The following is a 54,330-nucleotide window of genomic DNA, read 5'->3' on the forward strand; positions in this document are numbered from 1 at the left end:
ACGACATCGAGGTGAAGGCGCACGTGAACCAGATCGGCGACGTGGAAGCGCCGGAGGTCTCCTTCGACGACCTGCGCGAGCACACGGAGGAAAACGACGTGCGCTGTGCGCACCCCGAGACCGCGGCGGAGATGCAGGAACTCATCGAGGAGTACCAGAAGGAAGGCGACTCCATCGGCGGCTCGATATACTTCGAGGCGCAGGGCGTCCCTCGCGGCCTCGGCGCGCCGCGGTTCGACTCCTTCTCGGCCCGACTCGGGCAGGCGCTCATGTCGGTGCCGGCGACGACGGCGTTCGAGTTCGGTCTCGGCCGCGAGGCCCGCGAGTGGACCGGCCACGACCGCAACGAGAACTGGGAGTTCGACGAGGAGGGCGACCCCCGTCCGGTCGGCAACAAACACGGCGGCATCCAGGGCGGCATCACGACCGGCGAACCGGTGTACGGCGAACTGACGCTCCACGCGCCCACGTCCATCCCGAAGAAGCAACGGACCGTGGACTGGGAGACCGGCGAGGAAAAGGAGATTCAGGTCGTCGGCCGGCACGACCCCGTCCTCCCGCCCCGCGGCGTCCCGGTCGTCGAGGCGATGCTCTACGTGACCATCCTCGACTTCATGCTCCTCGGCGGACGCATCAACCCCGACCGCCTCGACGGGCAGGCCGGCGAGTACGACACGCCGTACCACCCGTCCAGTCCGGACAACGAGTAGCGAATCCGATTCCGCGTTATCGTTCACTCTATTCGGCGGGCGTGACAGCCCGTTCGTCCACTTTTGACGGTGGGAGGGTGAGTCAGTTTAACAATATTAAGTCCTTCATTATCTTTCCTTGTTAATCCATAGCAAAGTCTTTAATCGGACCCTCCCCAACTTTTCAGGTAGCGCCCCAGCGGGGCCGTGAGCTCAACATATGACTGACCACGAACTTATCTGGCGGATCGCAGGGGGTTCCGGTGACGGTATCGCCTCGACGAGCCAGAACTTCGCCAAAGCCCTGATGCGAGCGGGGCTACACGTTTTCACGCATCGCCACTATCCATCGCGCATCCGCGGTGGCCACACGTACACCGAAGTGCGCGTGAGCGCAGACCCCGTCAAGTCTCGCGGCGACGGGTACAACTTCCTCCTCGCGCTCGGTGACTCCTTCGCCCGCAACCCGAGCGAAGGTGCCTACTACGGCAACGAGGAGATCAAGCCGCTCTCGGAGAACCTCGACGAACTCAACGAAGGCGGCGTCATCGTCTACGACTCCGGTCTGCTCGACGCCTCCGAGATCGAGGACTTCGACGAGCGCGTCGAGGAGAACAACTGGCACGTCTACGACATCGACCTGCGCACCATCGCCCGCGAACACGGTCGCGAGGTCATGCGCAACACCGCCGGTGTCGCCGTCACGTGCGCCATCGCCGACATCGAACCCGACGTCATCAAGAGCCTGATGTCGGACGCGATGCCGGACAAGATTCTCGAACCGAACCTGACCGTCTTCGACGACGCCTACGAGATGGTCCAAGAGGAGTACGACGTCGAGGCTCCCGACGTGTCCGCGCCGACCGGCGAACACGACGAAGAGCAGGTGCTTCTCTCCGGCTCCGACGCCATCGCGTACGGTGCCATCGACGAAGGCTGCCGCTTCATCGCGGGCTACCCGATGACCCCGTGGACGGAAGTCTTCACCATCATGACCCAGAACCTCCCCGAACTCGGCGGCATCTCCGAGCAGGTGGAGGACGAGATCGCCGCGGCCGCGCTGGCAATCGGTGCCTCCCACGCGGGCGTCAAGGCGATGTCCGGGTCCTCCGGTGGCGGCTTCTCGCTCATGTCCGAGCCGCTCGGTCTCGCGGAGATTACCGAGACGCCGCTCGTCCTCGTCGAGGCCATGCGCGCCGGTCCCTCGACGGGCATGCCGACGAAGCCCGAGCAGTCCGACCTCGAACACGTCCTGTACACCTCGCAGGGCGACTCCCACCGCATCGTCTTCGCGCCCGGGACCGCCGCCGAGGCGTACTACCAGACGCGCAAGGCGTTCCAGATCGCCTACGAGTACCAGATTCCGTCCATCGTCCTCTACGACCAGAAGCTCGGGGGCGAACTCTCGAACGTCCCGGCGTCGGTCTTCGACGAGGAGCCGAACGCCGACCTCGGTTCGGTCCTGACGGAAGCGGAACTCGAAGACGCGCCGCACGACGACTCCGGCAAGTACCAGCGCTTCCAGCACGACACCGAAAACGGCGTCTCGCCGCGTTCGCTGCCGGGCCAGAAGGGCGGTCGCTACCTCGCCACGGGTAACGAGCACATGCCCGCGGGTCACATCTCGGAGTCCCCCGAGAACCGCGTCGCGCAGATGAACCGCCGCATGCAGAAGGTCGACAACATCCGCGCCGAACTCGACGCCGACGGCGAGTTCAACACGGTCTACGGCGACGAAGACGCCGACCTCGGCCTCATCACCTTCGGCAGCCAGCAGGGCACCGTCGAAGAGGCCGCCGACGTTCTCAACGAGAAGGGCCACTCGGTCAAGGTCCTCGGCGTCTCCGAGATGATGCCGTTCCCGAAACAGCAGGTCGCGGACTTCCTCGACAGCGTCGACGAGGCGCTCGTCGTCGAGATGACCGCCTCCGCCCAGTTCCGCGGACTCATCTCCAAGGAACTCGGCGGCTACGGCGACCAGATGTCGAGCCTCCTCAAGTACAACGGCAACCCGTTCGAGCCCGCCGACATCGTCGAGGGCTTCGAGACGGCGCTCCTCGAAGGCGAGGAGCTCCCAGACAACCGCACGAAGTTCGTCCCCAAGGTGGGTGAATAAATCATGAGTGCATTCAGCGCAATCGGTGAAGAAACGGAGCAGGACCAAAACGAGTTCACCCCCGGACTCGAACCCCAGCCGACGTGGTGTCCGGGCTGCGGTGACTTCGGTGTCCTCAAGGCGCTCAAGGGCGCGGCGGCCGAACTCGGCCTCTCGCCCGACGAGATGATGGTGACGACCGGTATCGGCTGTTCCGGCAAGCTCAACAGCTACTTCAACAGCTACGGGTTCCACACCATCCACGGCCGCTCGCTGCCCATCGCCCGCGCCGCGAAGCTGGCGAACCCCGGTCTGACCGTGGTCGCCGCCGGCGGCGACGGCGACGGCTACGGCATCGGTGGCAACCACTTCATGCACACCGCTCGTGAGAACCACGACATCACCTACATCGTGTTCAACAACGAGATCTTCGGCCTCACGAAGGGCCAGACCTCGCCCACGTCGCCGATGGGTCACAAGTCGAAGACCCAGCCCCACGGCTCGGCTAAGACGCCGCTCCGCCCGCTCTCGATGTCCCTGAACGCCGGGGCGTCGTACGTCGCGCGGACGGCCGCCGTCAACCCGAACCAGGCGAAGGACATCATCGTGGAAGCCATCCAGCACGACGGCTTCTCCCACGTCGACTTCCTCACGCAGTGTCCGACGTGGAACAAGGACGCCCGTCAGTACGTCCCGTACATCGACATCAACGACTCCGAAGACTACGAGTTCGACAACACGAACCGCTCGGAGGCCTCGGAGATGATGTTCGAGACGGAGAACGCCCTCCACGAGGGCACCGTCCTCACCGGCCGGTACTACGTCGACGAAGACCGCCCGTCCTACCAGCAGGAGAAACAGCGCATCGGCGAGATGCCCGAAGAGCCGCTCGCGGAGCGCTACTTCGACGACTCCTACGAGTGGGAGCGGACGTTCGACAACTTCCTCGACAAGCACAAGTAACGCCGACGACGCGGTAGTCGGCGCTCGGTTCACGGCCGGCGGCCGCGCCGGTTCGATGTGACCGAGAACCCTTTTCGGATTCGCAAGATATTTTTCTCCCGTCGGAAAACCAACGGGCATGGAAACCACGTCCACGGAAGGACGCATCCTCGCGGTCTTGGAGGAAGACGCGAAGGCGTCGTATGCCCAGATCGCAGACAGGGCGGACGTGTCGAAGCCGACGGTTCGGAAGTACATCCGAAAACTCGAGGACGACGGCGTCATCATCGGTTACTCGGCCGACATCGACCCGAAGAAACTCGCCGGGCAGTCTATCGCCATGGTCGGCATCGACGCGACCAGCGAGCGCTACGTCGAGGTCACNCGTCCTCCGGCGACCACATGCTGATGGCCGAGGTCCGCGCCGTCGACGGCGACTCCCTCGGCGACGTCATCTCCGACGAGATTCTGTCTATCGACGGCGTCACGGCCGCACACCCCTCGTTCCTGCAGGAGCGACTGAAGTAACGCGACCGATTTCGTCCGCCGCGACCGACCCGCCGCGACCGACCCGCCGCGTCCTTCCCCGTCGCTTTACTTTCGCCGCGCTATCTGAAGCTTCAGGTACGTCGCGCCCGTCACCTCTACCATGGCGGAGGAGACGCTGCCGGGCACGACCGCCGACGACGGCCCCGACAGCATCGTCCTTCACGTCGACATGGACTGTTTTTACGCCGCCTGCGAGCGCCTGCGCGAGCCCGAGATCGAAGGCGAGCCGGTGGTGGTGGGCATGGGCTACGAACCCGGCGAGGGCCACGGCGCGGTCGCCACGGCGAGCTACGAGGCCCGCGAGTTCGGCGTCGAGAGCGCCCAGCCGATTTCGACCGCACTCGAACGCCTCCCGCGAATCGAGGGCCTCGGCCCCGACGGCGACCCCGCGGCGGCGGGCCACTACCGCACCGTCGACCTCGAGTTCTACAAGGAGGTCGCCGCCGACGTGAAGGCGATTCTCCACGACTGCGCCGACGTGGTTCGCGAGGTGAGCATCGACGAGGCCTACCTCGACGTGACCGACCGGACCGCGTGGGACCTCGCGGCCTCGGGCGACCGGACGCTGGCGGAGGGCTTCGCCCGCTACGTGAAACAGCGCATCGCCCGTGAGGTCGGCGTCGCGGCCTCCATCGGCGTCGCGCCGAACATGTCGACCGCGAAAATCGCCTCCGACTTCGACAAGCCCGACGGGCTGGTCGTCGTCCGCCCCGGCGAGGTGCGGTCCTTTCTCGCACCCATCCCTGTCGAGGAGGTCCACGGCGTCGGCCCCGTGACGGCTCGGAAGCTCGGCTCGCTCGGCATCGAGACGGCGGGCGACCTCGCCGAGGCCGACGCCTCGGTCCTCGAAGCCGAGTTCGGCTCCCGCGGCCGCGAACTCCACGAGCGGGCCCGCGGCTACGACGACCGGACGGTCACGCCGACGGGCCGGCCCAAGAGCCTCTCGCGGGAGTCGGCGTTCACCGAGCCGACCGACGACATCGAGGACAAGCGAGAGGTCGTCCGCGCCCTCGCGGCCGACGTGGCCGACCGGGCGAACTCCCGCGGGGCGATGTACCGGACCATCGGCATCAAGGTGGTCGTCCCGCCGTTCGACATCAACACGCGGGCCACGTCGCTTTCCGGCCCCGTAGACGACCCGGAACTCGTCGAGTCGGTCGCGCTCGACTTACTCGACGCCGAGTTCGAAGAGACGACCGTCCGAAAGCTCGGCGTCCGCGTCTCGAAGCTCTCGTTCGCGGACGCGGACCAGTCGAGCCTCGACGGTTGGGAGTCGGCCGGGGCCGGCGGCGACGACATCTCAGACGATCGCGTCGGCGACGGCGCCAGCGACGATACCAGCGACGACGCCGGCGACGACGAGCCCCCGAACGACGGGGGTAAAACCCGCTCGCACGAAGGCCAGTCGTCGCTCGTCGAGTTCGACTGAGTCTTCCGATGCGACGGTGCGAGGGGGAGGAACTATGGCCTCCGAGGGAGTCCACCAAACCGGATGACGGATTCGGACACGGAAACCATCTCGGTCGCCGAGATCAGCGACGGTCCAGGGGGAGAGGGAGTCGAAGAGCCGGGGACGACGGTCGACCTGCCGGTGGTCGACATCCTCACCGGTCGGGGGTTCGTCACCGGCAAGTCCGGGTCGGGCAAGTCGAACACGGCGTCGGTCATCATCGAGAACCTGCTTTCGGCCAACTTCCCGGTGCTCATCGTCGACACGGACGGCGAGTACTACGGCCTCAAACAGGAGTTCGAACTGCTCCACGCCGGGGCCGACGAGGAGTGCGACATTCAGGTGAGCCCCGAGCACGCGGAGCGACTCGCCACGCTCGCGCTCGAACAGAACGTCCCCATCATCCTCGACGTGTCCGGCTACCTCGACGACGCGGCCTCCGACGAACTGGTGACGGAGGTCGCGAAACACCTCTTCGCGAAGGAGAAGAAGCTCAAGAAACCGTTTTTGATGCTCATCGAGGAGTGCCACGAGTACATCCCCGAGAAGGGCGGGATGGACGAGGCGGGCAAGATGCTCATCAAAATCGGAAAGCGCGGTCGCAAACACGGCCTCGGGGTCGTCGGCATCTCCCAGCGCCCCGCCGACGTGAAAAAGGACTTCATCACCCAGTGCGACTGGCTCGTCTGGCACCGCCTCACGTGGCGCAACGACACCAAGGTCGTCGGGCGCATCCTCGGGTCGGAGTACGCCGACGCCATCGAGGACATGGGCAACGGCGAGGGCTTCCTCGTCACCGACTGGTCCGAGTCGATTCGACGCGTACAGTTCCACAAGAAACAGACGTTCGACGCGGGCGCGACGCCGGGCCTCGACGACTTCGAGCGTCCGGACCTGAAGTCCGTCGACGGCGACCTCGTCTCCGACCTCAAGGAGATTTCCGACGAGAAGGCCAGACAGGAGAGCCGCATCGCCGACCTCAGACAGGAGATAGACAAGAAGGACGCGAAGATTCGACAGCTCGAACGCGAGTTGGAGGAGGCGCGAGACCTCTCGCGGATGGCCGACCAGTTCGCGCAGGCGATGTTCCAGAAGGCAGAAGCGCCCTACCGCGGCGGCGACGGCCGTAACCTCAACCGCCCCACCGAAAAGCAGGCCGCGCTCGGCGAGTACAACGAGGCCAGCGACGGCGACGTGGCGAACGCGGCGGCCGACGCCGCCGCTGAGGGCGGCGACGGGACCGAGAACGCCGGCGATACACCGCCCCGACGACCGCTCGAAGCGCCGTCCGGGCCGCCGTGGCCGACGCACGGACTGCTCTCCGAGAGCGACGAGGCGGAGGCCGACGGCGCGGGCGACGCGGGCGCTGCGGCCGCACCGGCCGACGACGAGTCGTGGATGGCGGCCGCCGAGATGGGCGACTTCGAGCCGGCGGAACTCCACCCCGCGCCGGGTGCCGAGAGCCGCCGCGACGTGGTCGACCGCATGACGGCCATCGTGAACGCGCTGGGAGACGTCCACCACGGAATGCTCGCGCACTACCGGGAACGCGGCATCTCCGACCCGCTCGCCGCCCACGTCGCCGCGGGCGAGACCGGCGACCAGCACCTCGCCTACGGCCGGAACCGGTCGCTCCGCCGGGCGGGCTTCATCCGCCACGCCGGCCGCGGGAAGTACGAGTACGCGCTGCCGGATCTCGTGAGCGACGAGTACGCGGACCTCTTGGGCGACGACGAACTCCGGGAGACGGTCGCGGCTATCGAGGCGTCGTTCGTCGAAGAAGAAGCCGACGGCGAGTAGACGTCGAGACGCGGGCCGTCGGTCGGAAGGAGAGTTTTGACGCGCTTACAGCCCGGAGACGAGGTCTTCGAGCGCCGCGCGCGGGTCGTCGGCCTTGGCGACGCCGGAGGCGAGCAGGATGCCGGACGCGCCGAGTTCCTCGGCGGTCACCACGTCGTCGCCGGTCGAGATGCCCGCGCCGCAGTAGACATCGACGTCGTCGTCCACGTTGGCCGCGGCGTCGACGGCGTCGGTGACGATGCCGGGGTCGGCCGTCGCCACGGAGACGTCGCCGCCGATGAGTTCCGGCGGCTCGACGGCGACCGAGTCGGGGCCGAGCGCGGAGACCGCGCCGATTTGGGCGGGGTTGTTGGCGCAGACGCAGGTTTCGAGGTCCGCTCGCTCGGCGGCCTGCACGGAGCCGTCGATGTCGGCGAGCTTCAGGCGCTTTTCGGAGTGGTTGATGAGCGTGCCGACCGCGCCGGCCTCGGCGACGGCCTCGGCGAGGGTGCTGCCGGTGTGGCTGCCGTGGCCGTTCGGGTCGACGTGCTGGGCCCACGTCTCGACGCCGGTGTCGGCGACGCGGGAGATGTCGGCCGCCTGCGGGGAGACGGCGATGCGGACGCCGGACTCCTCGGCCACGTCGCGCGCGGCGGTGGCGACTTCGATCGGGTCACACGGGTACGCCTTGAGGTTGACTAGGATGAACACAGTCGAAGTCGCGTCCGGCGAGACTAATAAATTGGTTTTCGGGGCCGCGATTGCCACGAGACGGCGTCTCGCGGGCGGAAAATCGTGATAAACGGAACCGGGGATTCGGTCGCGCGGTTCCCGCGACGGGTCGTCGACATCGGCGTCGGCGGCAGTCGCTGGGGCGGGGTCGCGTCAGTCCTTGCGCTTGACGACGTCGCCGAGAGTGGTCGTCGTGGAGCCGCCGCCGGACCACTCGGAGTCGTCGTCGCTCTCGCCTTCGACCAGCGAGATGTCGAGCTTGCGCTCGATTTTCTTCCGGACGGAGTCCGGCGGCATGATGTCGCCGCGTTCGAGCTTGCGGATGAGGCTCGCCTTTTCGTTGAGCGACTGGGCGAGCTCTTCTTGGCTCATTCCGCGGGACTCCCGCGCCTGCCGGATGCGGTCGTCGTAGTCGGTCGCGATTTCGTCCATGTCGTCGAACATGTCGCGGCGGCGCGTCTTCGACGACGAGGAAGAAGACGACCCCGAGGAGCGAGAGGAGTTCGAGCCCGACGAGGAGGAGGTGGAGTACTTCGTGCTCGTGCTGGAAGTCGACTCGGTGCGGACCTCCGTGCCGAACTCGGCGCAGTCGTCACACAGCTGCAGTTCTGCGCCTTCGACCTTCACAGTCTTCAGAGAGGCTTGGTCGGAGCCGCACATCTCGCACTGAGGCATACACTCACGTACCCGCCCGCCGCGTATAAAAGGCACGCCACCGGCCACTAACCCGACGCGACCGAGGCGCAACTGACGCGACCGAACCGCGACCGCTCCCTCACTCGCGTCCGAGGCGCGTTCGAATCTGGCGACGGACGGGTCGCGTGACGACGCGGTGGCCTCGCCGGTAGACGACGACGTACGCAACCGGAAGGAGCGCGACGAACGCGACGATGAGCCAGCGCCCCTGCGTGAACGGGTCGGGTGGGAGCGTGAACGCGCCGGCGACGTACGAGGCGACACCGGCGAGCATCACGGCGAGCGCGGCGCGCTCGGTCCTCGACGGCGGTCGCCGCCTCGACGACCCGCTGACGAAAAGCAGCAGGTACGCGACCAGTCCGACCGGAACAAAGGCGACGAGCGCCCCGAGGAGGTTCGGGAACCCGTGGCCGCGGGCGGCGGCGTTCTGCGAGACCCAAAGCGACGTGGCGACGAGGACGACGACCGGAACCAAAAACAGCGTCGCCTCTGCCGGCGACGGAACGATGGAGGGCACGAATCGTCGTCGTTTGTGTCATCTCATAGTAGTTTTGGTGGGGGCCGAAACAGTCAGCACCGCGCCTCGTCCGCCAGCGGAAGCGCCAGTTGGACGGTGCTCCACCCGTCGCGTCGCTCGTAGTCGACTCGCCCGCCCGCGGACTCGACCACCCACTTGACGACCCACAGCCCCAGCCCGGAGCCGTGGCTGAGTTGTGTGATGTCCTCGTCGCCGAAGACGGCCGCCCACTCGATTTCGGGGATACCGCCGCCATCGTCGCTGACGCGGAGCGTCGCGTCGCTCTCGCACGCCGCCGCCTCGATGCGGACCGTCACGTCGTCGGGGGTGTGTTCCAGCGCGTTCTCCACGACGTTGGCGAGCGCCTGCGCGAGTTTCGGCCCGACAGAGACCGGAAGCGACGGCGGGAGGTCGAGGTCGAACGTCGCCCCGGGGTATCGGGTTCGTCGCGACTCGACGACGGCGCGGACCGTCGCGGTTGCGTCGACCACCTCGTCGGGTCGTTGGTCGTCGAGCACGGCGGCGGCGGTCCGAGCCTTCTCGCTGACCCGCAGGAGGGTTTCGGTGTGCTGGGCGATTCGCGCGGCCGCGTGGTCGACGCGCGGGTCCGCCGTCGTCTCGCGTATCTCTTCCGCCATGCCGAGGACGACGTTCATCTCGTTTCGGAGGTTGTGCCGGAGGACGCGCTGGAGCACCTGTAAGTGCTCTCTGGCGCGGCGCTGACCGGTGATGTCCGAATAGATGGAAAACCCGTACCGCCTCCCGTCGCCGCGGCTGTAGGGGATGCCGCGATAGAGGAACTCCCGTCTCCCCCACGCGGTCTGGCGGGTGACGATGGCGTGGTTGGCCTTGCCGTCGGCGGTCCGCTGGTCGAAGTCGACCGCCTCGTCGTCGGCGTTCGGCGGGACGATGAAGTCGTTGAGCGACTCGCCGCGTACCTCGGCCGCGTCGTAGCCGAAGACGGCCTCGAACCCCGGATTGACCGCCCGGATAATCGGTTCGACGCCGACGATTTCGAACTCGATGACCGCGTCGTCGACGAGGTCGAACAGGTGGTCGAACCGGTCGCGCTCCGTGTGTAGTCGCGCGGCCGCCGGCTCCGGCAGTTCGCGACAGACCGCGCCGACGACCCGGCCCGCGCCCGTGGCGACGCTGTCGGCGTCTCCGCTTCCGTCACCGGCTCCGCCACTGCCGACTTCCCCGCCGGGGTACGGGGCGAACTCGATTTCGACCCCGACGGCTCCGGTCGCCCCGCCGCCGACTCCCGAGAGCCGGCAGCGGCACCGACGACTCTCCCACCCGCTCGCCGCTCGCACGGCGTCCGCGGCCTCGCGAACCTCCGGCCAGTCCCCGTCGGCGAGGAGGTCCGAAAACGGTCGCCCGCGGAGCGCCTCGGTGTCCGTCCCGAGGTGTGCCGCGAATCCCTCTCCCGCGTGGACGACGACGCCCGCCGCGTCGAGGACGAACATCACTCGACGAGGGCCGAGCACCGAGGGCGCTCACTCTCGGTTCGAGAAAACAGATATCGTGGGGCCCGGTGGCGAAATTGCGCGAGTATGTGAGTGTGTGTTGCGCGGTTGTGTCTCATTCGATTCGTTCTCTGGTGATAATCTGAAACATATAAATCCGCGGTAGCGGGCAACATCCTCGGGCAGTCGGTCGGGTTACCTCAGGTCGCTCCACGCGCCCCAGAAGCGCTGGACGGCGGTGAGATGGCCGACGACGGCGAAGAAGACGAGCAGCCAGCCGACGAGCGTGAACCCGCCGAGCGTGCCGGTGTAGACGGCGGACGCGAGGCCGACGAGGCCCATGAGCGCCAGTCGGTCGGCGCGCCCGACGAGACCGCCGTAGGCGCGGCCGAGCCCGACCGCCTGAATCTGCGTGCCGAGGTAGGAGGTCATCAGGACGCCCGTGACGGCGGCGAGACCCAGCGCGAACGAGTCGATACCGGCGGCGAGGCCGACGAGGACGACGATGTCGGCGTAGCGGTCGAGGACGTGGTCCAGCAGGTCGCCGGCCTTCGAGGAGACGCCCTGCTCGCGGGCGAGCGCGCCGTCGACGAGGTCGAGCCAGCCGTTACAGAAGACGAACACCGCGCCGAGGCCGTACCAAAGCGGGTCGGCGAGGCCGAAGGCGACGCCGGCGGCGACGGCGAACCCGAAGGCGACGACGCTCACGCCGTTCGGCGAGAGGCCGGCGGCGTCGGCGACCGAGACGAACGGGGCGAGCAGCTTGTCGGCGGTGTCGCGGTACTGGTCGAGCGTCATAGGTAGTCGATGAAGTCGACGGTCCCCGCCGAGGGTTCTCGCTCGCCCGCGACGACCGACGCGATGTCGTCGGCGACGGCGTCTGGGTCGCGGTCGGTCGTGTCTACCTCGTACACCGAGTCCTCGCCGTGGAACTCGACGGCCTCGCCGAGAATCACGTCCAACGCCTCCGATTCGCGGTTCTCGCGGGCCTTGGCCTCGGACTCGCCGCGGTCGAGGAGCCGCTGTTCGAGGATGTCGGGGCGACACCGAAGCACGACCACGCGGTCGGCCTCGAAGTGGTGTGCGAGGTGGCTCTCGACGAGTCCGTCCCAGTCCCCGAGGTGGTCGCGGGCGGCGTCGAGGTCGACGACGAGCGTGTCGCGCTCCTCGTCGCGTTCGCTCCAGAGGCCCTCGTCCTTCACGAGCCGGTTGAGGTGGACCACGTCGAGGTCGAGGTCGTCGGCGACGCGCTCGGTGGCGGTGGTCTTGCCGGTGCCGGGGGTGCCGGTGACGACGACTCTCACGCCGGCGGCACCTCCGAGACGATTCGGTTGAGCACGTCCACGGCGCGCTCCGTCTGTGCTTCGGTGCCGCAGGAGACGCGGATGCACTCAGGCAGGCCGAAGCTCCCGCAGTCGCGGACGATGACGCCCTCGCGTTGGGCGGCCTCGGTGACGGCGGTCGCGTCGCCGACCTCGACGAGGACGAAGTTGCCCTCGCTTTCCCACGTCGGCGCGTCGAGCTGTTCGCGGAGGTACTCGCGGGACCACCGGGCCGACTCGACGGACTTCTCGACGTGTTCCTCGTCGTCGAGCGCGGCGAGCGCGGCGCGGCAGGCGACCTCGCTGGCGGCGAACGGCGTGTTCACGCGGGCGTAAGCGTCGGCCCACGCCTCGGGCACGCAGGCGTAGCCGATGCGGAGGCCGGCCAGCCCGTACGCCTTCGAGAACGTCCGCAGGACCGCGACGTTGTCGTACTCCGAGAGCAGGTCGATGGCCGAGGGCACGTCGGCGAACTCGCCGTAGGCCTCGTCGACGACGAGGAGCGTGTGGTCCTCGACGGACTCGGCGAGTTCGACGAGTTCCTCCCGCGGGAGCACGGAGCCCGTCGGGTTGTGCGGCGTCGTGAGGTAGACCATGCGCTCGCCGTCGTAGGCGTCGAGGACGAGGTCGGCGGTCTGTTCGAAATCGTCGCCCTTCGACACCTCGTACTGGACGGCGTCGCCGTGGTGGTACCGGGCGCTCATCGAGTAGTACGAGAAGCCGGGCGACGGTTCGAGAATCCGGTCATCGGGTTCGAGCATCGCGCGCGTCAGGTAGTCGATAGAGCCGTCTGCGCCGGGCGACACCCACACCTGTTCGGATTCGAGGCCCCACTTGTCGGCGAGGCGCTCGGTCAGGTCCGTGTGGGCCGTCTTCGGGTAGACGCTCACGGTCGGCGCGGCGTCCTCGATGGCGGCGACCGCCTTCGGACTCGGGCCGTGGGGGTTCTCGTTCGAGGAGAGTTTCGTCAGGTCCTCGGGGTCCATCCCGAGTTCGCGGGCGACCTCCTCTGTCCCGCGGCCGGGTACGTAGGGAGCGTGTGCGGAGAGGTCCCGTGGTTGCATGGTCGGAAAATGCGGGTCGCGGTTCTTAAGCGTGCGTACTCCGGGACGGTGAGGTCCTCATTCGAGTTCGGCCCGAAGCGACTCGGCGAGTCGAAGCGAGAGCGCCGCGATGGTGAGCGTCGGGTTCATCGCCCCGCCGGTCGGGAAGACGCTCGACCCCGAAATCCAGAGGTTGTCGAGGTCGTGCGCGCGACACTCGGCGTCGACGACGCTCGATTCGGGGTCGTCGCCCATCCGCGTCGTTCCCATGTGGTGGTACGCGGGGCCGGTCTCGTCGGGGCCGACCGTCCAGCGGTCCTCGACGCCGAGTTCGTCCAGCACGCGCGCCTGAATCTCGTTGGCCCGCGAGAGCGCGGCGTCAGTCTGTTCGTCGACGGACCAGTGTATTTCGGGGACGGGGTCGCCGAGGTCGTCGGTCGTCTCCCGGTCGAGGCCGACGTAGTTGTCCTCGCGGGGGAGCTGTTCGACCAGCGCGCCCATGGACACGTGCGTGCCGTAGCTCTCGTCCAACTGGTCGAGCAGGTCGTCGCCCCACGTGTCGGCGTGGAGGGCGTCGATGACCGGCGACGGCCCGGCGTAGTTGAGAAACTCCAGTTTGAGGCCGTTGACCGGGTCGGCGTCGTCGTAGAACTGGTGGCACTCGCTGGTGTTGAAGCCGACGTGGTTCTGACGCGTGGGGCGGTCGAGGCGGCCGCCCATCCCGGCGAACAGGTGGTCCATGAAGTACCGACCGACCGCGCCCGAGGAGTTGGCGAGGCCGTCGGGGTAGCGGTCGGAGTCGGACAGCAACAGCAGTCTGACGTTCTCGACGCCGCCGCAGGCGAGGACGAACTGGGTCGCCTCCTGTCTGTGGGTCTCGCCGCCGGGGGTCGTGTACGCCGCGGCGACGACGCGCTCGCCCGCCTCGTCGTGTTCGAGTCGCCGGACTCGCGCCCGGTCGATGACTCGCGCCCCCGCGGCCTCGGCCTTCTCGACGTGGGACTCGGCGGTGTACTTCGCGCCGGAGGGACACACCGGCTTGCACGTCCCGTAGCCGACGCAGGGCGACCGGTCGTCGTAGGGCTCGGAGTTGCGGGCGTTGCCCACCGAGTGCATGTCGATGCCGAGGCGCTCGCAGGCCTCGGCGAAGATGGAGTCCGAGTGCGACGGCCGGAAGGCCGGAAGCGGATAGGGCTCGTCCCGCGGCGGCGCGTAGGGGTTGTCGGCCGCGCCCGCGACGCCGAACTCGCGCTCCGCGGCGGCGTAGTACGGCCGGAGGTCGTCGTAGCCGACGGGCCAGTCGGCCCCGACGCCGTGTCTGGTGTCGAGTTCGAAGTCGCGCTCGTGGAGGCGCATCACCATCCCCTGCCAGTGGAGCGTCGACCCGCCGACGCCCTTCACGCGGGCGGCGTTCAGCGGGTAGAACGACTCGCCGGTGGAGGAAAACGCGTCCCGCGGGCCGCCCATCTCCCACGGGCCGTCGAGGCCGGGGCGGATGTGCTGTTCCAGTTGCTCCCGCCTGTCGCCGTCGAACCGCGGCCCGGCTTCGAGGACGACGACCGTCGCGCCCGACTCGGCGAGCCGATGGGCCACGAGACCGCCGGCGGGCCCGGCACCGACGATACACACGTCGGCGTCGGCGACGGGTGTCCTATCCATCGGTCTCGCCCCCGGAGTCGGTCGTTTCGGGTTCGTCCATCGTCGCCCGCCGGTAGCTCTCGGCCCCGCCGGGGTGGCCGATGGGGTTCTCGATGCCGACGAGGCGGCCGCCGGTCGGCGAGGCGTAGAACGCGTAGAGCAGTTCGTTCACGACGTGAAACCGGAGGCGCTCGGAGAGCGTGCCGTCCGGAATCGGGTCGGCTGCGTCGACGCCGAGTTCGCGGAGCAGGCGGTCGCGGTCGGCCGCGGGGAGGTCGGCGAAGGCCGCGCCCTCCCAGTCGCGGGCGACGTCGTCCAACTCGGTCGCGGCGTCGACCATCGCGGCCCGACGCGAGTCGTCTCGCGCGCGCCCGACGACGTAGGCCTCGACGAACTCCGAGACGCCCTCGGCCGCGCTCGGGTAGACCGCCTCGGCGGCGGCGACCATCGTGTCGCGCACCGCGGTCGGCGGGGTGTCGTCGCCGCCCGCTCCGTCCTCGCCAGTCGACCCGCCTTCGTTGCCGGTCGAATCGGCGGTCGGCGGGTCGAACTGCGTCAGCGACACGGCCCCGCCGGTGACGCCGAGACCGGCGAGCACGGCCAGCGCGTCCCGTCGAGTCAGTCGCATTCGGCGGGAATTAGGCCAGCCTAATTATAGGGTTTGTCCTCTCGTCCCACGCGGTCGAGGACGACGGCGACGACGCCGAACGTGACGACGACGGGGACGACCGCGACGAACATATCGAACCGCGCACCGAGGTTGTACGCGAGGACGAGCGCCTGCACGTACGCGAGGAACGTCGCCAGTATCGTATCGAAGACGGGCGGAACGCTGGTTCCGCGTCCCGTCGCTCCGGCGAGTCGGGTGACGACGAGCGCGCCGACGCCGACGACTGGGATGAGAAGCACGCCGAGCGGGGCGGCGACGAACGAGTCGGCCTCGCCGCCGGTTCCGAAGTGAACCGCGACCGAGGAGGGGAGTACGGGAAGGAGCGCGACGCCCGCGACGGCGCTGAGCGCGAGCATCGCGACGCCGACGAGTGTCAACCGGGGAACACGCATACGGTCGGGTCGTGGCTCGACGATGAAAAAACGGACCGTCGGTCGGGGTCAGTCCTGTCTGACGCGGTGTTCGAGGACGCCGACGCCCTCGACTTCGACCTCGACGCGGTCGCCGTCTTCCAGCGGGCCGACGCCCTCGGGCGTGCCGGTCGAGATGACGTCGCCGGGTTCGAGCGTCATGTAGGACGTGATTTCGGCGACGAGGTCGGGAATCGAGAAGATGAGGTGTTCGATGCTGGAGTCCTGTCGCGTCTCGCCGTTCACGCGAAGCGAGATGCTCGCGTCATCGGGGAGGTGGTCGGGGTCGGCGAGGGCCGGCCCGAGGGGCGCGGAGCCGTCGAACGCCTTCCCGCGGACCCAGTTCGTCTCGATATCCTGGTCGTCGCGGTTGGACACGTCGTTCATGACGGTGTAGCCCGCGATGACCGCCTCGGCGTCCTCGGCCGCGACGTTCCGACACTGCTCGCCGATGACGACCGCGAGTTCGGCCTCGTGTTCGACGTTCTCCTTGCCCGCGGGGAGCGTCACGGTGTCGCCGTGGCCGGCGACCGCGTTCGGCGGCTTGAGGAACAGGAGCGGCCGGTCGGGGACCTCCTCGTCGCGCTCCTCGGCGTGCTTGGCGTAGTTGCGGCCGATACAGACGATTTTCGACGGCTCGCACGGGGGAAGCACGTCGACCTCGTCGAGGTCGTAGCGCTCGCCGCCGAAGGAGACCGAATCGCCGTGCCACTCGCCGGTTCGAACCGCGCCCGCGGGGTCGCGGAATCGGACGTGATGCATGCCCCACGCGTCGGCGGGGGGCGTGATAGGCTTTTACATCGCGCGAGTCGCTCGGTGACGTGGGACATTCTTGCACGATTCTCATCCCTTTTGTGGTCGTGGGGTGACGGGCGTGTATCGGCCGTCCCGGACAGTTCGTTCGAGTGGACTCGGGCGGCCGATTCTGCTGTCGGATTCGAGACGAGAGCGGCGGGGCCGGCTCCTCGAACGTCGCCACGAACTCCCGGAACGTCGCTACGAACCCCCGACGAGCGCGCCCGCCGAAAAGCGGTCACACCGCCCCCTGCGAATAGCTTTTTGTGTATTTCGCGTGTAACGTTCGGGTGCTATGGAACTCACCTGGCACGGTCACTCGACGTGGTACGTCACGGTCGGAGACACCTCGCTTCTCATCGACCCGTTCTTCGACAACCCCGCCACGTCTCTCGACCCGAGCGACGTGGAGACGCCGGACTACGTGCTTCTCACCCACGGGCACGCGGACCACATCGCCCACGCAGGCGAGTTCGACGGCGCGACGGTCGTGGGCACGCCCGAACTCACCGGCTACGTCGAAGCCGAGATGGGCGTCGACGACACCATCGGCATGAACATCGGCGGGACGGTCGAACTCGGCGACGCGTTCGTCACGATGGTCCGGGCCGACCACACCAACGGCATCAACACCGGCTACGAGCACGAGGCCGGGATGCCCGGCGGCTACATGATTAGCGATACGCTGCCGACACAGGAGACCGACGCCGACTCGACGACCTTCTACCACGCCGGCGACACGGGACTCATGACCGACATGCGCGAGATTTTCGGCGCGTACTTCGAACCCGACGCGGCCGCGCTCCCGGTCGGCGACCACTACACGATGGGCCCGTGGCAGGGCGCTGTCGCCGCCGATTGGCTCGGCGTCGACCACGTCTTCCCGATGCACTACAACACGTTCCCGGCCATCGAAATCGACGTGCGCGACTTCGAGCGCGAGGTGAAGGCCGCCGGCAGTCAGGCCGAGGTCCACGCCCTCGACGGCGACGAGTCGTTCACGCTCGAATAACCCCTCGCCTCGCTCGGCGACGGCCCGTCTCGGGTCGTCGCTTGTGCACACCGTTGTCCTATTGAGGAACTTTTAGGGTCGGTCGCTCCTTTCCTCGGAACGAATGTCCGACATCCAGACCTCTACTGTCAGCGAAGAAGGTTTCGCATGCACGAGCCAGGTCGGCGACTTCGACCTCCAGATCGACGCGACCGACGAGACGGGCCCGAACCCGAACGCCGCGCTCGTCGCGACGTACGCCTCCTGTTTCCTCCCCGCGTTCCGCGTCGGCGGTCAGAAGACGGGCTTCGACGACCTCGGTAAGGTCCAGATCGACGCCGACGCCGACCTCGACGACGGCGACGACCTCGAGCGCATCAGCTTCGACGTCTACGTGGAGTCCGACCTCGCGGACGACGAGTTCGCCGAAATCACGGAACTCGCCGAGGACATCTGCCACGTCCACGACGCGCTCCGCGGCGAACTGCAGGCCGACGTGACCGTCGTCGGCGACGCGTTCTAAGCGTCGCTCGCCGCTCGGGCCGATACGCATTCTTTTCGCAGAAGTCGAAGCCGCCAGCGACGGGTGTCGCGGCGGGTTCGGAGACGCCCCGCCGGGTCAGTAGCGGCGCTTCTTATAGCTTCGAAGACTCATAGCCTCGCCTTCCACGATGATAACCTCGCGGTCTTGGGGGTCCGATTCGACGACGTCGTCGACCTGTTCGCGGAAGTATGGGCTGTTCGGCTCTTCCATACCACTCCCTTCGTCGCACCTAATAAAAATCTTTGTCAGACATTCTCACGCGTGATACCGCGTGAGCGCCGCGGCCAATCAGTCGTCAGCGGCCGCGGCGGCCGGTTCGTGGCTGATTTCGGTGCCGAGCACGTCGAGGAACGCCGCCAACCACTCGGGGTGGTCCGGCCACGCCTGCCCGGTGACGAGGTTGCCGTCGACGGTCACCTCGTCGACCCACGAACAGCCCGCGCGCTCGACTTCCGCGCGAACGGCCGGGTAGGCGGTCATCTCGTAACCGTCGAGGACGCCCGCGGCGGCGAGAATCTGCGGCCCGTGACAGATTGCGGCGACCGGCTTCCCCTCGTCGAAGAAGTGCCGGACGGCGTCGAGCACCTCGTCGTAGCCGCGGAGGTACTCGGGGGCGCGCCCGCCGGGGACGACGAGCGCGTCGTAGTCCGCGGGGTCGATATCGGCGAACGTCGCGTTCAGCGCGAAGTCGTGGCCGCGGGTCTCCAGATACGTCTGGTCGCCGCGGAAGTCGTGGACGGCGGTCTTACACCGGTCGCCGTCCTCCTTTTCGGGACACACCGCGTGGACCTCGTGACCCACCATCTGCAGCGCCTGGAACGGTACCATAATCTCGTAGTCCTCGACGAAGTCGCCGGCGAGGAGCAGAATCTTCTTTCCGGACATGGGCATCACCCACGCGGTAGTTGTCGCGTCAGAACGATAATGATTGTGTAGGTGGGAATAGCGGCGGCTCGGGAGTCAGGGTCTGGCCGCGAGAGCGGCTGAGGCCGGCTATTTCGAGATAATGCGCCCGATGTCACCGAGGTCGTCGAGGACGTGGTCGGGTTCGTACTCGCTCGCCGCGAGGGCCGCCTCGTCGGTCACGCCGGTTCGGACGAGCGCGGTGCCCATGCCCGCATCGAGGCCGAACGCGATGTCGGTATCGAGACGGTCGCCGACGATGAGGACTTCCTCGGGCGGCAGGCCCAACTTGTCGAGGACGAACTCTTGAGCGACCTTCGAGGGCTTGCCGAGAATCGCGTCGGGGTCGCACTCGGCGACGCCCGCGACGGCGTTGATAATCGCGCCCGACCCGGGGATGTCGCCGTCCGCGGTCGGGATGATGACGTCGGGGTCGGTGCCGTAGAAGGCGGCCCCGGAGCGGAGCGCGTTGTTGGCGTCGCGGAGGTCGTCGTAGTGAAACTCGCGGTCGATGGCGACGACGACGACCTCGGGGTCGTCGCCGGCACGGACGAGTTCGAACCCGGCGTCACGAAGTTGGTCGTGGAAGCCCGGCTCGCCGATGCAGAAGGTCCGCGCGCCGGGGTGTCTGTCGGCGAGGTACGCCGTCGTCGTCGTGCCGGAGGTGACGACCTCGTCGGCGGTCGCGTCGATTCCGGCCCGACGGAGCCGCGCCTCGTAGGCGACGGGGGCCTTCGTCGGGTTGTTCGAGACGAACAGTCGGTCGAGCCCGGCGGCGTCGACGGCGGCGAGGCCGTCGAGCGCGCCGGGTATCGCTTCGTCGCCGCGGACGACCGTTCCGTCAACGTCGAAAACCACGCCTCGGTAGTCCATCGTCCTCGGTAGGGAGGCGGGGCTGTTGAACGTTCGCCCGAGAGAACTATTATGTTCATTGGTGGCATATGTCATCGTATGGGTGTCTCTTCGAAGCGGTTGGTCGGGTGGCTGCGCGGGCCGGCGACCGGCAACAGCGCCATGGGCGTCTACGGGCTCGTGACGGCGATGGTCGCGCTGTTTTTGACCTACTCCATCGTGGCCACGTTTTCCGTCGTCGTCCCGCTGTTGTCGACGACGGCCATCGTCCTCGCGGCGCTCGTCGTGTGGGTGCTGACGTGGGCGGTCCTCGACGTGGTCGCCAGCCGGACGATTCGCGAGTCGTCGACCTGAGTCGCCGACGACTCTGACGGCGTGACGCGCTCGCGTCGGCGGTGAGCGCGCCGCGAGCGTCACGTGCGTCGGGTTCGACGTAGCGGCGGAACCGTCACAGAACCAAAGACCAATATGCGCGTCGCCCTACTCGTCTACCGTGACGAACACGCAGCTGACACTCGTCCAAATCGACAACTACGGGCCGTGGACGGTCACCCCGGACCCGCGGCGGGAGATGGACCTCCAGACGCTCCAGTCGCGGCTCTTCGCCGACTTGGCCCAGTTCGTCGGCTCTCGCGACGGGTACGCGTTTTTCACCCGGTTCGACAACATGGTCGCGGTCACGAACGGACTCGACCGCGACGACCACGAACTGCTGCAGGAATCTATCGGAAATCGCTATCCCGTAACGCTCAGTCTCGGTATCGGCGTCGACCGGTCGCCCGCGGTCGCGCTCGAACGCGCCACCGACCGCATCCAGCGCGCCGGAAGCGCACAGGACGGCGACCGCCGCGAGGTGCTCTCCGGGGAGACGCTCCCCGAGGCCGACCGCTCGGCGACCGACCTCCAAATCGCGCACTTCGACGTGAACGACGCGACCGGCAAGTACACCGACCGCCTCAACGAGTTCGACACGTTCATCCACATCGAACAGGGCTACGCGTCGCTCATGCGCTACCTGCGTGAGGAACACGGCGCGCTGTCGTTCTTCGTCGGCGGCGACAACATCATCTCGGTCACGCCCGACCTCACCGAAGACCAGTACCGCGACGCCATCGACCACGTCGAGGCCGAGGCGGACGTGGAACTCAAAGTCGGCGTCGGCACGGCGTCGAACGCCCACGAGGCCGGCTTCGCGGCGAAGCACGCGCTCGAAGACTGCCGCCACCGCGGCACGACCGTCGAGTTCGCCGACGCCGCGGTTGAGACCGCAGACGACTGAACGATGGAGGGTCGCGCGGTCTACTTCGTGGCCCCCGAACGCGTCGAGGTCCGCGACCGCGACGTTCCCGCCCCCGGACCGGAGGAGGTCCGCGTCCGCACCCTGACCTCCGCCGTGAGCTCCGGGACCGAGCGACTCGTCTACCGCGGCGAGGCCCCGACCGACCTCGCCGCCGACGAGTCCATCGCGGCACTCGACGGCGACCTCTCGTTTCCGCTCCGCTACGGCTACGCCGCCGTCGGCGAAATCGAGGCCGTCGGCGACGACGTGCCCGACTCGCGGCTCGGAAGCCGCGTCTTCGCGTTCAACCCCCACGAGAGCCGATTTCTGGCGTCCCCCTCGGAACTCATCTCCGTCCCCGACGACGTGACCGACGAGCGCGCCGCGCTCCTGCCGACGATGGAGACCGCGCTCAACTTCGTGATGGACGGTCGACCGCTCATCGGCGAACACGTCGTCGTCTTCGGACAGGGCGTCGTCGGCCTCGTGACCACCGCGCTCCTCGCGCAGTTCCCGCTCGGGAGCCTGACCGCGGTCGACTGCGTGGCCGAGCGCCGGGCCATCGCCGAGAGTCTGGGTGCCGACGAGGCGGTCCACCCCGAGTCGCTGGACGCCCCCGCCGACGGGGCCGACCTGACGCTCGAACTCTCGGGCGACCCCGACGCGCTCGACGACGCCCTGTCGGTGACGCGGTACGACGGCCGGGTCGTCGTCGGGTCGTGGTACGGGACCAAGCCCGCCACGCTCGACCTCGGCGGGCGGTTCCACCGCTCGCGCATCAGCGTCGAGAGCAGTCAGGTCAGCACCATCGACCCCGACCTCCGTGGGCGCTGGGACGCCGACCGCCGTTTTTCGCTGGCGTGGGACCACCTCGAAGACCTCCCCTTGGACCCGCTCGTGACCCACCGAATCGGCGTCGAGTCCGCCGAGCGCGCCTACCGACTCCTCGAAGACGCCCCCGACGAGGCCGTCCAAATCCTCTTTACCTACCGGGACGCTTGACAGTTCATGTACCGCGTCTCGGTTCGCAGGGACCTCATCGCCCAGCACTACCTGACGGTTCCGAACCCCGGGCCGGAGGGTGAGCTCCACTCCCACGCGTTCACCGTCGAGGTCGAACTCTCGGGCCCCGAACTCGACGAGTACGGCTATCTCGTCGATATCGACGACGTGAAGGCCGCGCTGGACGCGACGCTGTCTCGCTACCGCGACGAGACCATGAACGAACTCGTCGAGTTCGCCGGGCAGAACCCGAGCGTCGAGCGGTTCGCCCGCGAGGTGTGCGAACAGTTCGTCGAGGCGGCGTCACTCGACGCGCCCCAACACGTCTCCGTTCGCATCTGGGAGGACGACACCGCGAGCGCGACCTACGAGACCCCGCTCTGACGTGCGGGTCGGAATCGTCGTCTACGGCCCGCTCGACGACCGCTCGGGCGGTTATCGCTACGACTCCGAACTCGTCGATGGGCTCCGCGCCGCCGGCGACGACGTGACCGTCGTCTCGCTCCCCGAGCGGTCGTACCGAAAGCGACTCCGAGACAACGTCTCCGCCGCGCGTCGCCTCCGCGGCCTCGACGTGGACGTGCTCTTGCAAGACGAACTGTGCCACCCCTCGCTGGTCGGCGCGAACGCCGCGCTCGACGACGACGTCCCGGTCGTCTCTGTCGTCCACCACCTCAACTCGCTGGAGCGCTTCCGGGCGTGGCGACGACACGCCAGACGCGCCGTCGAGACCCGGTATCTCCGCTCCGCGGACGCGTTCGTGTTCAACAGCGAGACGACGAAGGAGACGGTCGCGGCCGTCACCGACCCCGAACCGAGCGTCGTGGCGCGCCCGGCCGGCGACCGCTTTTCGTCGTTCGGCGCGCCCCTCGGGGACGACGAGATACGGGCCCGCGCCGCCGACGGGCCGCTCCGGGTCGTCACGGTCTGTAACCTCGAACCCCGGAAGAACGTCGACGGCCTGCTCCGCGGGCTGGCCCGCGTCCGCGGCGACTGGGAGCTGACGGTCGTCGGCGCGGCGGTCGACGCCGACTACGCCGACTCGCTTTCGGACCTCGCCGCCGACAGCGGCATCGACGACCGCGTGACCTTCGCGGGCCGGCTGTCGGACGCCGACCTCGCCGCGACGCTCCGGGAGTCCCACCTGTTCGCGCTCCCCTCCCACTACGAGGGGTTCGGCATCGCCGCGGTCGAGGCGATGGGGTTCGGCCTGCCGGCGCTCGTCTCCTCGGCCGGCGGCGCGAGCGAACTCGTCACCCACCGACAGGACGGCTTCGTCGTGGACCCGACCGATTCGGCCGAACTCACCGACGCCGTGGCTCCGCTGTGTCGGAACCGTCGGCGACTGCTGTCGCTCTCGCTTTCGGCCCGCGACCGCTTTCTCGCGCACCCGACGTGGGACGAGACGGCCGCGGAGATTCGCTCGTTTTTGTTAGACCTCGTCGACGCCGACGACGCGGGGTCGCACGGGGCCCACGAGTAGCCGCCGCGGGCGCAGAAACGCACAGGGGGCGCACTCGGAGGCGACCGGTACGGTCTCAGTCGAGGTCGACGCGGACCCACTCTTGGAGCGTGAAGCCCTCGTAGTCGGTTTCGTCGTCGAGTTCCCACTCGTCGTCGTCCCACTCGGGGTAGAACGTGTCGCCCTCGTACTCGCCGGGGACGCGGCTCAGCACCATCCGGTCGAGGTGCGGTTGGAACAGCGCGTAGATGGCGGCCCCGCCGATGACGTAGGCCGTCTCCGCGCCCAGCGACTCCGCGATGTCGACCGCGTCCTCGACGCTCGCCGCGCGGTGAGCGGTGTCGACCGAAAACGACCGCTCGCTTCGGCTCATGACGATTTGGGCGCTCCCCGGCAGGTCGTCGAGCATCGACTCGAACGTCGTCCGACCGAGCACCACCGGGTCGTCGGCGATGCGGGCGCGGTACTGCTCCTTGTCGGCGGGGATGCTCGGCCACGGGAGTTCGCCGTCGCGGCCGATGACGCGGTTCTCGGCGAGCGCGGCGACAGAGACGAGTTCCATCACTCTCACGTCGGGCGCGTGAGAGAAAATCGTTGTGCAGCGCCGGCGTCGCCCGGGGACCGTCCCGGCGTCGTCGGACCTTCGACAACCAACGGACCGAGGCTCAGCCGCCCCGGTCGACGATTCGCCGGCAGTCCTCGATGAACTGGAGGAGGTCCGTCCCGGCGTCGGTCCCGATGCTGATGATGATTCGCTCCGCCTCGGAGAAGGGAAACTGCAGGACGAACGCGTTCTCGTAGTAGTGGACCACGGCGCGGCGCTCGCCGATGGGATGGGTGTCGATGCCGGGCGTCGCAAACGGCGTCTCGACGCGGAGGTCGGAGACGACTTCGGTCAACGTCTCTTTGGTGTATCGCTCCGAGAGGTCGTCGCGGAGATACTCCAGTTCGTACCCGTCGTCGTCGGCGATGACAACCGTCCGGAGTCCGTCGCCGATTCGCCTGCTCAGATACGCCGCGAGTCGGCGCGCTGTGTCCCGTACCATACCGCGCCGTCGCTCCAAGCGCCTATAGTTTATTGGTATCTTTGTGGTATCGGAACCGAACCGAACGCCAATAGTTTTCAAACGAGCGACAACAACTGCGGGGTATGGAGAAGCAACCGCGGGACGTCCGGCGCGACGGCGCGTTAGTCCTCCTCGGGCTCGCGGGGTTGGTCGCGCTTCAGGTGTTGGTCCCCAGGGACTCGGTCACGGGGGTTGCCGAGATGTTTCGGGGCGGCCTCTTCGGCGGGTCCATCTCGGTGATGGCGGCGGGCGTCTTCCGCGTGCCCGACGAGCAGGCGTTTCGGTTGACGGCCGCGGTGGCCGTGGGGTTCGCGCTGGGTTCCCTCGTGTTTCTACTGTGAGGGTCGCTTCGTGGCTCTCGGGGATAACCTGTGCTGGCTGGCCTACCGAGCTGTTAATCCGTCCTCCACAACGGCGCTGCCGCTCTTCTCTGGTGGAGAATCGCTCACAGAGAACGCACCTCCCGGTTTCCGCTAAACCGGCGGTACAGCGCTGCTGCTCCTTGTTAAAACCCTGCGAAAGGATTAAGGTTAGAGTGGGGCCGGAGGGATTTGAACCCCCGATCGACTGATATCTCCGGTGGGCACCTCGGAACTCCAGAGGGTCGTCAACACGACCGATGATCAGTCGGCCGCTCAGTATATCAGCTGGAGTGTCGTCCCGGGCGCCAAGCCTCTGGAGTCAGTCGCCATGCCGGGCTTGGCCACAGCCCCGATTCGTGCTGTCTGCACTCTCTCGTATGGCGATTTTTCTTAAAGGGGTTTCGATTCTACTCGTCGCGGTCGTCGTCGGCCCAGTCGCACTCCTGGCACTTGTAGGCCGTCACGAACTCCGTCACGCTCGGCATGTAGCCCACCTGGATGACGTTCTCGCCGCACTCCGGGCAGTCGAAGTCGGCGTCCTGAATCGGCTCGGCGTCCATCGGGCGCTCGCCCTCGACGAGTTCGGCGAGCGTCTCGGGCGTGACCATCCGTCCTTGTACGACGCGGTTGCTCATACCCGTGCAACCGTCCCGAAGTAAGTAAGCCCTCCGCCAGCGGTTGGAGTCCACGTCGCCGCGGGCGTCCGCGCGGCCGCACCCCGGTCCGGTTCAGGGCGTCGCAACCGTCACGGACCGGGTGCGCGGGCCGTCGCACTCCACGAGGAGGACGGACTGCCACCGACCGAGGTCGAGGCCGCCGTCCGCGACCGGTATCGAGACGCCGTTGCCGACGAGGAGCGCCCGGAGGTGCGAGTCGGCGTTGTCGTCGAGTTCGTCGTGGTCCCAGCCGTCGTCGGGGACCGCCTCGGCGAGCATCGACTCGATGTCGCCGAGCAGCCGCGATTCGGCCTCGTTGACGCAGACGCCGGCGGTGGTGTGTTTCGAGAAAACCGTACAGACGCCGTCGTAGCTCGCGGGCACCGCGTCGGCGACTTCGTCCGTCACGTCGATGACCTGAAGCCGGCGCTCGGTTCGAACGTCGAAGGTCCGTCGCATGCGACGGGGTTCGTCGGCCGGGAGAAAAAGTCGACCGGCGGATTACAGCCAGGGCGCGCGGGACTCCTCTTCGCCGGGGTAGCCGTACCCCGGCTCCGAGTCGTCGTCGGTCTCGTCCGCGTTGTCGACCAACGCCTCGTAGTCCTCGGACGACTCGACGTCGTCGCCGCCGTCTGCGACCGGGCCGGCCGCGGCCGCGCCGTTCGCGTTCGGCGTGGCCGATTCGGGGTCGGACGCGTCGTCGACGAACTCGTCGAGGTCCGCACCGTCGGAGCCGGGGTCGAACGCGAACAGCGCGGTGACGCCGAGGACGCCGAGAGCGACGGGGGCCTGCGTCGGCATCAGGCCGAGCACGTCGAGCGCCAGCATGCCGAGGGCGACCGAGCTACCGAAGCGGAAGAGGTCGATGTCGACGTTGCCGCGGAGCCGCGGGGCGAACAGCGCGATGGCACCGGCGAAGCCGACGCCCGTGCCGGCCGCCGCGCCGGCGCTGAGCAGGCGCATCGGGTCGGGGTTGACGATGAGCTCGAACCCGGCGGGATTGAAGCTCGCGACGAGGCCGAGACCGATGATGATGCTCGGCGACGGCAGGTACTCGCCGACCTTCGAGGAGGCCGTCTTCGCCGCCACGGCCAGGATGACGAGGCCGGCGAAGCGGTGGAACACCTCGAAGTTCAGGAGCGTCTCGATGGTCTCCGCGACGGCGGCCTCGGCGACCGCGACCGGGATGAGCAACGCGCCGAGCAGGAGGATGGACGTGAGCTGTTCGCGGCGCGTGCCGTCCATCTCGGCGAGGATGACCGCGACCGTCGCGGACCCACCGAAGATGAGCAGGCCGGTCTGGAGGATGCCCGCGACCGAGGGGTCGCCCGCTGAGGTCGTCAGCGCCCCCGCGATGATGAGCGCGGGGAAGATGCCGTCGATGAGGGGAAGCCCCATGACGGTTGCGAGCAGACGGGTGGCACCCCCTACCTGTTGCTCGAGGCGAAGGGCGACCGGGTGGCGTGAGACACTCATTCGATGTTACTGGCCTTCACCATGGCCCAAGCGGCGATACGAACGCAATTCGGACAGGGGCGTGCTGGCGCTCTGCACGCGAAGCCCATTTCGTCCGAAATTGAACTCCCGTTTAAATGTCTGCCACATCGCTGTAAAGAGAATGCCGGAGTCGGAGGTCGTTTGACCGGCAATGCGCGATGCGGCGGGACGCGTGGAGTCCATACAAGATTACATTAGGACAGGAGTATTAAACGTTGTGTGGGATACGACCGCATGGACCATAGGTATCTCTGTCTACCTTATAAAAAGAGCTGAAGATTCGTCGGATATAGATTGAAATCTCGAAGATACCGTGGTACAAGTTCGTGAATATGGTGATTATTCACGATGGTCTTGTGGTTCGGTACACCGTGACGAGGGGACGAACACCCCCGAGCGGTCGCGGCCGACGGCGTCCGTCGCTCGCGGGTGTCGTCACGTGTTCTGGCGGTCGTCTCGGTCCGCCGGCGATGCGAAGAATAATCACGCACATGCATATATCACCGAACTGGTTTGCGATACATCGACACGCCCGTGCTATCTCGCAACCCTTTTGTCGTCGCCGCAACCACGCTTGATATGGCGAACGACGTTCCTGACCGAGAACCCTTCACCGAGAAGCTACGGGTACCCGAATCCCTCACATTCGACGACGTGCTGCTCCGCCCGATGGAGAGCCGCGTCGAACCCGACGACGCCGACGTGTCGACGCGCGTCTCGAAGAACGTCGAACTCAACATTCCCATCCTTTCGGCGGCGATGGACACCGTCACCGAGAGCGGGATGGCCATCGGGATGGCTCGCGAGGGCGGCATCGGCGTGCTCCACCGCAACATGAACGCCGAGCAGATGGTCCACGAAATCGAGCGCGTCAAGCGCGCCGACGAACTCGTCATCCGCCGCGAAGACGTGGTCACGGCCAACCCCGGCCAGACCATCAGCGAGGTCGACGAGATGATGGAGCGCGCCGGCGTCTCCGGCGCGCCCGTCGTCGACGACGACGACGTGGTCCTCGGCATCATCTCCGGCACCGACATCCGCCCGTACCTCGAGGTCGGCGAGTCCGACGAGGTCAGCGAGGCCATGACGGACGAGGTCATCACGGCCGAGCGCGAGGTCACCGCCCGCGACGCGCTCGAACTCATGTACGACCACAAGATTGAGCGCGTCCCCATCGTCGACGACGACAGCCGCCTCGTCGGCCTCGTCACGATGCAGGGCATCCTCCAGCGCCGCGAACACGAGAACGCCGCCCGCGACGACGACGGTCGCCTCGTCTGCGGCGTCGCCGTCGGTCCGTTCGACGGTGAGCGCGCGCAGATGGCCGACGACGCCGGCGTCGACGTCATCTTCATCGACTGCGCCCACGCGCACAACCTCAACGTCATCGACACCGCCCGCGAGATCAAGGAGTCCGTCGAGGCGGACGTCGTCGTCGGGAACGTCGGCACGCGCGAGGCCGCGGCCGAACTCGTCGACTTCGCGGACGGCATCAAGGTCGGCATCGGCCCCGGCTCCATCTGTACGACCCGCGTCGTCTCCGGCTCCGGTATGCCCCAGATTTCGGCCGTCGCGGAGGTCGCCGACGTCGCCGCCGAGTACGATATCCCGGTCATCGCCGACGGCGGCATCCGCTACTCCGGCGACGCCATCAAGGCGGTCGCCGCCGGAGCCGACGCCGTCATGCTCGGTTCCTACTTCGCCGGCACCGACGAGGCCCCCGGCCGCGTCATCACGATGAACGGCAAGAAGTACAAGCAGTACCGCGGCATGGGCTCCGTCGGCGCGATGCAGTCCGGCGGTGCCGACCGCTACCTCAAGGAGGACAACGAGGACGAGGAGTACGTCCCCGAGGGCGTCGAGGCCGCGACGCCGTACAAGGGCTCGCTCGCGTCCGAGCTCCACCAGCTCGTCGGCGGCATGCAGTCCGGCATGGGCTACGTCGGCGCCGAGACCATCCCCGAGGTCAAAGAGCGCGCCCGCTTCGTCCGCGTCTCCGCCGCCGGCCAGACCGAAGGCCACCCCCACGACGTGATGATTACCGACGAAGCGCCGAACTACAGCCCGAGCGAGTAACGCGCTCTCCCGCACCCCGGCTTCGTCGCCCCCGAACCGTTCCCCGACGTACCTCGTTTTGCCGGTCGCCGCTCCGCTGTTCTTTCTCTCGCCGCACGCTCCGCCCCCGTCTGCGGCCACTTCCTGTCACGCGAGCGGGACGAGGACATGGGATAATTAATACGGATGTATGTCGTGCATCTACAAGCGATGGATACCGCGGAGCTACGGACCGCACTTCGGAACGCCGGGTTGTCACAGTATCAGGCGGAGGCTTACGTCGCGCTTCTGCAGCTCGGCGCGGCGAGTGCGACCGAACTCGCCGACGCCTGCGCCGTACCGACTGCCCGTATCTACGATGTTCTCCGCGACCTCGAGGCCAAAGGCTACATCGAGACCTACGAACAGGACAGTTTGCACGCGCGGGCGTGCGACCCGAAGTCGGTGATGGAGGACCTCAAGAGCCGCGCCGTCCAGCTCGACGAGGCCGCCTCCGAGATAGAGACGCGCTGGCAGCAGCCCGCGGTCGACCGACACATGCTGAGCATCGTCAAGCGCTTCGAGACGGTGTTCAACCGAGCCGAGGAGATGATTCGGGAGGCGGACGGCGAGGTGCAACTGTCCGTCACCCCCGAGCAGTTCGACGAACTCAAGCCGGCGCTCTCGGAGGCGTACGAGAACGGCGCGCTGGTGAAGGTCGTGTTGCATCCCGAGCGGACCGACGAACTCGAACCGCTCGCAGAACAGGAGTACGAGGGAGTCGCCACGGAGGTCAGACACCGAACCCTCCCGACGCCGTTCGTCGCTATCGTCGACCGGACGGGCGCGTGTTTCGCGCCGCACGACAGCTCGATGAACCAGTACGGCGTCCTCGTCGACGACTACACGCTGGCGTACGTCTTCCACTGGTACTTCCAGACGGCGCTGTGGGAGGTCTGGGAAGTCGTCTACGACGCACAGACGGACGAACCCCCGTTCGTGTATTCAGACATCAGACACTTCGTGCAGGACACGGAGCCGCTCATCCGCGACGGGAAGCGTATCATCACCCACATCAAAGGCTACGAGACCGACGAGCGCGACCCGATAGAGTTCACCGGCGAAGTGACCGACGTGTACTACACGGCGGTCTCCGCGCCGACGGACACGCTGTCGTTTTCCGAACTCGCGGGACAGGTCTGTCTGACCGTCGAGACCGACGAGGGGACATACACCGTCGGCGGGTGGGGCGCGGTCTTGGAGGACGTCGAGGCGAACCGAATCACCGTCGAAGAGATATCAGAGACATCTGACAGGTGAAATCTGTTCGATTCGCCGGAATGTATAACAACTCCGGGGGGCAATTAGTGCGCACAAGCGCAGTTTCGGACGGCGTTAGACAAGAGGTATTTTGATATACCACTGCACGACATTGAGTTTCGTGAGCGTCCCCGGAACACCCCTACACTACCAATGAGCGCAGAACAGCCACTGGTGCTCATCGTTGAAGATGAGCCTGACCTCGCCGATCTGTACGCAACCTGGCTTAGGAACGACTACAGCGTTCGTGTCGCCTACGGCGGCCGCGAGGCGCTCGATAAGCTCGACGACGAGGTTGACGTTGTTCTCCTCGACCGTCGAATGCCCGACCTCTCGGGCGACGAAGCGCTCTCGGAGATTCGGGACCGTGGCTTCGAGTGCCGCGTCGCGATGGTGACCGCGGTCGAGCCCGACTTCGATATCATCGCCATGGGCTTCGACGACTACCTCGTCAAGCCCGTCTCGCGCGAAGCGCTGACTGACACCGTCTCTAACCTCATCCTGCGAAACGCTTACGACGTAGGGATTCAGGACCTGTTTTCCCTCGCGTCGAAGAAGGCGCTCTTAGAGTCCGAAAAGGACGAAGCGGCGCTCGAAGAAAACGAGGAGTATCAACAGCTCACCGCCCGGTTGACCGAACTCCGGCGCGAGCTCGACGAGACGCTCGGCCAACTCGACGAGACCGAGGGAATCTCCGCAGTCTACCGAGACATCGGCGGCGAAGTCGACATCGACAGCTCCTAATCGGGTGCGGGCGTTCCGGTCGCCGACCCCTTTCACCTCTCTTTCCCGCTTTCGCGCGCCTACAGCGCCGTTTGCGACCTCGACGATTACTTGCGACACGTGTTCACTTAATTAAGTTATTTTCATATCAGATATACACGAAAAATTATATTTCGCGCTCGCTCCTTGGGGTAAGTGCACATGTCCGACGACAGCAACCAGATGGTCGCGTACCTCCGTCAGAACCCCCGCATGATGGGCGTCCTGTTCACGCTCACGCTCCTGCTCTCACAGGCGGGAAGCGTGGCAGCCGGCAACACCGGAATCATCTACGGTCCGTAATCACGGAAGGAATTCGCAATCCCAGTAGACGGTATCGTCGTAGACGACCGGAATCTGTTCTAACGCGAGGAAGTCTCGAAGTTCTTGGGTCGATAGCCTGATGTCCGAGAGAGACTGTGATGAGAGGAAATACTCGGAGTTGTTCGGTAATGCAGGTATGATTAGCGAACCGAGCCCACTCCGAGATGTGGGGTACGCGTTGTACGACAGTTCGTACGTGTCCGAGTCAATGTGCTCGACCTCGCAGAGTATCGCGACTCCGCTTTCGGCTTGGACTACAGAGAGGCTCCCGTCCCCGACCACGCCGTACTGGTGGGCGATGTCGCTGTCGGTTCGGACCACGTCGAGGGACGCCTGCAGCGGGAATCCCCCGTTAAGCAGTCGGGCCAGCGTGCGCCCCACGCCGACCGCCTGACTGTTGATGACCTCGCTGAACGTGACGATACCGCCGATAGCGCCGGCCTCGACGAGCGCGAGTCCCTGGTCGTACGACTGGCAGGCGTTGAGGAAGAACGCCCCCGTCCCGACGTGGTCGAGCGTCTCGGCGTCGACCCTGCCGTCGCGACACTGGAAGCCGTCGTCGTCGATGTGGCCGATGTAGTGGAGGAAGTCCGTCGGCTCGGCGAGTATCTCCCGAAGCTCCGCCCGGCTGAGGTCGTAGTGGGCGTCGACGTCGAACGACAGCCCGTCGCGCGAGCCGTAGACGTCGTCGACGATGTCCGTCTCGGCGAGCATCTCCGGGTCGTTGCAGACGACCGTGATACCGATGTCTCCCTGCGTCGGCTTGCGCTGAAGCCGGTTCCGGTAGGCGGCGGGAGTGGTCTTGCTCGCGCCGACCGGCGTTCCGTCGCTTATCCACGCCTGCTCGACCGAGTCGGTCGAACTGGGCTTGACGTACGTCTCGTTCGGGGTCGTCGCGCCCGCGCTCCTGACGATGTCGTCGCGGAGGAAATCGTCGACGACGGCGGCTTGCACCTCCGAGTGGGGGACTTCGGTCCCCGTGGGCGTCCTGACGACCGCGAGGTCGTTCGTGATGAACGGCAGGAGCTCGATGTTGTCGGTCTGCGGCGCGACGTGCGTCGTCAGCTTCCACTCCGGGACGAGGTCGGCGATGTGCTCGTAGGGTATCTCGAAGTACGCCGAGAGCTGTTCGCCGAGCGACGCGTCGTACAGCCGCTCGACGTCGATGTCCGTCCGCGACTCGACCGTCTGGCGCTCGTGGAGCGGCACGTCGTAGATGCCCTCCGTCCGAACGACGCAGTCGAGGAAGAACGTCCGTTTGAGCGCGCGCGCGACCGACTCCTCGAAGCCGTGGGGGCCGTCGAAGTCGTGGACGAACCCGTCTTCGGCGACGAGTCGGGGGGCGTCACCGGGGACGAGTCTCGCGCCGAGGTAGTACGCCAGCGGCGTCGCCACGAAGATGTGACTCAGCGTCGGCGGGAGTTCGATTCGGACGCCGGTCTCGGGGACGTGAAGCCCCTCCGGGATGTCGAGTTCGTCGCCCAACTCGAGAAGCGGCGGGTGACCTCGGAGCGTGGGGTACGACCGCTCGACGCTCGTGGTCTTGAGCGCGGAGCTGAACGCCGAGACGGCCTCCATCACGTCCAGCGGGTCGTCGGTCGTCGTGACCGTCGTCGCGGGGCTCTCGTGCGACGACCGCGCGCCGACGTACACCGTCTGCGGCTCCTCGAACGAGAGGACGGTTTCGAGCGGCTTCGCGTCGACAGTCAGCGGTCCCTCGACTCTGAGGTACGTCTTGACCGCACCGAAGAGCTCGATGCTGTAGGTTGCCGCGTCGAGTTCCTCGTGTCCCTGCTGGTCGACCTGCGCGAGCATCGACCCCGCCTCGTCGCGGACGCAGACGACCGTGTTCGCCGCCAACCCGATACGGTCGGTCTCGATGCGGACCGCCGCGTCCGTCGGGAGCGAGAACCGACGCCGGTCGGCCGGCTCGGGCGCGACAGGCGACGGCGTGCGAAGCATGAACTGGTGGCGTTCGACGTTATCCCGAACGACCAACCCCGCGCCTTCCGAAGGGAGCGAAAAGCCGACTTCCAGCGTGGAAGACGCGTCAGCTCGCTTGCCCTGCCCGGACGATTCCATTGAGTCTATGTGACACGATTAGGGTAAAAAACGTATTGGTCGCGAGAACGTCACGGCTCCAACGGAAACCAGCCGGACGAGACCTCCTTCCGCCGGAGGTGCCAGCGTTGGCGGACTTCCGCGCCCTCGACGTCGAGTTCGACGACGGCGTCGAACAGCGGTTCGAGCATCCGATTAATCTCGTCCTCGCGGCCGCCGGGGGACCAGACGTGGACCATCCCGTTTCGCGCGCGGACGTGAGACGTCATGACGTGGAGGAATCGAAACACGTGGTCCCGCTCGTACCGCGAGAGGAGCGACGGCAGACAGTCGAACGCGACGCGGAGTTCGGCCGGAGAGAGCCCCCCGGCGAGGCTGTCGAACTCGGTCACGTCGGTCGCGAGTTCCGCGCCGAGTTGGCCGAGGCCTCCGCTCACCCGGCGTTCGCAGGTCTCGACCGCAGTCGGTACGGCGGCCGACGGTGACGGCGACGCCGCTGCGCTCCGTTCGAGCGTCGAGTACCGCACCACGCGGGTCCACTCCTTCGAGCGTTGGATGTCCGTGTCGAGGCGGGTGTCGAGCGGCGTCGAGTCGTTGAGAACTAACAGGCGGCGTCGAGGCTCGTCGGGAGCGCCGAGCATCTGCTTGGACGCGCGCGAGTAGAGTTCAGTCGGAACCGACCCGACGACGAGGAGCGCGCTCCCTCGTCGCTTGAGGTCGTCCAGCCCGAGTTGGAACGTGGACGTGTCCTCCGTCACGGCGATGTCCGTGTCACCTCCCGAAACCATTCGTGTTGCACGACGAAACCATATTTAATAATACTTTGCGTGTTGGTCTCTCGAAATGTGCCACCAAGTGTCATTATCGATGGTGCACTCTGATTGGGGCGTGTTCGGCCGCTTCGACCGCCCGAGACGGCGGGTCAGACTACCCCGTCGCCCGGACGGTCAGCACGGGAACCGGCGCGGTCCGGACGACGCGCTCGGTGACGCTCCCGAGGAGCACGCGTTCGACGCCCGTCCGGCCGTGCGTCGCCATCGCGATGACCTCCGCGCCGTGTTCCGTCGCGTAGTCGAGGATGGTCTCGTGGGGCGCGCCCCGCCGCACGGCCCCGACCGTCTCGATGCCGCGGCTCTCGCCGCGTTCGACGACCTCGTCGACGACGCGTTGGCCCTCCTGCTCCAGGGTTTCGAGGACCGTCCCGCCGATGATACCCGCGTTGTCCCGCGTCGTGTTCACGACGAACAACACGTGTACCGTCGCGTCGTACCGCTCCGCGAGGTCGAACACGTGCGGTATCGCCTGTTCGGCCGCCGGACTCCCGTCGACGGGGAGCAGGATTTCGTCGTACATCGCTGGATGTACGCGCCCCAACCGCGTGAATCCTTCGCACACCCCGGTGCGCCGCTCGGTCGGCCAAAAAACGGAGTTGCCGGCAGGTCGGGGCGGACGGGTGGGGCCGACGGGCGGGGTGGACGGATGGGGTCGGCTCAGTCGCTGACGTATGCCTCGATACGGTCCATCGCCTCGCGGAGTTCGCGCATCCCCGTCGCATAAGAGACTCGGAGGTGGCCCTCGCCGCCCTCGCCGAAGACGCTCCCCGGGACGAGCGCGACGTTCTGCTCTTCGAGGAGGCCCTCGGCGAACGCCTCGTCGTCGCCGTCGGGGGCCTCCGGGAAGACGTAGAACGCCCCTTTCGCCTCGAAGCAGTCGAGTCCCATCTCCTCGAAGCGGGCGAGGACGAACCGACGGCGGCGGTCGTACTCGCGGCGCATCTCGTCGACGGAGTCGTCGCACGACCGCAGCGCTTCGAGCGCCGCGTACTGCGCCGTCGTGGGCGCCGAAAGCATCGCGTACTGGTGGACCTTGTTCATCGCGTCGATGGCTCCGGCAGGCCCCATGGCGTAGCCGAGTCGCAGCCCCGTCATCGCGTAGGCCTTCGAGAAGCCGTTGAACACGATGGTCCGCTCGCGCATGCCGGGGTGGGTGGCGATGGAGGCGTGGTCGTCCTCGTACCGGAGGTCCGAGTAGATTTCGTCGGAGAGCACGACGAGGTCGTGGTCCCTGACGAACGAGGCCACGTCGGCGAGTTCGTCGTCGGACATCACCGCGCCGGTCGGGTTGTTCGGGTAGCAGAGCACCAGCACGTCGGCCTCGTCGGCCCCGGCGGCTTCGAGCGCCTCGGGAGTGAGCGTGAACTCGTCTTCGGCGCGGGTCGGCACCGGCAGCGGTTCGCCGCCGGCGAAGATGGCTCCCGGCGTGTACGAGATGTACGACGGCTGGGGAATCGCCACCACGTCGCCGGGGTCGACGAACGCCCGGAACGCGAGGTCGACCGCCTCGCTCGCGCCCGTCGTGACGATAATCTCGTCTTCGGGGTCGTACTCCTGGCCGTAGCGGGTGACGCGCTCCGAGATGGCCTCGCGGAGTTCGCGCATCCCGCGGTTCGACGTGTAGGAGGTCTTGCCGCGTTCGAGCGAGTCGATGGCGGCGGTCCGGGCGGCCCACGGCGCGGAGAAGTCGGGTTCGCCGACGCCGAGGGAGATGACGTCGTCGACCTCCTCGGCGAGTTCGAAGAACTTCCGAATCCCCGACGGCGGCACCTGTTTGACGCGGTCCGAAAGCTGGTCGCCGAGCGTCATGGCGACACTGAGAGCCGGTCGTCGTCGTCGCCGTCGCCGAGTTCGATGCCCTCCTCCTTGTAGGAGTCCATCACGAAGTGCGTGACCGTCTTCGTGACCTCGGGGATGGGGGCGATGCGCTCGGAGACGAAGTTCGAGACGGCGTGCATCGACGCGCCCTCGACCTCGATGAAGAAGTCGTAGTCGCCGGAGACGAGTCGCAGCGTGGCGACTTCGGGGAACCGCGCGATGCGGCGGGCGATCTCCTCGTAGCCCGTCTCGCGGTCGAGTTCGACGTCGACTTCGACCTGCGCCCGGACGTGTTCCTCGTCGACGTTGTTCCAGTCGACGACCGCCTGGTAGCCGCGGATGACCCCGTCTTCTTCGAGTTCCTCGAGCGCTGCTGCCACTGCTTCGGCGTCTGCGCCCAGCTGGCGGGCGATGTCATCTACGCTCTCGCGAGCGTCGTGACGCAGCAAGTCGAGCAGTGACTGCTTGTCCATGGACAGTCCGTTGCAGGCATCCGTAAAATGGTTTGCCCAACCGGGCGGAATTGTCGTGTCACTCAGTGTCATGCGACGGGCGTCGTCGCCGACCCGTCCGGCGGAACACTATTCCGCCGCCGGCGGAAACGTGTCCGCCATGAACGCCGAGTTCGATTGGCTCACCCTCGACGGCGACGAAGAGGTACTCTGGGCCGACACCCCGCATCCCTACAGCCTCGTGCCCTCCTTCATCGTCGGCGTCCCGCTCTCGCTCGTCCTCGTGGGCATCCCGCTTCTCGTCGGGTCGTACCTCTCGCACAAGAACACGAACTACGTCGTCACGTCCGACGCGCTCTACCGGAAGTCGGGCGTCCTCTCTCGGAGCGTCCAGCGCATCGAGTTCGACAAGGTCCAAGACACCTCCTACAGCCAGACGTTCCTCGGCGCGCAGTTCGGCTACGGCTCCGTCAACATCAGCACCGCCGGTGGGAGCGGCATCGAGATGAGCTTCCAGAACGTCGCCGAACCGCAGTCGCTCCAGTCGCTCATCAACGAGCGAATCAAGCGCCGCGCGGGGCCGGAGACCGACGCCGAGGGGAAGGCCGCCGTCCTCGACGACATCCTGACCGAACTCCGCGCGATTCGGCGGGCCGTCGAAGGCGATGAGGGCGCCGCCGCGGGCGACGACGGTCCCGACGAGGGCGGAACCGACTCCGACTCCGACGCCGACGCGTCGGCCGACGCGCTCGAACCGAGCGACTTCGAGTTCGACGCGACGACCGACGAGCGATGACGGGCGGCGATTCGAGCCCCGCGGACTCGCCGTCCGAGCGCGCCGCGACCGACTCGACGGCCGGCGACGCCGATGCTGCGCCCGCCGCGGCCATCGACGACTGGCTGGCCCGCGGCGACGACGAGACCGTCCGCTGGGCGGGTCGCCCGCGGATACAGACCGTCATCCCCGCCGCGGTCGTCGGGGGCGCAATCGCCGTCGCGGCCGTCGCCGTGGCCGTCGTGAACGACGCGCCGGCGCTCGCGCTCGCGGCCCTCGTCGGACTCCTCCTGCCGGCGTGGTCGTACCTCCGCGTCACCAACACGCGCTTCGTCGTCACCGACAGGGCGCTCTACCGGAAGTCGGGCGTCCTGTCTCGGACCGTCCAGCGCGTCTCCCTCGACCGCGTCCAGAACAGCGCGCTCTCGCAGGGCGTCGCGGGGTCGCTGTTCGGCTACGGGACCGTCTCGGTCGAGGCCGCGGGCGGCGGCGCAATCCGCTTCGAGGACGTTGACGACCCCGGTGCCGTCCGCGACCGAATCGAGGGACGCGACGACCGCGATGGCGACGAACTCCCCGGTACGGTCGAACAGTGGGTCGCCGTCCGCGACGAGGTGCGGGCGCTCAGGGCGGCCTTAGAGCGGTAGAAAAACGGGAGTTTTCGGTTCGGTTCGCGGCGCGGGTTCGCGTCAGTCGTCGTCCGCCGCCGGAGCGGCGGGACCGGGCTGTGCCGTGCTGTTCCCCGAGAAGCCGACGCCCGCGAGGACGAAGGCGAACAGCACGAGCGGCGAGAGGTAGCCGAAGAAGTAGTACCACATGTAGTCGAACGTCGCCACACCCAAGACACCGGCCATGTACGCGCCGCCGGCGTGCCACGGGAGGAGCGCGCCGGTCGGCGTCCCGGCGGACTCGATGGCCTGCGAGAGGTCCGAACTGTCGAGGCCGAACTCGTCGTAGGTGTCGCGGAGCGTCATGCCGGGGACGACGATACTCATGTACTGCTGGGCGGTGAGCGCGTTGGTCAGTATCGCCGAGAGACCGGTGGAGGCGACGAGCAGGCGCGGGCTCCGAATACCGCGCTGGAGGCGGTGGGCGAGGACGGCGAGCACGCCGGTCTGTTCGAGCAGGCCGCCGAGCGTCAGCGCCGCGACGACGACGGCGATAGTCCACGCGGAGCCGGAGACGCCGCCGGAGGCGAGCAGGCTGTTGACGAGTTCGGAGCCGGTTTCGGGGCCGGTGCCGCTCATGAACGTCTGCCACGCCGTGACGAACGACGCGCCCTGCACGAGGATGCTCGTGAACGCGCCGGCGAACGCGCCCGCCAGGAGGACCGTCAGCGCGGGATAGCCCGCCGCGGCGAGGCCGAACGTGACCGCGAGCGGCAGGAACGCGAGGAGCGTGATGTCGTACGAGGAGGCGAGGGCGGTCTGAATCTCGGCGATTTGGCCGGCCGGAATCGCGCCGGTGATGCCGAGGCTGAGGAGGACGAAGCCGACGAGCGAGAGGCCGAACGCGACGGCCGTCCCGCTTCGCATCGCGCGGATGTGGTCGTAGAGGTCGGTGTTCGTGACGGCGGCTGCGAGGTTCGTCGTGTCGGACAGCGGCGACTGCTTGTCGCCCGCGTACGCACCGGAGAGAATCGCGCCGGCCGTCATGGGCTCGGGGACGCCGAGGCCGGAGCCGATGCCGATGAAGGCGACGCCGAGCGTGCCGACCGCGGTCCACGACGAGCCGATGGCGAAGGTGGCGATGCCGACGAGGAGCGCCGTCGCGGGCAGGAACACCTGCGGCGACAGCAGGTCGAGACCGTAGTACATCAGCGCCGGAATCGTCCCCGCGGCGACCCACGTCGAGACGACGCCGTAGATGACAAACAGGATGAGAATCGCCTGTAGCCCCATCGCCAGGCTGCGTTCGATGCCCTCGTAGAGGTCCTCCCAGGTGTAGCCCCAGACGAAACGACCGAGGAGACCGACCAGCGCGATACTCCAGATGAGCGGGATGTGCGGGTCGAGTCCCAGCCACGCCGACCCGAGACCGAGGAAGGCGACGAGTCCGAGCACCGGAACGAGCGCCTGTTTGAGCGTCGGGCGCTGCTCCGGGGCGATGTCGTCGTACGACCGCGGTGTGTACCTATCAGTTCCCATCGTAGCTCGACAAATAACTTTAGAGCATAAAATTGTGTCGTGTTATGCTTTGAGTGCATTGTTATGCAATGACGTACTTTCGCTTGACAATATAATTCCCGGCAGTAATCCTACGGGTGAGTCGCCGCGGGCGGTCGCTCCGAACAGTCACGTATTCCGATAGGTCGATATTTCGGAACGTGTCAACAAATAGGGAAACAGACATACCGGAGGCGCGCCACGGGTCGGGCATGGCCCTCGACGAGTTCTTCTTGTTTCCCCTCGGGTTGGTCGCCCTCTTGGGGGCGGTCCCCCTCGTCATCCTCTATCTGCTGCGGCCGGAGCCGGTCCGGCGCACCCTCCCGACCTTCCGGTTCCTCGCGGACTCGGCGGGACGAAACGCGTCGAACCCCATCTTCGACCGCCTGCTCCGGAGCCTACTCCTCCTCATCCAACTGCTCGCGCTCGTCGCGCTCGTCGGCTCGCTGGCGACGCCGTACGTGATGGTTCCCGAGTCGGAGACGGTCCAAGAGACCGTCCTCGTCGTGGACACGAGCGCGAGCATGGGCGTCCGCGACGGCGGCGGGACTCGATTCGACAGCGCCCTCGCGGCGGCGCGAGACGAGGTCTCCGGCACGACCTCAGTCGTCGCGGCGGGGTCGAACGCGAACGTGGTGCTCCGCCGGGGGAGCGCGACCGACGCCCGCGCCGCCCTCGACGGCCTGCGCGCGAGCGCGGCACCCGGCGACCTCCGCTCCGCGATTACCGCCGCCGCCTCCATCGCCGGCGAGGACGCCCGCGTCGTCGTCCTGAGCGACTTCGCCGACGACTCGCCGTGGAGCGACGCGGTCCGCGAGGCCCGCGCCCGCGGCCTCGTGGTCGAACTCCGGCAGTTCGCGGGCGGCGGACAGGGCAACGTCGGCATCGTCGACCGGCGCTTCTCGGGCACGAACGTCACCGTGACGGTGAAGAACTACGGCGACTCGGCGGCGACTCGGACGCTCTCTCTCGCCGGCGTCACGCGGGAGATCCGGATGGACCCCGGCGACGTGACGACCGCGACGCTTCCGGTCCCCGCGGGCGGCGGGCGCGCCGAACTCTCGCCGGGCGACGCCTTCCCGACCGACGACGCGCTGTACGTCGCGGCACCCGAGGACGCCTCGGTGGACGTGCTCGTCCTCACGAACGACGAGAACCGCTACCTGACGGCCGCGCTGTCGGTCATCCCCGAGGTGTCGCTGACCGTTGACAACCCGCCGACGGCCGTCTCGACGAACTACGACGTGGTCATCTACAGCAACGTCAACCCCGGTCGCCTGCTCTCGGGCAACGTCGAGGCCGGCCGCGAGGTCGTCGCCGACGGCGGCGGCGTGGCGATTCAGGCACAGGAGGAGTCGCCGAACTACGGCGACCTGCAGCTCGTCTCGCAGGCGAGCATCGAGACGAACCCGACCATCGGGACCGTCGAGAGCCACCAGATAACCCGCGACATCACCTTCCCGCCGCCGACCGAGTACGTTGCCGGCGACCTCCGGTCGGGTCAGTCGCTCGTGACCACGACCGGCGGCACCTCGCTCGTCGCCGTCGAGCGCCGCGGAGCCGGCCGCGTCCTCTACTACGGCTTCATGGAGGACAGCTCGGCGTTCAAGTACAACTACCAGTACCCCGTGTTCTGGAAGCGCTCGGTGTTCTACCTCGCCGGGCGCTCGACGCTCTCCGAACTGAACCGGGCGACCGGCGGGTCGCTCGCGGCGGGCGCGAACCAGACCGTCGAGACGCCCGCGGGCGAGGCGACCGGCCCGGAGGTCCGCCTCGCCGACGCCGGCTTCTACCGCCTCGGCGACGAGCGGTTCGCGGCGTCGCTCCTCAGCGAGGCCGAGTCCGACGTGGTCGCCGCGCCGCTCGACGGCGAGTCGGCCCCCTCGGACTACCCGACGCGGGTCGAAGAGCGCGAGGTTCCGGACCCGCTGACCAAGTGGGCCGCGCTGGTCGCGCTCGCGGCGACGATGGTCGAGTTGGCCTACCTGCGCCGGCGGGGTGACCTCTGATGGCGGCGCTCGGATCGACGTCGGCCGCGCTGACCGCGCTCGGCTCTGTCGCCTCCGGCTCCCCGCTGACTCCCCTCGCGTGGACCGTCGAGGCCGCCGGTCGGACAATCGGCGTGCAGCGCCCGCTGTTCCTCGTCGCGCTCCCGGTGGCCGCGCTCCTCGCGTGGGCACTCATCTTCCGCGGGGCGGACGGGACCGCCGGCGGGCGCTCCCGGCGACTCCTGTTCGCGTCCCGATTCCTCGTCGTCCTGTGCTTGGTCGTCGCGGCCGCGGGCCCGTACACCGTCACGACGCGGATGACCGACGGCGACCCGCAGGTGACGCTCCTCGTCGACGACTCCGACAGCGCGGCCGTCACCGAGGACGTGTCGTCGCAGCTCGCGGCGGACATCGAGGCCGAGGGCGTCCCCGTCACGACCTCGACGGTCGCCCGCGGCGAGGAGTCGCCCATCGGCGACGCCGTCGCGGCCAACCTCAGACCGGACGGGACGGTCGTCCTCGTCTCGGACGGGCGGGTCACTTCGGGGCGGAGCCTCGCGTCCGCGACGACGCTCGCCCGCGACCTCAACGCGACCGTGAGCGCGGTCGCGCTCGAACCGACCCAGGCCGAACACTACGTCACCGTCAGCGGCCCGTCGAAGACCAGCGTCGGCGTCGAGAACGCGTTCCTCGCGCAGGTCGACGGGGTCGTTCCCGAGGACGCCGAGGGCGCGACCGTCGAACTCGTCGTGGATGTCGACGGCGAGGAAGTCGCCCGCGAGGTGGTCAACACGACCGGCGGCGTCGAGTTCTCCCAGACGTTCGAGACCACCGGCACCCACCGCGTCACCGCCCGCATCGAGAGCGACGACCGCTTCCAGACGAACGACGTGTTCCGCAAGACCGTCCGCGTGGTCGAGCCGCCGCGGGTGCTGTACGTCTCCCGTGGGGACTACCCGTTCCGCGACTACCTCTCGGAGCTGTACGACGTGGAGACCGCCGAGGCCGTCCCCGCCGACCTCTCGGCGTACCACGCCGTCGTCTTGCAGGACATCCGGGCCGAGGACGTTGGCAACACAGAATCGCTCCAGCGGTTCGTCATCGACGGCGGCGGTCTCCTGACCGTCGGCGGGCGCAACTCGTTCGAAAACGGCGGCTACGACGGGTCGAGCCTCGCGTCGATGCTCCCGGTCACGACCGGCGAGGGCACGTCCCAGCAGACGAACCTCGTCTTCGCCATCGACGTGTCCGGCAGCGCGGAAAGCGGCATGCGCGTCCAGAAGTCGGTCGCGCTCGACGCGCTCGACCAGCTCGGCGACGAGAACCAGGTCGGCATCGTCGGCTTCAACTACCGCGCCTACGAGGTCTCGCCGCTCCGCCCGCTCGGGCCGAACCGCGAGTCGACAGCCGACCTCATCCGCCGGCTCCAGTCCGGCGGCGCGACCGACATCTCCGTCGGCCTCGAGGGCGCGGCCCAGCAACTCGGCGACAGGCGCGGGACGATTATCCTCATCAGCGACGGACACGACCGGTTCCAGGACGCCGCGAGGGTCGCGGACCAACTCGGCCGCGACGGGGTCCGCGTCATCACCATCGGGACCGGGCCGAGCCCGAACGAACAGACCCTCCGGACCATCGCGCGGGCGTCCGGCGGGAACTACCTCAGGGCCGACGAGACCGACCGACTCCGCATCCTCTTCGGCGGGTCGAACCGCCAGTACGCCGGCGACGGCCTCACGGTCGTCGACCAGAACGACTTCGTCACCGCCGGCGTCGAACTGACCGCGAACCCCGGCAGCGTCAACGACGTGTCGGTCAGGAGCGGCGCGAACTTCCTCGTCGCGGCCGACGACGGGACCCCCGCAGTCGCCTCGTGGCGCTACGGCCTCGGCCGCGTCGCCACCATCACCACGTACGCGGGCGACGGCACGCTCGACGGCCTGCTCCGGAGCCCCGACTCGCTCCTGCTCACGAAGTCCACGAACTACGTCATCGGCGACCCGGAGCGGAAGGCGACCGGCGTCGCCGAGGTGGCGGACACCCGCGTCGACCAGCCGACGACCGTCGTCTACCGCGGCGGCGAGCGCCCGCGGGGCGTCGAGGGGCTGTCCTTCTCGGCGGTCGATTCCGGCGTCTACGAGGCGACGGTCGTCCCCACGGAGACGGGCTACCGGAACGTGCTCGACACGGCCTTCGCGGTGAACTACCCCGCCGAGTACGCCGGGTTCGGTCGGTCGGCCGCGCTCGAAGCCGCCGTCTCCGACAGCGGCGGGACGATGTACGACTCCGAGGACGCGGCCGAAATCGCCGCCTCCGCCCGCGACAACGCCGCCGGCGTCCAACCCGTCCGCGACGACTGGGCGGCCGCGTTCGTCGCCGCCGCGTTCCTCCTCTACCTCGCCGAGGTGCTCGTCCGGCGTCTTCAAGTGTATCGGGGTCGAACGCAAAGTGAAGGTGGTCTGATATGAGTTCCCTGGGTCGGTCCCTGAACCTCGGTCTCGTCCTCGTCGTCGTCCTCCTCACCGCCGGAACCGTCGGCGCGACGATGTTCTACCAGTACTCGGTCGATTCGCTCGACCAGCAAAACGAGCAACTGCGCGAGCGAAACGAGGCGCTGGAACAGGACCTTTCGCAAACCCGACAGAATCTGTCGGCGACGCAAGCGGAGCTCCAGGAGCTGAACAGCAGCCTCGAACGCACCCGCGGCGACGTCTCGCAGGTCGCGAACAACCTCGAAGACACGGAGTCGCAGCTCGAATCGACCCAAAGCGAGCTGTCGTCGACGCGGAGCGAACTCCAAGAGACCGAAAGCAATCTCCGAGACGCCCGCAACCGTATCAGCGAACTCACGGCGACGCTCGACGAACTCGAAGAACAGCGCAACCGGCTCGAAAACCAGATAGACGACCTCGAAACGGATAACGAGGAACTGGAGGAGACGAACGCCGAACTGGAGGCCCAGATAGAGACGCTCCAGTCCGACATCGACGACCTCGAAGACCGGGTCGACGACCTCGAATCCGACCTCCGGCGGGCCTGTTCCGAGTTCGAAGACGGCAACGAACCGGCGGTGTGCAGCGGTGTCTGAATCACCCCCGCCCGAACCGGGCACCGACGGCAGCGACGTTCCTGATGCTTCCGACGCACCCGACGCGTCCGACGCACCAGACACGGCCGCCGGCTCGGAATCGGGAGCGACCCGCCGCGAGGCGATGGCCGACGCCGTCAGCGAGGTCCGCCGCGAGGCGGTGAAGGCCGCCGTCGTCTCCAGCGTCGTCGACGCCGCGGTCGCGACGCTGTTGGCGAACATCGCGTTCCGGGTCGTCGAGTTACCCGTCCAGTCGTCGGTGTCGCTCGGCTTCCTCCCGCGGGTCGACCCGGCCGTCTCGGTCCACGTCGCCGTCCCGATCGCCCTCGCGGTGGGCCTCCTCGTCGGCGTCGCGGAGTACCTCATCCTGATGCGGGTACCGCCGGTCGAGCAGTTCGAGGCGGTGAACCCCTCGGTCGCCGAGGCGCTTCGGACCGCCCGCGACCTCGTCGCCGACGAGGGGAACCCGAACCGCGACTCGCGCATGTCGGTCGCGCTCTACGACGACGTGCTGTCCCGCCTGCGGGAGTCGTCGTCGGTTGAGCTCCTGCCGACCCGCCGCATCGTCGGCGCGCTGCTCGTCGCCTTGCTCCTCTCGGCGGGGAGCATCCAGGTGGCCGTCTCGGACATCCAGTTCGAGGGACTCGCCGGCGACGGCGGGCCGGCGGGCGAGGGCCTCGACCAACCCGACGAGGAGACGGGGCTCCAGAACGGGAGCTCGATTCTCGGCGACCCCGAGGACGTGGACGCCGGCTCGGAGCAGTTGAACGCCACCGTCGCCGGGACCGGCGGGAGCGGCGACGGACCGGAGTCGTCGGCCGCGGCCTACGACTCGACCGGCTACGGCGGCGACAGCGCCGTCGAGAGCCAGCGCGCCGGCTACCTCGCCGACGACACGCTCGAAGAGGCCGACCTGATTCGCGACTACACCCTGAAGATACGAGAGAACGACGATGAGTGACAAACGAGACTGGCTCGGAGACGACGGACAGCAGACCGCGGCCGAAGGCGATATCGCGGTCGAGACAGACGACGACCTTGACCTCAGCATCGAGGACCTCCAGGCGAGCGTCGCGGCGGTCAAAGACGAGGTCGGAAAGCGCATCATCGGCCAGCACGACGTGGTCGAGCGACTCCTCGTCTGCGTCCTCTGCGACGGCAACGCGCTGCTCGAATCGAACCCCGGACTGGGGAAGACGACGCTCGTGCGCGCCCTCTCGGACGCGACGGACCTGCAGTTCTCGCGGGTGCAGAACACGCCCGACCTGATGCCCTCGGACATCACGGGCACCGAGATCATCCGCGAGACGCCGGACGGTCGGGACTTCGTGTTCGAGCGCGGGCCAATCTTCGCCAACGTCGTCCTCGCCGACGAGATAAACCGGGCGACGCCGAAGACGCAGGCCGCGCTCCTCGAAGCCATGCAGGAAAAGCAGGTGACCGCCGCGGGCGAGACCTACGAGCTTCCGGACCCCTTCTTCGTCCTCGCGACGCAGAACCCCATCGACCAGGGCGGAACCTACCCGCTCCCCGAGGCGCAGACCGACCGCTTCCTGATGAAGATTCTCGTCGACTACCCCGAGTTCGACGAGGAGCGGTCCATCGTCAAGCAGTACGCCGAGGGCGGCGCGTCGCCCGAAGTCGAGCGCGTCCTGCCGCGGACCCACCTGCTCGCGGCCCAACGGCTCGTGCGGCAGGTCCCCATCTCCGACGACATCCGCGACCGGACCATCGAACTGGTCCGCAAGACCCGCGAAGACGAGCAGGTCGAGTTCGGCGCGAGCCCCCGCGCGAGCATGGCGCTCGTCCTCGCCGCGAAGGCGCGGGCGTTCGTCCACGGGCGCACCCACGTCTCGTGGGAGGACGTGGTCGAGATGGCCCCACCGGTCATCAGACACCGCATCATCCTCGACTTCCGGGCGGAGCGCGAGGGGCTCGACCCCGACGACGTGATTGCGCGGCTGTTGAACGAGTGACGAACCGATGATAGACCCCGGCTTCCTCGACGAACTCGACCGCTTCGACACCTCGCTGAAGCGCGTCTCGAACGCCCGACGGCAGGGCGACCAAGAGTCGCCGGACGTGGGCGAGGGGCTCACCTTCAGCGACCACCGGCGGTACGCCGCCGGCGACGACCCGCGGCTCATCGACTGGAAAGTGTACGCCCGGACCGAGGAGCTGTTCATCAAGCGGTTCGAGGCCGAGCGGAACCTGACGGTCCACGTCCTCCTCGACGCCTCGGCCTCGATGGACTTCGGCGAGGGCGACGCGAACAAGTTCGAGTACGGCGCGAAGCTCGGCCTCGGCTTTTGCCACCTCACGGCCGAGGAGAACAACGACTTCCGCTTTTCGCTCCTCGGCGACCTGCCCGACCGCATCGACACCGACGCGTCGAGCCGCGGCGAGGTGCTCCGGCTCGTCGAGCGCCTCAACGAGACGACGCCCGGCGGCGACGGCGACATCACGGCCGCGCTCTCGACCTACGCCGAGACCATCCGCTCGCGGTCGCTCGTGGTGGTCGTGAGCGACCTGCTTTTCGACCCCGACGACGTCGCTTCCGGCCTCGCCGCGCTCGCGCGGAACGACGTGCTCGTCGCGCAGGTGCTCACCCCCGAGGAACTCGGCCCGGAGGCGACGGGCGACGCCATCTTCGAGGACCCCGAGTCCGAGGCGACCCGCCGGACCTACTTCGGCGGGTCGGCGGCGCGGCAGTACACGGACCGACTCCAATCGCATCTCGCGGCGGTGGACGAGCGGTGTCAGGCGCTCGGCATCGAGCGCGAACTCGTCGACACCGGCGCGGACTTCTTCGACACGTTCGCCGACCTCTGGCTCGGCGCGCGCCTCGGCGGGGAACGTCGCGGCCGCGGCTAATCCGACCCCGGGACCAACATCGCCGCGGACCGCGGGCTTTTCACGAATCACCCCCCATTGGCCGGTGTGACGGAGACACAGGAGCGCCGCGTGGTCGGCCTCGTCGCGGGCTCGCACGTCGTCAACCACGCCTACCTCGTCGCGCTCGCGCCCGTCATCGGCCTCGTCGCCGACGACTTCGGCGTGAGTATCGCCGCCGTCGGCCTCGCCATCGGCGTTCAGGGCGGGGTCGTGACGCTCCTGCAACTCCCCTTCGGCTACCTCTCGGACGCGCGGAGTCGGACGCTCGTCCTCGCGGTCTCGCTCGTCGTCGGCGCGGTGGGAATCGCCGCGACCGCGCTCGCGCCCTCGTACCCGTGGCTCCTCGCCTCGCAGGCGCTCCTCGGCGTCGGCATCGCGGGCCACCACCCCGCGCACTACCCGCTTTTGGCGACCGCCTCCTCGGAGACGAACCGTGGGCGGGCGTACTCGCTGCACGCCCTCGGCGGGTCGCTCGGCTTCGCCGTCTCGTACGCCATCGCCGCCGGCGTCGGCGCGCTCGGGTTCGGCTGGCGCTGGACCGTCGCGGCCATCGCCGTCTTCGGCGCGGCGTTCGCGCTCGTCGCGCTCCCGGTCGCCCGCGGCTTCCCCGAGCGAATCAAGAAGCCGGCGACGGAGGACCGCCCGTCGTCTCGCCCCACGCTCGCGGGCGTTCGGCGGGGCGCGTCGGCACTCCTCTCGTCGGCGGGGCTGATGGGCCTCGCGCTCCTCTCGTTTCTCACCTCGGCGGCCGCGTGGTGCATCCGGACGTACTCGCCGCAACTGCTCACCGCCGGCTACGAACTCGCGCCGGGGACGGCGAACCTCCTCGTCTCGGGGATGCTCGTCGTCGGCGCGGGGACGATTCTCGTCGGCGGCGCGCTCACCGACCGCGTCGGCCCCGGCAACGTCGCCCTCGGCGGCTACGCCGCGCTCGCCGGACTGGCGGCGCTCCTGGCGAGCGGGTCGCTCCCGCTCGCGCTCGTCGTGTTGATTCTCCCCTTCAGCGGGACCATCAGCGTCTCCCGGCCGGCGCGGTCGACCCTCGCGGACCGCCTCTCGGAGCGCGCCGACCTCGGCAAGAACTTCGCCGTCGTCACCATCGGCATCTCGCTCGGCGGGGCCGTCGCGCCACCGGCGTTCGGGGCGCTCATCGACCTCGCCGGCGTGCGCGTCACCTTCGGCGTCGTGGCGGTCCTCGGCCTGCTCTCGTTCGGGTTGACCCGGTGGCTCCTCGGCCGGGTCGACGGGTCGGCGCGGCGGCCGCAGGCGACCCCGAGCGACTGACGACGGCGCGTTCGCTCGCGGCGGTTACTCCGGTGGTTCGCGCTCAGTACTCGTCTCCTCGACCCACGAGCACCCCGAGCGCGATGCCGACGGCCGCGCCGAACCCGGCACCGAACGGCCCCAGAAACGCGAACCCCGCGCCGCCGAAGACGAGCGCCGGAACGAACACCGCAATCGGCGAGACAGCAGCGGACATGCCCCGCGATTTCGTCTCCGCGGTGATAATTCCATTGACACTTCGCGGTCGCGGGAGCCCGAATCCCGATTCCCTTCTCCGGCCACGTTCATGATGACAACAATTCATAACTAAGCGGTCGCCTCGCGTCTCTCCGAACGGTGGTGGAAATGGCAGCAACATCCGAGAAAGAACAACAGCACCGAGCGTCGTTCCTGCGCGTGGCGGACGAACTGTGGAACAAACGCGACTACGAGGTCATCAGGGAGGAGTACGACCCGCTGGTCGAGGTCCACGCCTTCTCTGACCCCGACGGCATCATCGGGACCGACGCGGTCGAGGAGTGGGCCCGGCGGTACCACGACGCCTTCTCCGACTTCCACGTGGAACTGTTCGACGTGGCGGCGCGGGACGACAGCGTGTACGCCCGGTATCACCTGACCGGCACCCACGACGGGACGCTCCGAAGCGCCCGCGGCGACATCCCCGCGACCCACCGCAAGATGGACACGTGGGGTATGGTGCAGGCACGCTACGAGGGCGGCCTGTGCGTCGAAGAGTGGAACAGCACCGACATCATGACCATGCTGTCGCAACTCGGCGTCGCTCCCGAGTGAGCCGACCGAGTCGCGAAAAACGACCGTTTTTGGCCGCCTATCCGGACCACTCGCCGCGAACGTCGTCGGCGACCGCGTCGCGCCACATGCCGAACCCCTGTTGACAGATGGGGCTCTCTTCGAGGTGGTTCATGAACCCCTCTCCTTCGCTCTCCAGTTCGTCGAGACAGAACGGACACCGAGTCGGGTCGTCCCACGTGTGCGCGATGACCGAGGGTTGTACTTCCTGGGACATACACACCAATATGCGATAATACTTGATAAAAATTTGCACGTGGCCCGTATGTGGTCTACTTCGTCTACTTGGAGGAGAATTTTGTACTTGATTCTAAACCGAGTACTCCGATTCCGTCCCCGTGTTATCCCGGCTCGTTCGCGCGGTTTCGACGCCGAATCGTAACCCTATACACGACTCGGGACCCCGTTCTATCCGTGAACTACATCTCGTGGGCGGTCGTCGCGCTCGGGGCCTACTCCCTCGTCGCGCCGCTGATGAAAGTGGCGACGACGGGACAGGGGAAGATTCCGAGCGACGTGGCCGCGCTGGTCGCTAACAGCGTGCTCGTCGTGGGAACCGTCGGGGTCATCGTCGTCTCCGGGCAGAGCGTCACGGACTCGGTCGTGAGTTCGAAGCTCCCCTACGTCCTCGGCGCTGGCGTCTGCCTCGCGGTCGGCATCCTCGCGTACTACCGGGCGCTCGCGCTCGGTCCCGTCTCCATCGTCGCCCCCATCTTCGGGATGTTCCTCGCGCTCTCGTCGGTCGTCGGCATCGTCGCGCTCGGCGAGCCGCTGACGGTTCGTAAGGCGGCCGGTATCGGCTTCGCCGTCCTCGCGATCGCCCTCGTCTCCATCGACTGAGCGGGCTCACACCGCCGCCGAAGGCGACGCGGAACTGCCGCGGGCCAACCGCTTTTGATGCTCGCGGGCCAACGCGCCGACATGGTACTCCTGGAATCCGACTCCGAACTCGAACGCGGCGACGCCGCACCCGACTTCGAACTCCCCGGCACCGACGGCGAGACGTACTCCCTCTCGTCGTTCGCCGACGACGACGCGCTCCTCCTCGTCTTCACCTGTAACCACTGCCCGTACGCGAAGGCGAAGTTCGAGGAACTGAACCACCTCGCGAGCGCCTACGACGACCTCGCGGTCGTCGGCATCAACCCGAACGACGCCGAGGACCGCCCCGAAGACTCCTTCGAGAAGATGCAGGAACTCGTCGAGGACGGCACGATTGGGTACACCGCCTACCTCCGCGACGAGTCGCAGGCAGTCGCCGCCGAGTACGGCGCGGTCTGCACGCCCGACCCGTTCCTCTTCGAGAACACCGGCGACGGGTTCGAACTCGCGTTCCACTCCCGCATCGACGACGCGATGAGCCCCGACGACGAGGTGACCGACTACGAGATGCGCACGGCCGTCGAGGCGCTCCTCGCCGGCGACGACATCCCCGTCGAGGAGTCCCCCTCGCAGGGCTGTTCCATCAAGTGGAAAGACCAGTAAAATAGCGCGACCGCACTCGTCCGACTTGCGGCCCTACTCGTCGCCGAGGAGGGCTTCCCGGGCGTTCTCCACCGCGGCTTCTTTCTTCGCCGGATAGGCTTCGACTTTTGCGCGGAGCGTGAGCCCGCCGCCGCGGCGGGCCTCGCCCTTGAACGCGGCCTGTTTGTCCAGCCGCAGGAAGAACTCCGTGTTGTCCGTGACGCGCTGGTCGAGTTCGTCGAGGAGCGTCTCGAAGTCGGGGAGGTCGCGAATCTTGGCGAGGACGTGCCGCACGTCGTTCGCGCGCTCGACGCGCGCGGAGAAGACGATGATGCGGTCGCCGTGGTGGCCGGTGCTCTCGACGCGGTCGACGTCGAACTCGTCGGGGAGGAACGTCCGCAGCGCCTCCTCGACCCGTTTTTCGTCTTCCGTCTCGTAACAGAACGTTCGGAGGTCGATGTAGTGGAACGGAACGCGTGGCATAGTGGGTCTAAGAGGCGTCGGTCGGTGTCGGTCGCTTACTCTTCGTCGGCTTCGTCGTCGGCGTCGGCGGCTTCGAGCTGGTCCTGCGCGATGCCGACCTCCTGGCCCTCGTCGAAGCTGATGGTGTAGGTCGGCTCGCCGAACATGCTCTCGATGACCTGCGTGACCGTCCCGGTCTCGCCGTCGAACTCGCTGTGCTTGTCGTGCAGAACGACCTTGTCGTCTTTCTCGAAGCTCATACGCACAGGTTCCGCGTCACCGGATAAAAGGGCGATGATTGGCCGCGAAGTCGCCGGCTCCACCTCGCGACGGCGCGTGTCGAAGCCGATTTGTGGAGCCGCGCCGAACCGTGAGCTATGCCGAGTCGCCCGCTCGCACATCGACCGCCGGCCGTGCGCCGATGACGGTCGACGACCTGTGGTTCCTCGCCGACGAGGCGCGCCAGCGCGCCGAGCAGGCCTACCACCGCCTGCGCCGGAGCCACGCCGACGCCGACTACCTCGAACCGGTCCACACCCGCCGCGTCTCCCGCCCGCGGTTTCGCACGCTCGCCGCCCGCGTGAAGTCCACGGGGACGCCCTACGGCGTCCACACCGTCGTCCGCCGCCGCGACGACGAGATACTGCTCGTCCGCCACGAGGGCGTCGACCTCTGGGTCCTCCCCGGCGGCGGCGTCGACGGCGACGAGGGGTTCACCGAGGCCGCCCGGCGCGAACTCGCCGAGGAGGCCGGCATCACCGCCGACTACGGCGGCCTCGCGATGGCCACCCGCGTCGACATCCGCTGCGACGGCCACCAGACGTGGGGCGTGATGCCCGTCTACCGCGCCCGCGCCGACGAGGCCGCGGAGCTCAGCGTGAACGACCCCGACGAGGAAATATCGGCCGCGCGGTGGTTCCGCGTCTCGGAGCTCCCGCCGGACACCCGCGACCGCGACGACCTGCTGTCGTGGTACGACCACGTCGCCGGCGACTGACCGGGCCGCCGGCTCAGCCGGTCGGTCCCTGCGCGTCTTCCGCGTCCTGCGCGTCTCCCGTTTCGCTCTCGTCGGCTTCGACGCGTTGGCCCCAGAACCCGGGGTACTTCTCCACCCAGAGGTCGCCGAGGACGACCGTCTGGCACGCGAGTCGGAGCCCCGAGTCGGAGTCGTGCGGCGGGAACCGGAGCCGGCGGCGCTCCTTTTTCGTCCGATAGGTCACAGGGCCGCGAACCCGGACGGCGCAGGTGCCACACGAGCCCCCGCCGCGGCAGTTGAACCACGACGAGTGACCGTTGTGCGGCGGTTCGCCGGCCGCTCGAAGCACGTCGCGGAGCACGTCCCCGCGGTCGCACTCGATTTCCCGGCCGCGAAAGTGGACGGTTGGCACGTGTCGGGTGACGCCACGCGAGGCTTAAGCGGTGTCGTTCGAGCGACGACGGGAGAGAGCCGGCAAAAGGCCGCCGACCGTCCACCGCGCCGCCGCCGCGGTTCCCGAACCGAACCACGAAAAGCGGCAAGGGCCTCCGAAACCCCGCGATTCGCCTCGGAGAATCTAAGTTCGTTCGTCCCCGACCCCGACCATGCGCAACACACGACGCGCGTACCTCGCCGCCACGGCGGGTGCGCTGACGCTGGGAACCGCCGGCTGTCTCGGCGGCGGAAGCGGCGGTTCCGGCGACGACGCCGTCGCCGCCATCGGTTGCGAGGTCCCCGCACGCGACACGGTCGATTCGCTCCCCACGCCCGTCATCGGGGCCGAGGACGCGAGCGTCGTCGTCGACGTCTGGGAGGACTTCGCCTGCCCTCACTGCGCGACCTTCGCGGTCGAGGTCGCTCCGCAACTCCGGTCCGAGTACGTCTCGGAGGGCGTCGTCCGCTACCGCCACCACGACCTCCCGATTCCGGTCGACGACTGGTGGTCGTGGAAGGGCGCTTCGGCAGCCCGCGCCGTCCAGGACGAGGCCGACGACGAGACCTTCTTCGAGTTCGCCCACACGCTCTACGAGAACCAGTCGGAGTTCACCGGCGGCGACGCCGAGGGCTCGCTCTCGACGCTCCGGTCGCTCGCGGACGACGCCGACCTCGACGGCTGTTCGGTCGCCGCGGCCGCCTCCCGGGAACGCTACCGCCCGCTCATCGAGGCCGAACGAACCGATGCCGTCGACGAGCGTGGATTCCAGGGGACGCCGACCGTCCTCGTCGACGGCGAGCAGGTCCCCCCGCGGTGGTCCGACCTCCAGAGCGCCGTCGAGGACGCTCGATAACCGGTTTCGACTCGCACACTACCTCTCTCGCGGGATTCGCGCACGACACCAGCGACTCTTTACGCAGAGATTCACTAGCCACGAGTATGCACGCGACGCGACCGCTCCGCCGACCCCGA

At 67.8% G+C, this 54,330-nt stretch carries 62 protein-coding genes, 1 tRNA gene and 1 pseudogene (1 of these 64 cut by a window edge); 32 read left to right on the forward strand and 32 right to left on the reverse strand.

The window, feature by feature from the left end; translation table 11 throughout:
- From aroC to C454_RS15905, 6 genes and pseudogenes are all read left to right on the forward strand, one after another.
- Positions 1-710 carry the 3' portion of a chorismate synthase gene (gene aroC, locus C454_RS15880; protein ID WP_004977238.1) on the forward strand. It extends 448 nt beyond the left edge of the window, so only the last 710 of its 1,158 coding nucleotides appear in the window; its start codon lies off the left edge, out of view; it ends in the stop codon at positions 708-710.
- Between the two features lie 199 nt (positions 711-909).
- Positions 910-2,805, forward strand: a complete 1,896-nt coding sequence (locus C454_RS15885) for a 2-oxoacid:acceptor oxidoreductase subunit alpha (RefSeq protein ID WP_049905225.1) — start codon at positions 910-912, stop codon at positions 2,803-2,805.
- 3 nt (positions 2,806-2,808) lie between these two features.
- Complete coding sequence (locus C454_RS15890; protein ID WP_004977240.1) at positions 2,809-3,747, forward strand: thiamine pyrophosphate-dependent enzyme; 939 nt, start codon at positions 2,809-2,811, stop codon at positions 3,745-3,747.
- A 118-nt stretch (positions 3,748-3,865) separates the two neighbouring features.
- A pseudogene (locus tag C454_RS15895) lies at positions 3,866-4,254 on the forward strand (winged helix-turn-helix transcriptional regulator).
- Between the two features lie 121 nt (positions 4,255-4,375).
- Positions 4,376-5,704: a DNA polymerase IV gene (dinB, locus tag C454_RS15900; protein WP_004977241.1), complete on the forward strand. Its 1,329-nt coding sequence runs from the start codon at positions 4,376-4,378 to the stop codon at positions 5,702-5,704.
- A gap of 63 nt (positions 5,705-5,767) precedes the next feature.
- Positions 5,768-7,525 carry a helicase HerA domain-containing protein gene (locus tag C454_RS15905; protein ID WP_004977243.1) on the forward strand — a complete coding sequence of 586 codons (1,758 nt, stop codon included), beginning with the start codon at positions 5,768-5,770 and terminating at the stop codon, positions 7,523-7,525.
- Positions 7,526-7,570: 45 nt separating this feature from the next.
- Here C454_RS15905 and tpiA read toward each other — a convergent pair whose 3' ends face one another.
- The 11 genes from tpiA to C454_RS15965 form a co-directional block, all read right to left on the reverse strand.
- Positions 7,571-8,215 (reverse strand): triose-phosphate isomerase, encoded by a 645-nt coding sequence (tpiA, locus tag C454_RS15910; RefSeq protein ID WP_004977244.1) that lies wholly within the window; start codon positions 8,213-8,215, stop codon positions 7,571-7,573.
- Between the two features lie 174 nt (positions 8,216-8,389).
- The gene (locus C454_RS19970) at positions 8,390-8,911 is read right to left on the reverse strand and encodes a multiprotein bridging factor aMBF1 (protein ID WP_081605247.1); all 522 of its coding nucleotides are present in this window, start codon (positions 8,909-8,911) and stop codon (positions 8,390-8,392) included.
- A 100-nt stretch (positions 8,912-9,011) separates the two neighbouring features.
- Entirely contained in the window at positions 9,012-9,449 is a 438-nt protein-coding gene (locus tag C454_RS15925) for a hypothetical protein (protein ID WP_004977247.1), read from the reverse strand.
- 53 nt (positions 9,450-9,502) lie between these two features.
- Positions 9,503-10,918 carry a sensor histidine kinase gene (locus C454_RS15930; protein ID WP_004977248.1) on the reverse strand — a complete coding sequence of 472 codons (1,416 nt, stop codon included), beginning with the start codon at positions 10,916-10,918 and terminating at the stop codon, positions 9,503-9,505.
- 195 nt (positions 10,919-11,113) lie between these two features.
- Entirely contained in the window at positions 11,114-11,716 is a 603-nt protein-coding gene (locus C454_RS15935; RefSeq protein ID WP_004977249.1) for a CDP-alcohol phosphatidyltransferase family protein, read from the reverse strand.
- Complete coding sequence (locus C454_RS15940; RefSeq protein WP_004977250.1) at positions 11,713-12,222, reverse strand: adenylate kinase family protein; 510 nt, start codon at positions 12,220-12,222, stop codon at positions 11,713-11,715. The genes C454_RS15935 and C454_RS15940 overlap by 4 nt, the downstream gene beginning before the upstream one ends.
- Positions 12,219-13,304 (reverse strand): histidinol-phosphate transaminase, encoded by a 1,086-nt coding sequence (hisC, locus tag C454_RS15945; protein ID WP_049905226.1) that lies wholly within the window; start codon positions 13,302-13,304, stop codon positions 12,219-12,221. The genes C454_RS15940 and hisC overlap by 4 nt, the downstream gene beginning before the upstream one ends.
- 57 nt (positions 13,305-13,361) lie before the next feature.
- Positions 13,362-14,942 carry a GMC family oxidoreductase gene (locus tag C454_RS15950; RefSeq protein WP_004977252.1) on the reverse strand — a complete coding sequence of 527 codons (1,581 nt, stop codon included), beginning with the start codon at positions 14,940-14,942 and terminating at the stop codon, positions 13,362-13,364.
- Positions 14,935-15,549, reverse strand: a complete 615-nt coding sequence (locus tag C454_RS15955; protein WP_004977254.1) for a gluconate 2-dehydrogenase subunit 3 family protein — start codon at positions 15,547-15,549, stop codon at positions 14,935-14,937. Before C454_RS15955 ends, C454_RS15950 begins: the two co-directional genes overlap by 8 nt.
- A 20-nt stretch (positions 15,550-15,569) precedes the next feature.
- Entirely contained in the window at positions 15,570-15,968 is a 399-nt protein-coding gene (locus tag C454_RS15960) for a DUF1648 domain-containing protein (protein ID WP_004977255.1), read from the reverse strand.
- Positions 15,969-16,031: 63 nt separating this feature from the next.
- Positions 16,032-16,763, reverse strand: coding sequence for a fumarylacetoacetate hydrolase family protein (locus C454_RS15965; RefSeq protein WP_004977256.1), 732 nt, complete (start codon positions 16,761-16,763; stop codon positions 16,032-16,034).
- Positions 16,764-17,091: 328 nt separating this feature from the next.
- Between C454_RS15965 and C454_RS15970 the strand changes: the two genes are divergently transcribed.
- Positions 17,092-17,808 (forward strand): metal-dependent hydrolase, encoded by a 717-nt coding sequence (locus C454_RS15970; RefSeq protein ID WP_004977257.1) that lies wholly within the window; start codon positions 17,092-17,094, stop codon positions 17,806-17,808.
- A gap of 103 nt (positions 17,809-17,911) precedes the next feature.
- The gene (locus C454_RS15975; RefSeq protein ID WP_004977258.1) at positions 17,912-18,310 is read left to right on the forward strand and encodes an OsmC family protein; all 399 of its coding nucleotides are present in this window, start codon (positions 17,912-17,914) and stop codon (positions 18,308-18,310) included.
- Positions 18,311-18,406: 96 nt separating this feature from the next.
- On the opposite strand, the gene C454_RS21145 is transcribed toward C454_RS15975, so the two are convergent.
- The 3 genes from C454_RS21145 to C454_RS15985 all read right to left on the reverse strand — a co-directional run bounded on the left by C454_RS21145 (position 18,407) and on the right by C454_RS15985 (position 20,107).
- Positions 18,407-18,541: a hypothetical protein gene (locus C454_RS21145; protein WP_004968055.1), complete on the reverse strand. Its 135-nt coding sequence runs from the start codon at positions 18,539-18,541 to the stop codon at positions 18,407-18,409.
- Between the two features lie 78 nt (positions 18,542-18,619).
- On the reverse strand, positions 18,620-19,216 hold the full coding sequence (locus C454_RS15980) for a DJ-1/PfpI family protein (protein WP_004063616.1): 597 nt from the start codon (positions 19,214-19,216) through the stop codon (positions 18,620-18,622).
- A 108-nt stretch (positions 19,217-19,324) separates the two neighbouring features.
- Positions 19,325-20,107 (reverse strand): HAD-IIA family hydrolase, encoded by a 783-nt coding sequence (locus C454_RS15985; RefSeq protein ID WP_004977264.1) that lies wholly within the window; start codon positions 20,105-20,107, stop codon positions 19,325-19,327.
- Positions 20,108-20,185: 78 nt separating this feature from the next.
- Here C454_RS15985 and C454_RS15990 point away from each other — a divergent pair, with 78 nt between their 5' ends.
- From C454_RS15990 to C454_RS16010, 5 genes are all read left to right on the forward strand, one after another.
- Positions 20,186-20,440, forward strand: coding sequence for a hypothetical protein (locus C454_RS15990; RefSeq protein WP_049905228.1), 255 nt, complete (start codon positions 20,186-20,188; stop codon positions 20,438-20,440).
- 139 nt (positions 20,441-20,579) lie between these two features.
- The gene (locus tag C454_RS15995; protein ID WP_004977267.1) at positions 20,580-21,365 is read left to right on the forward strand and encodes a GTP cyclohydrolase III; all 786 of its coding nucleotides are present in this window, start codon (positions 20,580-20,582) and stop codon (positions 21,363-21,365) included.
- Positions 21,366-21,368: 3 nt separating this feature from the next.
- On the forward strand, positions 21,369-22,367 hold the full coding sequence (locus tag C454_RS16000) for a zinc-binding dehydrogenase (RefSeq protein WP_004977268.1): 999 nt from the start codon (positions 21,369-21,371) through the stop codon (positions 22,365-22,367).
- 6 nt (positions 22,368-22,373) lie between these two features.
- Positions 22,374-22,751 carry a 6-pyruvoyl trahydropterin synthase family protein gene (locus C454_RS16005; protein WP_004977269.1) on the forward strand — a complete coding sequence of 126 codons (378 nt, stop codon included), beginning with the start codon at positions 22,374-22,376 and terminating at the stop codon, positions 22,749-22,751.
- A 1-nt stretch (position 22,752) separates the two neighbouring features.
- Complete coding sequence (locus C454_RS16010) at positions 22,753-23,850, forward strand: glycosyltransferase family 4 protein (RefSeq protein WP_004977270.1); 1,098 nt, start codon at positions 22,753-22,755, stop codon at positions 23,848-23,850.
- A 55-nt stretch (positions 23,851-23,905) separates the two neighbouring features.
- On the opposite strand, the gene hdrA is transcribed toward C454_RS16010, so the two are convergent.
- Both hdrA and C454_RS16020 read right to left on the reverse strand, forming a co-directional pair.
- Positions 23,906-24,391, reverse strand: a complete 486-nt coding sequence (hdrA, locus tag C454_RS16015) for a dihydrofolate reductase HdrA (RefSeq protein WP_004977271.1) — start codon at positions 24,389-24,391, stop codon at positions 23,906-23,908.
- Positions 24,392-24,494: 103 nt separating this feature from the next.
- A complete protein-coding gene (locus C454_RS16020; RefSeq protein WP_004977272.1) occupies positions 24,495-24,875 on the reverse strand; it encodes a hypothetical protein in 381 nt (126 codons plus the stop codon).
- A 104-nt stretch (positions 24,876-24,979) separates the two neighbouring features.
- Here C454_RS16020 and C454_RS16025 point away from each other — a divergent pair, with 104 nt between their 5' ends.
- Positions 24,980-25,237: a hypothetical protein gene (locus C454_RS16025; protein WP_004977273.1), complete on the forward strand. Its 258-nt coding sequence runs from the start codon at positions 24,980-24,982 to the stop codon at positions 25,235-25,237.
- 195 nt (positions 25,238-25,432) lie between these two features.
- Here the strand turns inward: C454_RS16025 and C454_RS16030 are convergent.
- The 5 genes from C454_RS16030 to C454_RS19975 all read right to left on the reverse strand — a co-directional run bounded on the left by C454_RS16030 (position 25,433) and on the right by C454_RS19975 (position 27,594).
- Positions 25,433-25,609: transfer RNA gene (locus C454_RS16030), tRNA-Trp, on the reverse strand.
- A 56-nt stretch (positions 25,610-25,665) separates the two neighbouring features.
- A complete protein-coding gene (locus tag C454_RS16035; RefSeq protein ID WP_013035372.1) occupies positions 25,666-25,893 on the reverse strand; it encodes a DUF5795 family protein in 228 nt (75 codons plus the stop codon).
- Positions 25,894-25,986: 93 nt separating this feature from the next.
- Complete coding sequence (locus C454_RS16040; protein WP_004977274.1) at positions 25,987-26,373, reverse strand: secondary thiamine-phosphate synthase enzyme YjbQ; 387 nt, start codon at positions 26,371-26,373, stop codon at positions 25,987-25,989.
- Between the two features lie 42 nt (positions 26,374-26,415).
- On the reverse strand, positions 26,416-27,312 hold the full coding sequence (locus tag C454_RS16045; RefSeq protein WP_004977275.1) for a DUF5794 domain-containing protein: 897 nt from the start codon (positions 27,310-27,312) through the stop codon (positions 26,416-26,418).
- An 84-nt stretch (positions 27,313-27,396) separates the two neighbouring features.
- Positions 27,397-27,594 (reverse strand): hypothetical protein, encoded by a 198-nt coding sequence (locus C454_RS19975; RefSeq protein WP_081605248.1) that lies wholly within the window; start codon positions 27,592-27,594, stop codon positions 27,397-27,399.
- Between the two features lie 396 nt (positions 27,595-27,990).
- On the opposite strand from C454_RS19975, the gene guaB reads away from it, so the two are divergent.
- From guaB to C454_RS20835, 4 genes are all read left to right on the forward strand, one after another.
- Positions 27,991-29,487, forward strand: coding sequence for an IMP dehydrogenase (guaB, locus tag C454_RS16050; RefSeq protein ID WP_004977276.1), 1,497 nt, complete (start codon positions 27,991-27,993; stop codon positions 29,485-29,487).
- A gap of 189 nt (positions 29,488-29,676) precedes the next feature.
- A complete protein-coding gene (locus C454_RS16055) occupies positions 29,677-30,765 on the forward strand; it encodes a TrmB family transcriptional regulator (RefSeq protein WP_004977277.1) in 1,089 nt (362 codons plus the stop codon).
- Positions 30,766-30,918: 153 nt separating this feature from the next.
- A complete protein-coding gene (locus C454_RS16060; RefSeq protein ID WP_004977278.1) occupies positions 30,919-31,509 on the forward strand; it encodes a HalX domain-containing protein in 591 nt (196 codons plus the stop codon).
- Between the two features lie 180 nt (positions 31,510-31,689).
- Positions 31,690-31,830: a DUF7503 family protein gene (locus tag C454_RS20835; protein ID WP_004977279.1), complete on the forward strand. Its 141-nt coding sequence runs from the start codon at positions 31,690-31,692 to the stop codon at positions 31,828-31,830.
- Here C454_RS20835 and C454_RS16065 read toward each other — a convergent pair whose 3' ends face one another.
- The 5 genes from C454_RS16065 to C454_RS16085 form a co-directional block, all read right to left on the reverse strand.
- Positions 31,831-33,849 carry a hypothetical protein gene (locus C454_RS16065; protein WP_004977284.1) on the reverse strand — a complete coding sequence of 673 codons (2,019 nt, stop codon included), beginning with the start codon at positions 33,847-33,849 and terminating at the stop codon, positions 31,831-31,833.
- A 134-nt stretch (positions 33,850-33,983) separates the two neighbouring features.
- The gene (locus tag C454_RS16070) at positions 33,984-34,700 is read right to left on the reverse strand and encodes a DUF7504 family protein (RefSeq protein ID WP_004977286.1); all 717 of its coding nucleotides are present in this window, start codon (positions 34,698-34,700) and stop codon (positions 33,984-33,986) included.
- 139 nt (positions 34,701-34,839) lie between these two features.
- Positions 34,840-35,265, reverse strand: a complete 426-nt coding sequence (locus tag C454_RS16075; protein WP_004977289.1) for a universal stress protein — start codon at positions 35,263-35,265, stop codon at positions 34,840-34,842.
- A gap of 137 nt (positions 35,266-35,402) precedes the next feature.
- On the reverse strand, positions 35,403-36,554 hold the full coding sequence (locus tag C454_RS16080; protein ID WP_004977291.1) for a pyridoxal phosphate-dependent aminotransferase: 1,152 nt from the start codon (positions 36,552-36,554) through the stop codon (positions 35,403-35,405).
- A complete protein-coding gene (locus C454_RS16085; RefSeq protein ID WP_004977292.1) occupies positions 36,551-37,036 on the reverse strand; it encodes an Lrp/AsnC family transcriptional regulator in 486 nt (161 codons plus the stop codon). Before C454_RS16085 ends, C454_RS16080 begins: the two co-directional genes overlap by 4 nt.
- 139 nt (positions 37,037-37,175) lie before the next feature.
- On the opposite strand from C454_RS16085, the gene C454_RS16090 reads away from it, so the two are divergent.
- Together C454_RS16090 and C454_RS16095 are read left to right on the forward strand one after the other, a co-directional pair.
- A complete protein-coding gene (locus tag C454_RS16090) occupies positions 37,176-37,811 on the forward strand; it encodes a PH domain-containing protein (RefSeq protein WP_049905229.1) in 636 nt (211 codons plus the stop codon).
- Complete coding sequence (locus tag C454_RS16095; RefSeq protein ID WP_004977298.1) at positions 37,808-38,437, forward strand: PH domain-containing protein; 630 nt, start codon at positions 37,808-37,810, stop codon at positions 38,435-38,437. The genes C454_RS16090 and C454_RS16095 overlap by 4 nt, the downstream gene beginning before the upstream one ends.
- Before the next feature lie 42 nt (positions 38,438-38,479).
- Here C454_RS16095 and arcD read toward each other — a convergent pair whose 3' ends face one another.
- The gene (gene arcD / locus C454_RS16100) at positions 38,480-39,937 is read right to left on the reverse strand and encodes an arginine/ornithine antiporter ArcD (RefSeq protein WP_004977300.1); all 1,458 of its coding nucleotides are present in this window, start codon (positions 39,935-39,937) and stop codon (positions 38,480-38,482) included.
- A gap of 230 nt (positions 39,938-40,167) precedes the next feature.
- Between arcD and C454_RS16105 the strand changes: the two genes are divergently transcribed.
- From C454_RS16105 to C454_RS16135, 7 genes are all read left to right on the forward strand, one after another.
- Positions 40,168-41,964: a vWA domain-containing protein gene (locus C454_RS16105; protein WP_004977301.1), complete on the forward strand. Its 1,797-nt coding sequence runs from the start codon at positions 40,168-40,170 to the stop codon at positions 41,962-41,964.
- The gene (locus C454_RS16110; RefSeq protein ID WP_004977303.1) at positions 41,964-44,411 is read left to right on the forward strand and encodes a VWA domain-containing protein; all 2,448 of its coding nucleotides are present in this window, start codon (positions 41,964-41,966) and stop codon (positions 44,409-44,411) included. Before C454_RS16105 ends, C454_RS16110 begins: the two co-directional genes overlap by 1 nt.
- Positions 44,408-45,031: a hypothetical protein gene (locus tag C454_RS16115; RefSeq protein WP_004977305.1), complete on the forward strand. Its 624-nt coding sequence runs from the start codon at positions 44,408-44,410 to the stop codon at positions 45,029-45,031. Before C454_RS16110 ends, C454_RS16115 begins: the two co-directional genes overlap by 4 nt.
- Before the next feature lie 124 nt (positions 45,032-45,155).
- Complete coding sequence (locus tag C454_RS16120; protein ID WP_004977307.1) at positions 45,156-45,992, forward strand: DUF7502 family protein; 837 nt, start codon at positions 45,156-45,158, stop codon at positions 45,990-45,992.
- On the forward strand, positions 45,985-47,007 hold the full coding sequence (locus tag C454_RS16125; protein ID WP_004977310.1) for an AAA family ATPase: 1,023 nt from the start codon (positions 45,985-45,987) through the stop codon (positions 47,005-47,007). Before C454_RS16120 ends, C454_RS16125 begins: the two co-directional genes overlap by 8 nt.
- 7 nt (positions 47,008-47,014) lie before the next feature.
- On the forward strand, positions 47,015-47,905 hold the full coding sequence (locus C454_RS16130) for a DUF58 domain-containing protein (protein ID WP_004977312.1): 891 nt from the start codon (positions 47,015-47,017) through the stop codon (positions 47,903-47,905).
- A gap of 66 nt (positions 47,906-47,971) precedes the next feature.
- Positions 47,972-49,210, forward strand: a complete 1,239-nt coding sequence (locus C454_RS16135) for an MFS transporter (protein ID WP_004977315.1) — start codon at positions 47,972-47,974, stop codon at positions 49,208-49,210.
- Positions 49,211-49,253: 43 nt separating this feature from the next.
- Here C454_RS16135 and C454_RS20840 read toward each other — a convergent pair whose 3' ends face one another.
- Positions 49,254-49,406, reverse strand: a complete 153-nt coding sequence (locus C454_RS20840) for a hypothetical protein (protein ID WP_004977316.1) — start codon at positions 49,404-49,406, stop codon at positions 49,254-49,256.
- A gap of 149 nt (positions 49,407-49,555) precedes the next feature.
- On the opposite strand from C454_RS20840, the gene C454_RS16140 reads away from it, so the two are divergent.
- Positions 49,556-50,002 carry an ester cyclase gene (locus tag C454_RS16140; RefSeq protein WP_004977317.1) on the forward strand — a complete coding sequence of 149 codons (447 nt, stop codon included), beginning with the start codon at positions 49,556-49,558 and terminating at the stop codon, positions 50,000-50,002.
- A gap of 37 nt (positions 50,003-50,039) precedes the next feature.
- On the opposite strand, the gene C454_RS16145 is transcribed toward C454_RS16140, so the two are convergent.
- A complete protein-coding gene (locus C454_RS16145; protein ID WP_004977318.1) occupies positions 50,040-50,237 on the reverse strand; it encodes a DUF7501 family protein in 198 nt (65 codons plus the stop codon).
- Between the two features lie 197 nt (positions 50,238-50,434).
- On the opposite strand from C454_RS16145, the gene C454_RS16150 reads away from it, so the two are divergent.
- Complete coding sequence (locus tag C454_RS16150; protein WP_004977319.1) at positions 50,435-50,860, forward strand: EamA family transporter; 426 nt, start codon at positions 50,435-50,437, stop codon at positions 50,858-50,860.
- An 81-nt stretch (positions 50,861-50,941) separates the two neighbouring features.
- Positions 50,942-51,505, forward strand: a complete 564-nt coding sequence (locus C454_RS16155; RefSeq protein WP_049905243.1) for a thioredoxin family protein — start codon at positions 50,942-50,944, stop codon at positions 51,503-51,505.
- A 33-nt stretch (positions 51,506-51,538) separates the two neighbouring features.
- Here C454_RS16155 and C454_RS16160 read toward each other — a convergent pair whose 3' ends face one another.
- Both C454_RS16160 and C454_RS16165 read right to left on the reverse strand, forming a co-directional pair.
- Entirely contained in the window at positions 51,539-51,967 is a 429-nt protein-coding gene (locus C454_RS16160; protein ID WP_004977322.1) for an RNA-binding protein, read from the reverse strand.
- 35 nt (positions 51,968-52,002) lie between these two features.
- Entirely contained in the window at positions 52,003-52,206 is a 204-nt protein-coding gene (locus tag C454_RS16165) for a hypothetical protein (protein WP_004977323.1), read from the reverse strand.
- Between the two features lie 161 nt (positions 52,207-52,367).
- Here C454_RS16165 and C454_RS16170 point away from each other — a divergent pair, with 161 nt between their 5' ends.
- Complete coding sequence (locus C454_RS16170; RefSeq protein ID WP_004977325.1) at positions 52,368-52,943, forward strand: NUDIX hydrolase; 576 nt, start codon at positions 52,368-52,370, stop codon at positions 52,941-52,943.
- A 13-nt stretch (positions 52,944-52,956) separates the two neighbouring features.
- Here C454_RS16170 and C454_RS16175 read toward each other — a convergent pair whose 3' ends face one another.
- Positions 52,957-53,334: a 2Fe-2S iron-sulfur cluster-binding protein gene (locus C454_RS16175; protein WP_004977326.1), complete on the reverse strand. Its 378-nt coding sequence runs from the start codon at positions 53,332-53,334 to the stop codon at positions 52,957-52,959.
- Between the two features lie 193 nt (positions 53,335-53,527).
- On the opposite strand from C454_RS16175, the gene C454_RS16180 reads away from it, so the two are divergent.
- Positions 53,528-54,211, forward strand: coding sequence for a DsbA family protein (locus C454_RS16180; RefSeq protein WP_004977327.1), 684 nt, complete (start codon positions 53,528-53,530; stop codon positions 54,209-54,211).
- Positions 54,212-54,330 lie beyond the last annotated feature (119 nt).

Origin of the sequence: Haloferax gibbonsii ATCC 33959, from assembly GCF_000336775.1 — an archaeon.
GTDB classification, from domain to species: Archaea; Halobacteriota; Halobacteria; order Halobacteriales; family Haloferacaceae; genus Haloferax; species Haloferax gibbonsii.

What these genes read in the sequence shown, in the direction of transcription:
- C454_RS15885 (WP_049905225.1), top strand. Translation starts at nt 910, where the DNA reads ATGACTGACCACGAACTTATCTGGCGGATCGCAGGGGGTTCCGGTGAC.
- C454_RS20840 (WP_004977316.1), bottom strand. Translation starts at nt 49,406, where the DNA reads ATGTCCGCTGCTGTCTCGCCGATTGCGGTGTTCGTTCCGGCGCTCGTC.
- C454_RS15990 (WP_049905228.1), top strand. Translation starts at nt 20,186, where the DNA reads ATGGGTGTCTCTTCGAAGCGGTTGGTCGGGTGGCTGCGCGGGCCGGCG.
- C454_RS16160 (WP_004977322.1), bottom strand. Translation starts at nt 51,967, where the DNA reads ATGCCACGCGTTCCGTTCCACTACATCGACCTCCGAACGTTCTGTTAC.
- hdrA (WP_004977271.1), bottom strand. Translation starts at nt 24,391, where the DNA reads ATGGAACTCGTCTCTGTCGCCGCGCTCGCCGAGAACCGCGTCATCGGC.
- C454_RS16180 (WP_004977327.1), top strand. Translation starts at nt 53,528, where the DNA reads ATGCGCAACACACGACGCGCGTACCTCGCCGCCACGGCGGGTGCGCTG.
- C454_RS16005 (WP_004977269.1), top strand. Translation starts at nt 22,374, where the DNA reads ATGTACCGCGTCTCGGTTCGCAGGGACCTCATCGCCCAGCACTACCTG.
- C454_RS16020 (WP_004977272.1), bottom strand. Translation starts at nt 24,875, where the DNA reads ATGGTACGGGACACAGCGCGCCGACTCGCGGCGTATCTGAGCAGGCGA.
- C454_RS16130 (WP_004977312.1), top strand. Translation starts at nt 47,015, where the DNA reads ATGATAGACCCCGGCTTCCTCGACGAACTCGACCGCTTCGACACCTCG.
- C454_RS21145 (WP_004968055.1), bottom strand. Translation starts at nt 18,541, where the DNA reads ATGGAAGAGCCGAACAGCCCATACTTCCGCGAACAGGTCGACGACGTC.
- C454_RS16170 (WP_004977325.1), top strand. Translation starts at nt 52,368, where the DNA reads ATGACGGTCGACGACCTGTGGTTCCTCGCCGACGAGGCGCGCCAGCGC.
- C454_RS15930 (WP_004977248.1), bottom strand. Translation starts at nt 10,918, where the DNA reads ATGTTCGTCCTCGACGCGGCGGGCGTCGTCGTCCACGCGGGAGAGGGA.
- C454_RS16060 (WP_004977278.1), top strand. Translation starts at nt 30,919, where the DNA reads ATGAGCGCAGAACAGCCACTGGTGCTCATCGTTGAAGATGAGCCTGAC.
- C454_RS16140 (WP_004977317.1), top strand. Translation starts at nt 49,556, where the DNA reads ATGGCAGCAACATCCGAGAAAGAACAACAGCACCGAGCGTCGTTCCTG.
- C454_RS16115 (WP_004977305.1), top strand. Translation starts at nt 44,408, where the DNA reads ATGAGTTCCCTGGGTCGGTCCCTGAACCTCGGTCTCGTCCTCGTCGTC.
- C454_RS15890 (WP_004977240.1), top strand. Translation starts at nt 2,809, where the DNA reads ATGAGTGCATTCAGCGCAATCGGTGAAGAAACGGAGCAGGACCAAAAC.
- C454_RS15985 (WP_004977264.1), bottom strand. Translation starts at nt 20,107, where the DNA reads ATGGACTACCGAGGCGTGGTTTTCGACGTTGACGGAACGGTCGTCCGC.
- C454_RS16045 (WP_004977275.1), bottom strand. Translation starts at nt 27,312, where the DNA reads ATGGGGCTTCCCCTCATCGACGGCATCTTCCCCGCGCTCATCATCGCG.
- C454_RS16110 (WP_004977303.1), top strand. Translation starts at nt 41,964, where the DNA reads ATGGCGGCGCTCGGATCGACGTCGGCCGCGCTGACCGCGCTCGGCTCT.
- C454_RS16095 (WP_004977298.1), top strand. Translation starts at nt 37,808, where the DNA reads ATGACGGGCGGCGATTCGAGCCCCGCGGACTCGCCGTCCGAGCGCGCC.
- C454_RS16090 (WP_049905229.1), top strand. Translation starts at nt 37,176, where the DNA reads ATGAACGCCGAGTTCGATTGGCTCACCCTCGACGGCGACGAAGAGGTA.
- C454_RS16025 (WP_004977273.1), top strand. Translation starts at nt 24,980, where the DNA reads ATGGAGAAGCAACCGCGGGACGTCCGGCGCGACGGCGCGTTAGTCCTC.
- C454_RS16105 (WP_004977301.1), top strand. Translation starts at nt 40,168, where the DNA reads ATGGCCCTCGACGAGTTCTTCTTGTTTCCCCTCGGGTTGGTCGCCCTC.
- C454_RS15905 (WP_004977243.1), top strand. Translation starts at nt 5,768, where the DNA reads ATGACGGATTCGGACACGGAAACCATCTCGGTCGCCGAGATCAGCGAC.
- C454_RS16125 (WP_004977310.1), top strand. Translation starts at nt 45,985, where the DNA reads ATGAGTGACAAACGAGACTGGCTCGGAGACGACGGACAGCAGACCGCG.
- C454_RS15950 (WP_004977252.1), bottom strand. Translation starts at nt 14,942, where the DNA reads ATGGATAGGACACCCGTCGCCGACGCCGACGTGTGTATCGTCGGTGCC.
- C454_RS16075 (WP_004977289.1), bottom strand. Translation starts at nt 35,265, where the DNA reads ATGTACGACGAAATCCTGCTCCCCGTCGACGGGAGTCCGGCGGCCGAA.
- C454_RS16155 (WP_049905243.1), top strand. Translation starts at nt 50,942, where the DNA reads ATGGTACTCCTGGAATCCGACTCCGAACTCGAACGCGGCGACGCCGCA.
- C454_RS16085 (WP_004977292.1), bottom strand. Translation starts at nt 37,036, where the DNA reads ATGGACAAGCAGTCACTGCTCGACTTGCTGCGTCACGACGCTCGCGAG.
- guaB (WP_004977276.1), top strand. Translation starts at nt 27,991, where the DNA reads ATGGCGAACGACGTTCCTGACCGAGAACCCTTCACCGAGAAGCTACGG.
- C454_RS15975 (WP_004977258.1), top strand. Translation starts at nt 17,912, where the DNA reads ATGTCCGACATCCAGACCTCTACTGTCAGCGAAGAAGGTTTCGCATGC.
- C454_RS16040 (WP_004977274.1), bottom strand. Translation starts at nt 26,373, where the DNA reads ATGCGACGGACCTTCGACGTTCGAACCGAGCGCCGGCTTCAGGTCATC.
- C454_RS15935 (WP_004977249.1), bottom strand. Translation starts at nt 11,716, where the DNA reads ATGACGCTCGACCAGTACCGCGACACCGCCGACAAGCTGCTCGCCCCG.
- hisC (WP_049905226.1), bottom strand. Translation starts at nt 13,304, where the DNA reads ATGCAACCACGGGACCTCTCCGCACACGCTCCCTACGTACCCGGCCGC.
- C454_RS16000 (WP_004977268.1), top strand. Translation starts at nt 21,369, where the DNA reads ATGGAGGGTCGCGCGGTCTACTTCGTGGCCCCCGAACGCGTCGAGGTC.
- C454_RS16080 (WP_004977291.1), bottom strand. Translation starts at nt 36,554, where the DNA reads ATGACGCTCGGCGACCAGCTTTCGGACCGCGTCAAACAGGTGCCGCCG.
- C454_RS15970 (WP_004977257.1), top strand. Translation starts at nt 17,092, where the DNA reads ATGGAACTCACCTGGCACGGTCACTCGACGTGGTACGTCACGGTCGGA.
- dinB (WP_004977241.1), top strand. Translation starts at nt 4,376, where the DNA reads ATGGCGGAGGAGACGCTGCCGGGCACGACCGCCGACGACGGCCCCGAC.
- C454_RS16165 (WP_004977323.1), bottom strand. Translation starts at nt 52,206, where the DNA reads ATGAGCTTCGAGAAAGACGACAAGGTCGTTCTGCACGACAAGCACAGC.
- C454_RS19970 (WP_081605247.1), bottom strand. Translation starts at nt 8,911, where the DNA reads ATGCCTCAGTGCGAGATGTGCGGCTCCGACCAAGCCTCTCTGAAGACT.
- C454_RS16055 (WP_004977277.1), top strand. Translation starts at nt 29,677, where the DNA reads ATGGATACCGCGGAGCTACGGACCGCACTTCGGAACGCCGGGTTGTCA.
- C454_RS15980 (WP_004063616.1), bottom strand. Translation starts at nt 19,216, where the DNA reads ATGTCCGGAAAGAAGATTCTGCTCCTCGCCGGCGACTTCGTCGAGGAC.
- C454_RS16070 (WP_004977286.1), bottom strand. Translation starts at nt 34,700, where the DNA reads ATGGTTTCGGGAGGTGACACGGACATCGCCGTGACGGAGGACACGTCC.
- C454_RS16120 (WP_004977307.1), top strand. Translation starts at nt 45,156, where the DNA reads ATGGCCGACGCCGTCAGCGAGGTCCGCCGCGAGGCGGTGAAGGCCGCC.
- C454_RS15965 (WP_004977256.1), bottom strand. Translation starts at nt 16,763, where the DNA reads ATGCATCACGTCCGATTCCGCGACCCCGCGGGCGCGGTTCGAACCGGC.
- C454_RS20835 (WP_004977279.1), top strand. Translation starts at nt 31,690, where the DNA reads ATGTCCGACGACAGCAACCAGATGGTCGCGTACCTCCGTCAGAACCCC.
- C454_RS19975 (WP_081605248.1), bottom strand. Translation starts at nt 27,594, where the DNA reads ATGGACTCCACGCGTCCCGCCGCATCGCGCATTGCCGGTCAAACGACC.
- C454_RS16145 (WP_004977318.1), bottom strand. Translation starts at nt 50,237, where the DNA reads ATGTCCCAGGAAGTACAACCCTCGGTCATCGCGCACACGTGGGACGAC.
- arcD (WP_004977300.1), bottom strand. Translation starts at nt 39,937, where the DNA reads ATGGGAACTGATAGGTACACACCGCGGTCGTACGACGACATCGCCCCG.
- C454_RS16035 (WP_013035372.1), bottom strand. Translation starts at nt 25,893, where the DNA reads ATGAGCAACCGCGTCGTACAAGGACGGATGGTCACGCCCGAGACGCTC.
- C454_RS15955 (WP_004977254.1), bottom strand. Translation starts at nt 15,549, where the DNA reads ATGCGACTGACTCGACGGGACGCGCTGGCCGTGCTCGCCGGTCTCGGC.